Origin of the sequence: Psychrobacter sp. bablab_jr014, from assembly GCF_016464015.1 — a bacterium.
Taxonomy (GTDB): domain Bacteria; phylum Pseudomonadota; class Gammaproteobacteria; order Pseudomonadales; family Moraxellaceae; genus Psychrobacter.
The window spans coordinates 1-57,671 of sequence record NZ_JACDXT010000029.1 but is presented as its reverse complement, the minus strand read 5'-3'; the positions used below and the strand labels follow the sequence as shown (position 1 = coordinate 57,671).

Annotated in this window: 39 protein-coding genes (1 of these 39 running past the window's edge); 19 read left to right on the top strand and 20 right to left on the bottom strand. The window is 47.4% G+C overall.

Annotated elements, in window-relative coordinates:
• The 3 genes from JIE71_RS07765 to JIE71_RS07755 form a co-directional block, all read left to right on the top strand.
• A protein-coding gene (locus tag JIE71_RS07765) for a hypothetical protein (RefSeq protein ID WP_199508163.1) crosses the window boundary here: on the top strand, positions 1-445 show its 3' portion. 218 nt of this gene lie to the left of the window's left edge; the window shows 445 of its 663 coding nt (coding positions 219-663); its start codon lies beyond the left edge, outside the window; the stop codon is at positions 443-445.
• A 418-nt stretch (positions 446-863) separates the two neighbouring features.
• Positions 864-2,750 (top strand): dihydroxy-acid dehydratase, encoded by a 1,887-nt coding sequence (gene ilvD / locus JIE71_RS07760; protein ID WP_199508162.1) that lies wholly within the window; start codon positions 864-866, stop codon positions 2,748-2,750.
• A gap of 226 nt (positions 2,751-2,976) precedes the next feature.
• A complete protein-coding gene (locus tag JIE71_RS07755) occupies positions 2,977-4,233 on the top strand; it encodes a cation:proton antiporter (RefSeq protein WP_199508161.1) in 1,257 nt (418 codons plus the stop codon).
• A gap of 45 nt (positions 4,234-4,278) precedes the next feature.
• Here JIE71_RS07755 and JIE71_RS07750 read toward each other — a convergent pair whose 3' ends face one another.
• From JIE71_RS07750 to JIE71_RS07735, 4 genes are all read right to left on the bottom strand, one after another.
• Positions 4,279-5,640: a serine hydrolase domain-containing protein gene (locus JIE71_RS07750; RefSeq protein ID WP_228284588.1), complete on the bottom strand. Its 1,362-nt coding sequence runs from the start codon at positions 5,638-5,640 to the stop codon at positions 4,279-4,281.
• A 96-nt stretch (positions 5,641-5,736) separates the two neighbouring features.
• Positions 5,737-6,222, bottom strand: coding sequence for a beta-lactamase hydrolase domain-containing protein (locus JIE71_RS07745; protein ID WP_199508159.1), 486 nt, complete (start codon positions 6,220-6,222; stop codon positions 5,737-5,739).
• A 77-nt stretch (positions 6,223-6,299) separates the two neighbouring features.
• Positions 6,300-7,244: a MaoC family dehydratase gene (locus tag JIE71_RS07740; protein ID WP_199508158.1), complete on the bottom strand. Its 945-nt coding sequence runs from the start codon at positions 7,242-7,244 to the stop codon at positions 6,300-6,302.
• A 569-nt stretch (positions 7,245-7,813) separates the two neighbouring features.
• On the bottom strand, positions 7,814-9,214 hold the full coding sequence (locus JIE71_RS07735; RefSeq protein ID WP_199508157.1) for a 3-oxoacyl-ACP reductase: 1,401 nt from the start codon (positions 9,212-9,214) through the stop codon (positions 7,814-7,816).
• Positions 9,215-9,781: 567 nt separating this feature from the next.
• On the opposite strand from JIE71_RS07735, the gene JIE71_RS07730 reads away from it, so the two are divergent.
• Positions 9,782-11,284 carry an acetyl-CoA C-acetyltransferase gene (locus tag JIE71_RS07730; protein ID WP_206767373.1) on the top strand — a complete coding sequence of 501 codons (1,503 nt, stop codon included), beginning with the start codon at positions 9,782-9,784 and terminating at the stop codon, positions 11,282-11,284.
• 249 nt (positions 11,285-11,533) lie between these two features.
• Positions 11,534-12,547 (top strand): polyphosphate kinase 2, encoded by a 1,014-nt coding sequence (gene ppk2 / locus JIE71_RS07725; protein WP_228284587.1) that lies wholly within the window; start codon positions 11,534-11,536, stop codon positions 12,545-12,547.
• 246 nt (positions 12,548-12,793) lie between these two features.
• On the opposite strand, the gene JIE71_RS07720 is transcribed toward ppk2, so the two are convergent.
• From JIE71_RS07720 to rsmG, 8 genes are all read right to left on the bottom strand, one after another.
• Positions 12,794-13,141, bottom strand: coding sequence for a PilZ domain-containing protein (locus JIE71_RS07720; RefSeq protein WP_199508156.1), 348 nt, complete (start codon positions 13,139-13,141; stop codon positions 12,794-12,796).
• Positions 13,142-13,213: 72 nt separating this feature from the next.
• Positions 13,214-14,326, bottom strand: coding sequence for a DNA polymerase III subunit delta' (locus tag JIE71_RS07715; protein ID WP_199508155.1), 1,113 nt, complete (start codon positions 14,324-14,326; stop codon positions 13,214-13,216).
• An 82-nt stretch (positions 14,327-14,408) separates the two neighbouring features.
• Entirely contained in the window at positions 14,409-15,215 is an 807-nt protein-coding gene (kdsB, locus tag JIE71_RS07710) for a 3-deoxy-manno-octulosonate cytidylyltransferase (RefSeq protein WP_199508154.1), read from the bottom strand.
• An 85-nt stretch (positions 15,216-15,300) separates the two neighbouring features.
• Positions 15,301-16,371 (bottom strand): tetraacyldisaccharide 4'-kinase, encoded by a 1,071-nt coding sequence (lpxK, locus tag JIE71_RS07705; RefSeq protein ID WP_199508153.1) that lies wholly within the window; start codon positions 16,369-16,371, stop codon positions 15,301-15,303.
• A 231-nt stretch (positions 16,372-16,602) separates the two neighbouring features.
• The gene (gene msbA / locus JIE71_RS07700; protein WP_199508152.1) at positions 16,603-18,357 is read right to left on the bottom strand and encodes a lipid A export permease/ATP-binding protein MsbA; all 1,755 of its coding nucleotides are present in this window, start codon (positions 18,355-18,357) and stop codon (positions 16,603-16,605) included.
• Positions 18,358-18,478: 121 nt separating this feature from the next.
• The gene (locus JIE71_RS07695; RefSeq protein WP_199508151.1) at positions 18,479-19,516 is read right to left on the bottom strand and encodes a ParB/RepB/Spo0J family partition protein; all 1,038 of its coding nucleotides are present in this window, start codon (positions 19,514-19,516) and stop codon (positions 18,479-18,481) included.
• A gap of 102 nt (positions 19,517-19,618) precedes the next feature.
• Positions 19,619-20,413, bottom strand: a complete 795-nt coding sequence (locus tag JIE71_RS07690) for a ParA family protein (RefSeq protein ID WP_199508150.1) — start codon at positions 20,411-20,413, stop codon at positions 19,619-19,621.
• A 179-nt stretch (positions 20,414-20,592) separates the two neighbouring features.
• Positions 20,593-21,294, bottom strand: a complete 702-nt coding sequence (gene rsmG / locus JIE71_RS07685) for a 16S rRNA (guanine(527)-N(7))-methyltransferase RsmG (RefSeq protein WP_199508149.1) — start codon at positions 21,292-21,294, stop codon at positions 20,593-20,595.
• Between the two features lie 248 nt (positions 21,295-21,542).
• On the opposite strand from rsmG, the gene JIE71_RS07680 reads away from it, so the two are divergent.
• The 3 genes from JIE71_RS07680 (at position 21,543) to JIE71_RS07670 (ending at position 26,272) form a co-directional block, all read left to right on the top strand.
• Positions 21,543-24,131: an ATP-binding protein gene (locus JIE71_RS07680; protein ID WP_228284590.1), complete on the top strand. Its 2,589-nt coding sequence runs from the start codon at positions 21,543-21,545 to the stop codon at positions 24,129-24,131.
• 281 nt (positions 24,132-24,412) lie between these two features.
• Entirely contained in the window at positions 24,413-25,528 is a 1,116-nt protein-coding gene (locus tag JIE71_RS07675; RefSeq protein WP_199508147.1) for a helix-turn-helix transcriptional regulator, read from the top strand.
• Between the two features lie 105 nt (positions 25,529-25,633).
• On the top strand, positions 25,634-26,272 hold the full coding sequence (locus JIE71_RS07670) for a TerD family protein (RefSeq protein ID WP_199508146.1): 639 nt from the start codon (positions 25,634-25,636) through the stop codon (positions 26,270-26,272).
• A 102-nt stretch (positions 26,273-26,374) separates the two neighbouring features.
• Here the strand turns inward: JIE71_RS07670 and JIE71_RS07665 are convergent, their stop codons facing one another.
• Together JIE71_RS07665 and JIE71_RS07660 are read right to left on the bottom strand one after the other, a co-directional pair.
• The gene (locus JIE71_RS07665) at positions 26,375-27,355 is read right to left on the bottom strand and encodes an ion transporter (RefSeq protein WP_199508145.1); all 981 of its coding nucleotides are present in this window, start codon (positions 27,353-27,355) and stop codon (positions 26,375-26,377) included.
• Between the two features lie 87 nt (positions 27,356-27,442).
• Entirely contained in the window at positions 27,443-27,619 is a 177-nt protein-coding gene (locus JIE71_RS07660; RefSeq protein WP_199508144.1) for a hypothetical protein, read from the bottom strand.
• A 511-nt stretch (positions 27,620-28,130) separates the two neighbouring features.
• Between JIE71_RS07660 and JIE71_RS07655 the strand changes: the two genes are divergently transcribed.
• Positions 28,131-28,757: an OmpW/AlkL family protein gene (locus tag JIE71_RS07655; protein WP_199508143.1), complete on the top strand. Its 627-nt coding sequence runs from the start codon at positions 28,131-28,133 to the stop codon at positions 28,755-28,757.
• 209 nt (positions 28,758-28,966) lie between these two features.
• Here JIE71_RS07655 and JIE71_RS07650 read toward each other — a convergent pair whose 3' ends face one another.
• The gene (locus JIE71_RS07650; protein WP_199508142.1) at positions 28,967-30,655 is read right to left on the bottom strand and encodes a 2-oxo acid dehydrogenase subunit E2; all 1,689 of its coding nucleotides are present in this window, start codon (positions 30,653-30,655) and stop codon (positions 28,967-28,969) included.
• Between the two features lie 20 nt (positions 30,656-30,675).
• Positions 30,676-33,495, bottom strand: a complete 2,820-nt coding sequence (gene aceE / locus JIE71_RS07645) for a pyruvate dehydrogenase (acetyl-transferring), homodimeric type (RefSeq protein ID WP_199508141.1) — start codon at positions 33,493-33,495, stop codon at positions 30,676-30,678.
• A 604-nt stretch (positions 33,496-34,099) separates the two neighbouring features.
• Between aceE and JIE71_RS07640 the strand changes: the two genes are divergently transcribed.
• The 5 genes from JIE71_RS07640 (at position 34,100) to JIE71_RS07620 (ending at position 46,238) form a co-directional block, all read left to right on the top strand.
• Complete coding sequence (locus JIE71_RS07640) at positions 34,100-37,207, top strand: DUF11 domain-containing protein (RefSeq protein WP_199508140.1); 3,108 nt, start codon at positions 34,100-34,102, stop codon at positions 37,205-37,207.
• 258 nt (positions 37,208-37,465) lie between these two features.
• Positions 37,466-37,930: a hypothetical protein gene (locus JIE71_RS07635; protein WP_199508139.1), complete on the top strand. Its 465-nt coding sequence runs from the start codon at positions 37,466-37,468 to the stop codon at positions 37,928-37,930.
• Between the two features lie 41 nt (positions 37,931-37,971).
• Positions 37,972-40,071 carry a hypothetical protein gene (locus tag JIE71_RS07630; protein WP_199508138.1) on the top strand — a complete coding sequence of 700 codons (2,100 nt, stop codon included), beginning with the start codon at positions 37,972-37,974 and terminating at the stop codon, positions 40,069-40,071.
• 174 nt (positions 40,072-40,245) lie between these two features.
• Complete coding sequence (locus JIE71_RS07625) at positions 40,246-45,435, top strand: SdrD B-like domain-containing protein (protein WP_228284586.1); 5,190 nt, start codon at positions 40,246-40,248, stop codon at positions 45,433-45,435.
• Between the two features lie 44 nt (positions 45,436-45,479).
• On the top strand, positions 45,480-46,238 hold the full coding sequence (locus JIE71_RS07620) for a hypothetical protein (protein ID WP_199508136.1): 759 nt from the start codon (positions 45,480-45,482) through the stop codon (positions 46,236-46,238).
• Between the two features lie 254 nt (positions 46,239-46,492).
• Here the strand turns inward: JIE71_RS07620 and JIE71_RS07615 are convergent, their stop codons facing one another.
• From JIE71_RS07615 to glpK, 4 genes are all read right to left on the bottom strand, one after another.
• A complete protein-coding gene (locus JIE71_RS07615; protein WP_199508183.1) occupies positions 46,493-47,188 on the bottom strand; it encodes a TetR/AcrR family transcriptional regulator in 696 nt (231 codons plus the stop codon).
• Positions 47,189-47,372: 184 nt separating this feature from the next.
• Entirely contained in the window at positions 47,373-48,392 is a 1,020-nt protein-coding gene (locus JIE71_RS07610) for an endonuclease/exonuclease/phosphatase family protein (RefSeq protein ID WP_206767372.1), read from the bottom strand.
• 306 nt (positions 48,393-48,698) lie between these two features.
• Positions 48,699-49,214 (bottom strand): hypothetical protein, encoded by a 516-nt coding sequence (locus tag JIE71_RS07605; protein ID WP_199508135.1) that lies wholly within the window; start codon positions 49,212-49,214, stop codon positions 48,699-48,701.
• A 247-nt stretch (positions 49,215-49,461) separates the two neighbouring features.
• On the bottom strand, positions 49,462-51,024 hold the full coding sequence (glpK, locus tag JIE71_RS07600; protein ID WP_199508134.1) for a glycerol kinase GlpK: 1,563 nt from the start codon (positions 51,022-51,024) through the stop codon (positions 49,462-49,464).
• Positions 51,025-51,236: 212 nt separating this feature from the next.
• Here glpK and JIE71_RS07595 point away from each other — a divergent pair, with 212 nt between their 5' ends.
• The 5 genes from JIE71_RS07595 to JIE71_RS07575 all read left to right on the top strand — a co-directional run bounded on the left by JIE71_RS07595 (position 51,237) and on the right by JIE71_RS07575 (position 57,536).
• Positions 51,237-52,856, top strand: coding sequence for a TolC family protein (locus JIE71_RS07595; protein WP_199508133.1), 1,620 nt, complete (start codon positions 51,237-51,239; stop codon positions 52,854-52,856).
• An 83-nt stretch (positions 52,857-52,939) separates the two neighbouring features.
• Entirely contained in the window at positions 52,940-53,824 is an 885-nt protein-coding gene (locus tag JIE71_RS07590; protein ID WP_199508132.1) for a YihY/virulence factor BrkB family protein, read from the top strand.
• Positions 53,825-53,871: 47 nt separating this feature from the next.
• Positions 53,872-55,071 (top strand): HlyD family secretion protein, encoded by a 1,200-nt coding sequence (locus JIE71_RS07585; RefSeq protein ID WP_199508131.1) that lies wholly within the window; start codon positions 53,872-53,874, stop codon positions 55,069-55,071.
• A gap of 3 nt (positions 55,072-55,074) precedes the next feature.
• Positions 55,075-56,349 carry an ABC transporter permease gene (locus tag JIE71_RS07580; protein ID WP_199508130.1) on the top strand — a complete coding sequence of 425 codons (1,275 nt, stop codon included), beginning with the start codon at positions 55,075-55,077 and terminating at the stop codon, positions 56,347-56,349.
• Positions 56,349-57,536 (top strand): ABC transporter permease, encoded by a 1,188-nt coding sequence (locus tag JIE71_RS07575; RefSeq protein ID WP_199508129.1) that lies wholly within the window; start codon positions 56,349-56,351, stop codon positions 57,534-57,536. Before JIE71_RS07580 ends, JIE71_RS07575 begins: the two co-directional genes overlap by 1 nt.
• The last annotated feature ends 135 nt before the right edge of the window (positions 57,537-57,671 follow it).

Here is a 57,671-nt window from a genome sequence, read left to right as displayed (position 1 = left end):
ATTGGCAAAGTTTGATACGCCTATGCTGCCCGCTGAGGCCGCCGCATTGCTTGGTATTGATACGGCACTGATTGTCGCGCCGTGGCATGTCAAAATCAGTGGCACTTTGGTGGTATTTAGCGAATCACTACAACTTGCTTGCCGCTTAAATTTTAGCAATACCATTAAAGAGACGCAGCCTATTTATACCAAAGACGCCGAAGAAGCGGTGGTGCTGGCATTTAAAGAATGGCAGTTTTTGGGGCGTGTCGATGTCTTGTATAAAAAAGAAGCGGCGCTTATCAGCATTGATGATAGCGAGCTTGCCGCACCGATTACCATTGCACCGACGACGGCTTATCAGCAGCTACCCGCCGCGCACGCTATCAGTTTGATTGCGGCACTCGAAGCAGACAAAGCGCAGTTGCCGTGGTTTGAGGCGGCAATTTTGGCGCGTATTCAATAGGGCGTGTTGAACATTCGACCATGGCACTGACAGCGACTATTTTTTAGGTGATTCGAGGTTAAAAATAATAAGCTTAGTCATTCTAAGCGCTTATTTTTAACGATGAAGCGGCAAAAAAGAGTCCTGTCCCCTACTTTTATCGTTGGGGCTGATGCTAAAATTGCCCCATACTGCGTTACAAATCTCGCTAAGGCATCTGCATTATCGTCGCTTTGTGCCTTGTCTGGAACAATTTTAGCGATCAGCAGTGCCTATTTGCGAATGTTCAACACGCCCTAGTATCCGCACGTATGCACAATATTTGTTGTTATCATAATTAACTTTCATCATTCATTGATAGTGATTTTGCTCGTTGCATGGCATCATTTAGGGTTTCGCAATGACAATTTCACACTACCGCCTATTTAAGGAAGCTTGTATGGACTATCGCTCAAAAACCTCTACCGCGGGTCGTAATATGGCAGGTGCACGAGCGCTATGGCGCGCGACTGGCATGAAAGACGGCGACTTTGAAAAGCCAATCATCGCCATCGCCAACTCATTTACCCAGTTTGTACCAGGTCACGTGCATCTAAAAGACTTAGGCCAACTGGTCGCACGCGAAATTGAAGCCGCTGGCGGTGTGGCAAAAGAGTTCAATACCATTGCGGTCGATGACGGTATTGCGATGGGTCACAGCGGTATGCTGTACTCTTTACCGAGCCGTGATTTGATTGCCGATTCGGTCGAATACATGGTCAATGCACACTGCGCCGATGCACTCGTTTGTATCTCAAACTGTGACAAAATTACCCCAGGTATGCTGATGGCTGCAATGCGCCTAAACATACCAACGGTATTCGTCTCAGGCGGTCCGATGGAAGCAGGCAAAGTCATCGCCAGCACCGTGGGTAAAAGCCACAACAACGAAGACAGCGCAGGCAGCACCATCCGTAAGCTGGACTTGGTCGATGCGATGATGGATGCGGCGGACGACAGCATCAGTGATGAAGATGTGGCAGCGATTGAAGTCTCGGCATGCCCAACCTGCGGCTCATGCTCTGGCATGTTTACGGCAAACTCAATGAACTGCTTGACCGAAGCGTTGGGTCTGTCACTACCCGGTAATGGCTCGCTACTGGCTACCCATGCGCTGCGCCGCGAACTGTTCTTAGAAGCAGGTCGCACCATCGTATCTTTGGCAAAACGCCGCTACGAAGGCGATGATGACTCAGTCTTGCCACGCAATATCGCCACCAAAGCGGCCTTTGAAAACGCCATGAGCCTTGATATTGCGATGGGCGGCTCGACCAACACCATCTTGCATTTGCTTGCTGCGGCTAACGAAGCCGAAGTTGATTTTAAAATGGCAGACATCGACCGTCTCAGCCGCCGCGTCCCTTGTCTATCAAAAGTTGCACCTGCCACGCAAAAATATCATATGGAAGACGTGCACCGCGCAGGCGGCGTGATGGCGCTGCTCGCTGAATTAAACCGCGCCAATTTGCTTAACACTTCAGTAAATACCATCCACAGTGACACCATGCAAGCAGCGCTCGAAAAATGGGACATCATAAACCCTGACAACACCGATGCGCGCGCCCTATACATCGCCGCACCGGGTGGCGTACGTACCACTGAAGCCTTTTCGCAAGACAAAGAATGGCCGAACCTTGACGTCAACCGTGAGTCAGGCTGTATCCGTAGCGCTGATAATGCCTACTCTACCGATGGCGGCCTAGCAGTGCTTTATGGCAATATCGCTGAGCGTGGCTGCGTGGTGAAGACCGCTGGCGTGGATGAGAGCATTTTGACCTTTACAGGTCGCGCGCGTATCTTTGAATCACAAGACGCTGCCGTTGCCTCTATCCTAGATGACCAAATCGTCGCAGGTGATGTGGTAATCATCCGTTATGAAGGGCCAAAAGGTGGCCCAGGTATGCAAGAGATGCTCTACCCAACCACTTATCTTAAATCAAAAGGTTTGGGCAAAGCCTGTGCGCTATTGACGGACGGTCGTTTCTCAGGCGGCACTTCTGGTCTATCTATCGGTCATGCCAGCCCAGAAGCGGCTGAAGGCGGCGCGATTGGCTTGGTAGAAGAAGGCGACACCATCCACATCGATATCCCGAACCGTACCATCAATATCGACATCAGTGATGCTGAGCTTGCTGCGCGCCGCGAAGACATGGAGAGCCGTGGTAGCGATGCATGGAAGCCTGTGTCACGTAACCGTGTGGTCTCGCCTGCCTTACGTGCGTATGCCGCAATGACGACCAGCGCCGATACAGGTGCTGTACGTGATGTCAGTCAAGTCGAGCGTTAATCGCGCTAAGAACTCAAACGCCTTGCAAATAAATAAAAGTCAGCCTCGCGCTGGCTTTTTTTTCACCAAAACACAACGCGTAAGCGGCGGTGATAACGATTTTTTGCATATTCACAGTCATTTTGTTGTCATGATAGTACTTTGTTGTAGACCCTTTTCTATGGCTTCTTTTTCTTAGCCAGCCTTTATGATTCTCATAGCGCGCTACTGACGACGATGATTTACTATGATTGAAAACTATAACGTCTTCTTATTAATTTGTGGCATTGCCTTTTTATTCGGGGCCTTGTTTCCTATATTTTTTAGGCGCTGGCCTGTCTCCTTGCCTATGCTACAGGTGACTTTTGGCATCATCATGGGCTACTGGTGGACAAGTTTGACGTTTTTAGACCCCATCGATAATGGCATTATTATTGAAAAGCTGACCGAAATTGTGGTGCTGGTATCGCTGGTTGGTGCAGGAATCAAGATTGATACGCCACTAAAATGGCACAATTGGCGCACCACCACGCGCTTGTTATTAATTACCATGCCCATTGGTATTTTTGCCATGGCATTTTTGGGTTATTACGCTTTTGGTTTGACGATGAGCGCGGCAATTTTGCTTGGTGCGGTACTCGCGCCCACAGACCCTGTACTGGCTTCTAGTATTCAAGTCGGTCCACCCAATACAGGTACAGAGGACACTACGCGCTTTAGCTTAACCTCGGAGGCAGGTTTAAACGATGGTTTAGCTTTTCCCTTTGTTTATTTAGCCATCAAAATGGCAGAGGCGCACAGCGAAGACAAGCGCTTTGACAGCGAGATGCTTTGGTCATGGTTTACCCATGACGTGCTGTGGAAAATCGCTGCAGGTGTTGTAGCAGGGGTACTGGTCGGCAAGCTACTGGCAAAAATTGTCTTTTCCAAATATACCCGCGATACGACGCTGTCCCAAGGCTATGTCATCATTGCCTTAACCTTAATGGCCTATGGATTGGCGGAATATATTGATAGCTATGGCTTTATTGCTGTGTTTGTCGCCGCGTTTGCCTTTCGCCGTTCTGAGTGTGAGCATGAGTACCACAAGCAGCTGCACGACTTTGCCGAGCAATCTGAGGGCTTACTCATGTCGCTGGTGTTAGTGACCTTTGGTATTTTTATTGGTCAAGGACTCGAGTCAGGTGTCGAGCTAACGTGGCGGGTTTATGTTGTGAGCTTTATTTTCTTATTATTGATACGTCCGATTGGCGGGCTGATTGCGCTTACGGGGCTCGATATGCACCGTAATGAGAAATATGCCATCTCGGTGCTTGGTATTCGCGGTATCGGTACGCTGTATTACCTGTCATACGCGCTCAATCAAGGCTACTTTGCCGAAGATGATGCTATCAAATTGTGGGTGGTCTGCTCCATCGTCATTTTAGCTTCGATTTTTATGCACGGGTTAAGCGCGCCTAGATTGTTAAAAATGACGCCAAAACCAAAAACGCCTCATAGATAATGAGGCGTTTTTCTATACTGTTTTAGACAATAAACAGCGAGCGATTTATTGAATCATCTCGGCAGATGGCATCTTATCTAGTGCTAACAACAACGCTTCGGTCAATGCAAACTGACGTATGTCGTTGAGCATCGTGGCATCAAAGTTGTGCACAAACGCAAAGGCCAGCTGACGTGCAGGCTCGCACCACGCTACCGAACCATTATAGCCCATGTGCCCAAAGCGCACTGACTGTGAGCTGTCATCAGACTCAAAGGAGCAGCAATGAAAAATATCATGATAGCCATAGCGCCATGCCATTTTTGCCGGCATGATGGCGTCATAACCTGTCACCAAAGAATGTGAAAACTGCTCGACAATCGCACTGTCAATCAGTGTTTTTCCTTGCCATACCCCACCGCAGGCAATCATCGCATACATCGTCGCGAGCGCGCGCGCAGACGCCACGCCATTAGCCGCAGGGATGATGGCCTGTAAAGTCTTGGCTTTGCGGTATTCAATCGGCTCTTGCCCTGCAGGAATCAGCGCCGCTTTATAATTCTTTAAATTAAGACGAGCATGGTCGAAATACAGCTTATTGATTTGCCCTGCATTAAGTAACGTGTCGTCTTGCTCTGCCAAATACTGCCAGCAGCGGTAACTGGGCAGATTTGCATAGGTTTGTAAGGTTGTTTCAGACTCAGTCTTTAGAACAGGCTTTCGGCGACGTTTAATAGGGTGCTCAGCGTCATTCACAGGCGTATCAGACGTATTAAAATCTTGTACCAATTGCGCCACGTCATCTAAACGCTCATTTGGTACGCCAAAATAGCAACTGTCAGCAATACCCAGCGGCTCGGTCAAATAATGGCGCAGTGCCTCAGCAAAGCGCATCTTGGTTACGGCTTCAATGACGCCGCCCAGTAGCCAGCCAGACACCAGCGCACTGTACGCACTGTCGTACTCTTCTGCCTTGTGCGGTGCGCTTGGGGTCATGTCAGCGACCTTTGCCAACATCACGTCCCAATCGAGCAGTACATCATTGTCAGTTTCAAGTGTGGTGATGGCGAATAAATCGGCTTGATGAGAGAGTACCATACGCAAGGTGATGGCGTCTTTGTCATGTGCACCAAACGCAGGCCAATAAGTCGCAATCGGTGTGTCGTAGTCGAGCAAATCATTTGATGCCAATACATGAATAAGCGTGGCAACCACTGCCTTACCTGTCGAAAAATTTAACGACAAGGTGTCTGGCTGCCATGCTTTGTCTTGACGCGCCATGCCAACACTGGCCTCAGCGATACATTGGCCTGCTTGATATACCACAAGCGCGCCGCCTGCTGGTGCATCATCGAGTTGCAGTTGGTTTAGTATCTGCTGTAAATGCGCTTGTAATCCTTGATCAATAGATGCTATCTCTTGCGGCATATGTTCCTCACTATGGCCCATCCTTTGTCATGCCGTCCTATAGCTGCAAAGATTAGCAGTACGACGACGCGCTTCCTGTGCTAAACAAAAATAATGTCAACGCGGTACAAGCAAGCGCTGATGTACCACATCTTGTAACCTTGTTAGACCGTGCTGCTGCCCACGCTCAAGCGCCGTATCCATTTTACGACCACGTAGCCAGCCTGCGCGTAGTGCAATCGCTGCCCCCACGCGGTTACCAGATTTGCAATGTATGACCATTTTTTTGCCATGATACTGGCGCAAAATTTTATCAAACTCTAGTATCACCAGTTGTTTTAAATCATGCTCGCCGCTAATAGGCAAACTGGCATACGCCATGCCAGCTTGAGTGACTGCGCTTGCTTCATCAAAACTCAGCTCCTCCTCTGGCTGTAGATTAATGACCAACTCAACACCCGCGTCAGCCAGCGCCTGCACTTTATCTTCATCAAGCGCGCCGCAAACGATGGTTTGCTCAGTAGGACGATAATAAGGCGTGAGCACCTCGGAGAGTACCACGCCATTGTCATTATTGTTGTTCGTAGTGTCGTTGTCTTGCATAACGCTTCCTATCGTCAAGAATCTATCTAAGGCACACCCCTATCAATGATATGCCCTACATCGCTTTGATATGTCACTTATTCGGCGGCGTCTGTATTTTGTGCTTCATGCGTGATATGACCGATCAGATGTGGGCGGTCGTTCTTGGCACTGTACAGTCCAAAGTTGGCACAAAATTGCTCAGAGGCGTTGTGTTTATCGTCTGCGGGCGCGATAGGCTCAGCAATCATTTCGACTTCTGAAGGTAAAAAGATGGGCAATTTAAAAGACACATCGACGCGGCAAGCTTCAGGCAATTCGCCAATCAGCGCTAAGCACTTGGCTTTAGACCACATGCCATGAGCGATGGCTTTTGGAAAGCCAAAAGCGCGGGCAGATAAAGGATGCAAATGAATCAAGTTAAAATCTCCTGACACAAAGGCATAACGACGACCAATATCCTCTGGCACTTCAAAGACTTGGTGCACACCTTTATCCATGACTTCAAGCTTGCCATGTTTTGTACGAGGTTTGCTCTTATCGCCTGCGCTACGCTCAGGATTTTTGCCGCGAGCCAGATACGTGGATTTGCCTTCCCAAATGACTTCATCATGCGAGCTGACCGTCGTAATAAAATCAAATTGCTGCCCTTGCGTATGGTCACGCAGATTGGCAAATTTGACTGCCATATCGACCGTCTCACGCTCTCCGATACTGCGGTACTGGGTCACGCTATTGTCAATATGTACCAAGCCGAGCATAGTAAACGGAAATGGTTCTTTGACCATCATGTTCATTTGTAGTGCCTGTGACAGCACAGCAAAATAGGTAATTGGCACTTTACCATCATTGGTAAAGCCACAAATCTTACGGTAGTCGTCGAGATTGCTCTGATCCATGTGCAGGTTGTCCACATAATAGGTCGCACTTGGTAGCTCATCTTTGCCGACCTTTGGGTTATCACCAATAGGCAACAAGCTTTTGACGATATTGGCATATGTGGTGTGCACTTTTGGCAGGGCGTCATAGTGTTTGTCTGACATAAATCATTCCTAAATAAGGCTGGGCAAGTAAGCAAAGTGCCATCATGTGGCAATCGTATCAATGCACCCTTATCTGGCATCATGCTGGATAACAGCGCATCATTGTATTTGTTAAATCATTGTCGTGGCGGCGGCACTGGCATACCACATGGCAGCAGCTTGTGCATAACAAGCCACTTATCCTAAAAGTCGTTCAAAAATCGCATGAATACGCAGTCGTATGTATCACGGATAGAGCAGATATCTTTTGAGGTGTTTACGCTCTTATTTGGCGTATTAACAAAGCAGATGCTAATAATGAACACAAGATAAGCAATTTTTGGCAATGAACTTTAGTGTTTTTATCATAAAAAAGCCACCCATGGGCAGCTTTGTCAGTAATTAAAGCGCTTTTTTCGTAATAAAATGTGAAAAGTACCATTTATTAGAAAAACGTACATTTTAAGGGCATAATATATATCAATAATGAATAAACAAACATTACAATAACAAATAACCATAAGCGCAGACACTTATGGTCATCTTGTTCATTCAACAACGGTCTTATAAAAATTTAGCGTATACTACTTTTATGCACCCAATACACTTTGGCCACAGACGCGTACCGTATTGCCATTTAACCCGCCTGAAGCAGGCGATGCTAGCCATGCAATGGCTTCGGCAACATCTACTGGCTGACCCGCTTGACTCATAGAGTTCATACGGCGACCTGCCTCACGAATAGCAAAAGGAATGGCATCTGTCATTTGCGTTTCAATAAAGCCTGGTGCGACGGCGTTGATGGTCATGCCTTTGCCATCTTTTTCTAACTTCTTGGCAGTCGCATCAACCAAGCCGATGACCCCTGCTTTAGAAGTGGCATAGTTGGTCTGCCCCATGTTGCCAGCAATCCCTGAGATTGATGACACACAGACAATACGCGCGTCGTCATTTAAGACATTGTTGTCAAGTAAGTAGCGGTTTAATTTAGCGATGCTGCTAAGATTCACATTAATGACCGAATCCCACTTTTGCTCGTCCATTTTTGCAAGCGTCTTATCACGGGTAATGCCTGCATTATGAATGATGGCATCCAAACCGCCACGTTTTTCGACTTCCTCGGCAATCTGTGCGCCTGCATCATCAGCAGTAATATCAATGGTCAATAGCGAGCCACTGATTTCACTGGCCACTTGTTGTAGTGCGCCTTGCTGCTGTGGCATATCCAGACAAATGACATGCGCCCCTTCGCGCGCCAATACACGGGCGATGGCTTCACCGATACCGCGGCTAGCACCTGTCACCAGCATGGTCTTGCCACCAAGCGACTGCGCCCAATCAACATCCACCGACTTACCAGCACCCACACGTACCACTTGACCTGACACATAGGCAGAACGCGCCGAGGTGAAGAAACGCAACGTCGAGTCTAGATTGTCTTCAGCCCCTTCTGACACATATAACAGCTGAGTACTGATACCACGTTTAAGCTCTTTGCCTAATGATTTAACAAAACCTTCTAGCGCACGCTGTGCAATCGCAGCATCGATATCTTCTAGCTCTTCTGGCGGACGACCAACAATAATAACGCGGCCTGAGCGCTCAATACAGCGCACTACGAAGTGAAAAAACTCATAGACTTCTTTTAAATCGTCCGCGTTTTTGATATTACTGGCATCAAATACTACCGCTTTGAAATATTTATCACCACCTGTATTAGATTTGGCAGCGATATCTGCGGCAGCCAATGCATCTTTGATACCGTCGCGGCTATTGACGAATACTTCGGTGTGTAGCTCAGATAAAATACGTGCAATCGATTGGCTAACGCGTTTGTCATCACCCTTTGCAGAGCCTACCAAAGTACTACCACGCACCATACGCTCGCCGCTTTCAAAACGGTCTAATTGAACGGGCATTGGTAAACCTAAGTTTTTGGCAACCTTTTTTCCGATTGAAGATTGCACAAAATCACCATAACGGTCTGACATAAAAACACTCCTGTTGTCTTTAATCGTAAATATAAAAATGTAAGTACTAGGACGTGTTATCAATTAGCCTATTCAGTCATTTAATGGTCATAAAACAGCTAAATGATGACACACCCTAATAAAATGTATTATTAAAAAATGGCATTAAAAATAGATGCTTGTGTGAACATCCATCACACAGCATCTTATAAGTTATTTATAAATATAAGCTATCTAAAATCCATTATTACACAGCCACTCAAACGAAGTCCAAAATTGAACCGCCATTGATAATATAAACCTAATTAAAGAAACAAAATAGCAACTGTATAAGGGTTTAAGCAGAAGATGCTTTTGCTACAGTGACGCATCATGTCAAAAAAACAGTTGTCGCTTAAGGCTTATGTACTCTATATTGCCAATAATAAAACATATCGATAAAAGTAGACCGAATACGGTACGTTTCTATCGATGAGCGCTATACCATAACACAATGACCCACCCTTTTGACAATCAACTGACCAATCGTCAGTATTTTTACGCAGTTTGTCTTACAAACATAGCAATGATGAATATAAGGATAATCGGATGAGCAATAAAAATACCCATACAGATAGCCCAGTGGTTGACAGTACTGTTGTAAATAGTGAAGACAGCACTACCACAAAGACCCCCACTTCTGATCAGTCTCATACGCCGAAAAATAGCGAAACTGTGCAATCCAAAGACAGCAGTACGGCGACTAAAGCATCAGATACCAAAGACTCGGTGCAGGCTCAAACAAAGAATAATGTTAAGCCAAGGAATACAGGCCTTAAACGTGTGGCAATTTTAGGTGGCAACCGTATTCCTTTTGCACGCTCAAATGGCGCATATATGGACGCCAGCAATATCGATATGTTAAGCGCTGCCTTAAATGGCTTGGTCGAGCGCTATAATTTGCAAGATAAGCAGCTGGGTGAGGTGGTCGCAGGTGCAGTATTAAAGCACAGCCGCGACCTAAATTTGACACGTGAGGCCGCATTAAATACCAGCCTTGATCCACGCACACCTGCGTACGACATTTCTCAAGCGTGCGCGACAGGATTACAAGCGACGTTTGCTTCTGCCAACAAAATCGCACTTGGGCTGATTGACTCTGCCATCACAGGCGGCGTTGATACCACCTCAGACGCACCGATTGCTATCGGTGACGGTCTGCGCAAAGTCTTATTAAAGCTCGGTGCTGCTAAAACCAATAAGCAGCGTGTACAAGCCTTAATGGCATTAAATCCAAAAGACCTCATTGACACCCCGCAAAATGGCGAACCGCGTACAGGTCTATCGATGGGCGAGCATCAAGCGATGACCACGCTGGAATGGAACATCAGTCGCGAAGCGCAAGATGAGCTTGCTTTTAATAGTCATAAAAACCTTGCCCGTGCTTATGACGATGGTTTTTTTGACGACCTGATCACCCCTTATAAAGGACTGACGCGCGATAATAATTTGCGCCCAGACACAACGTTAGAAAAAATGGGCACGCTTAAGCCAACTTTTGGCCGTGGCAGTGCTCACCCAACCATGACCGCCGCCAACTCTACGCCATTAACCGATGGTGCATCTTGCGTCCTGTTGGCCTCTGATGACTGGGCGGACGCGCATGGTCTAAAACCGCTGGCCTATTTGGTACAGCAAGAGACGGCTGCCGTTGACTTTATCGGTAAAAATGGCGATAAGGAAGGTCTGCTGATGGCACCTGCCTACGCTGTACCACGTATGCTGGCGCGTGCTGGTTTGACATTGCAGGATTTTGATTTTTATGAGATTCATGAAGCCTTTGCCTCACAAGTGTTATCAACACTTGCCGCATGGGAAGATGAGACTTTCTGTAAAGAGCGTTTGGACTTAGATGCCCCGCTTGGCGCAATTGACCGCAGTAAACTCAATGTCAATGGCTCTTCACTTGCTGCAGGTCATCCATTTGCAGCGACAGGTGGACGTATTTTGGCAACCGCTGCTAAGCTTTTGGATCAAAAAGGCTCAGGTCGTGCGCTAATTTCTATTTGCGCAGCAGGCGGTCAAGGGGTGACTTGTATTTTAGAAAAATAAACTTGGTGAGCGACAGTGGCCAGTAGCTATAAACCATTTATAACTACTCGCCTGCCTTTGTACTAGCCCACCATTTAGCCCTCTAAGCAATTTAGAGGGCTTTTTTATATCTGATAGTTTTTTACACCTAGCAATCACTTTGCAGTACATTTGTACTTGTCCGCTTCCTTGTCATAGAAATAACATGCAACTGTGCTACAGTAATCAGACAACAATAGTAAATAAATAGGGCACTTGTAGGACATGATTATGGCAAATATTCCATCGTTTATTGACCCTGATTGTTTGACACAACAAGAATATGACGAGATGACACCAGCCGAGCGTGAAAATTTCATCATCCGCATGGATAAAGAGGTCTTTGACGATAGCTTGCGTCGTAAAATGCATCGAGATTTGATTGATACATACGATGAAGAGTTAGAAAACGAAGTGGATGATTACTTGCGTGACTTTCGCTTTAATGGTCACGAAATGAGTGACACAGAAAAGCTGGATCGGCGCACTTATTTTCAAGAACTGGTACGCTTGCAGCGTGAATTGATTAAGTTGCAAGATTGGGTGGTAGCGAATGGCGAGCGCATCGTGGTGATATTTGAGGGACGCGACTCTGCGGGTAAAGGCGGCGCAATTAAACGCATTACTCAGCGCTTAAACCCGCGTGTTTGCCGCGTGGCAGCACTGCCCGCCCCTACTGAGCGTGAACAAACCCAATGGTACTTTCAGCGTTATGTAGCGCACTTGCCTGCAGCGGGCGAGATTGTCTTGTTTGATAGAAGCTGGTACAACCGTGCGGGGGTTGAGCGTGTTATGGGGTTTTGTACCGATGACCAATACGAGGAATTTTTTCAGTCGGTGCCTGATTTTGAACGTATGCTGGTGCGCTCGGGTATTCGCTTGGTTAAATACTGGTTTTCTATCACCGATGATGAGCAGCATGCGCGCTTTTTGAGCCGTATTCATGACCCGCTCAAACAGTGGAAACTCTCACCTATGGATTTGCAATCGCGTCGCCGCTGGGAGGACTATACCAAAGCCAAAGAAACCATGTTTGAGCGCACGCACATTCCCGAAGCGCCATGGTGGGTGGTCGAGGGCAACAGCAAAAAGCGCGCACGCCTAAACTGTATGGCGCACTTACTTGAGCAAATCCCTTATGAAGAAGTGCCACGCGATGAGGTAGCGCTGCCTGAGCGTAAACGCGATGATGAATACTATCGCGAGCCGATTCCTGATGATATGTACGTGCCGCCGCGTTACTAGGACGTGTCTTCAATTCAAACGCTTACGGCTAAATGGGCTAAAAATGGCTAAATCTTTGGCAAACGATGTCAAATAGCGGGGCAATATCTTGATATTACCTGCGCTATTCTCCTTGTTTGCCTTTAATTTATCTCATTTTTATCACTATTTTTAAAATGAAGACACGCCCTAGGCTATGCAAATAAATATAAAAAAAACGCCCAAATTGAATGGTTTTGGGCGTTTTTGATTGAGCCTTCATGCTTGTTACATGGTATAGGTCGGCTGTGGGCTATCGATTTCCCCTGCCAGTAAGCGCTCAATTTCGTTTTTGATTTTTTGGCCTGCCACATCACTGCCAATTTGAATGGCAAAGCCTGCTGGACGATGGCTTTGAGCCCGCTCATTAATCCACACGACTTTACCATTTAACGGCAAACGCTCGCTAGAATTAGGCAAGGTAACAGCAACAAAGACTTCATCGCCAAGCTGTTGCTTGCGTTCTGTCGCAATAAACAAACCGCCATTGGTCACAAACGACAAATAACTGGAATATAATGTGGCAATATCTGCAATATGGCAGGTCAAAATACCGCCGCGTCCTGGCATGGCCATGGCTACTCCTTAACTATTTGTTATCAAATCGCACATTACTGGTGCTATGTAAGCCTATTTATAACACAGTTTTCACAGTACCGATAGCGCTTGCATCAATGCGTCATAAGCAAACTTATCCTGCACATTTTGCAGCCGCGCGATTTTGATACGCTGTAAGCTGTCAGCAAAGTCGCTAATCGCCAGCATATCGGGCAGCGGCTTGTCCGTTAGGGTCTGCGCGCTGATGTCTGCTTGGCGCGGTGGCAAATCAAGGCTCATGCGCTGAATCTCGGTCAACATCACCTCAGAGAGTTGTATAAAGGCATCAATATCCAGCTGTGACTGCCAATAATCGCTAGCGGCGGTACTGCTGCGGCGGTGTTCACGTAACGCCTGCCATGTGGTTAGCCACAAAGCACGCTTACCATACCATGGCGACTGCGCAAGGCGAATGGCTGCCATCGGCGCGCCCTCTGCCAGCGTAAGCAGCTGGGCGATTTCGTCTTGGCTGACACGCTCATGATTGACCACACTGCCCAATTTATTGGTGACATAGTCCAGTGCAAGACGCGTCTCGATACGGTGTAGTGGCAGCTGCTGCACACGGCTTTTAATGGTTGGTAATATTTGCGCTGGATGGTCACTGATAAGAATAAAATGCACTTGCGCTTGTGGTTCTTCGAGCGTTTTTAACAAGGCATTGCTGGCAGCGACCGTCATGGTCTCGGCATGCTCAAGTACACAGATGCGCAAACCCTGCCCGCCTTGATAAATAAAGGGCTGTAGCTCACGAATATCATCAACCTTGATACGCGGCGGCGCGCCCTCAGTATTTGCTTTATTACCTTTGCTTTTCTTATCACGGCTTTTTAGCGGGGTATCATCCTCTGCTACCTCAACGGGCAACAGCTGATGCGGCAATACAGCTAGGTTAGGATGCGTGCCTGACTTGAGCCATTGGCAGCTTTCGCACACCCCGCACGCCCCGCGAACATGTTGTTCACGCTGACGGCACAGCAGCCACGCCACCAATCGCCACACAAAAGCGCGCTTACCAAGGCCTGACATACCTGCCGCTAACAAAGCATGTGGCAGTTGGTTGGACGATGACAGCACTCTTGAGGTCAACTGTGCCCACAGCGCCGTTTGCCATGGCAATAGCGGTGCAAAATAAGCGTCGGCAGTGGTCGTAGGTAAGGTCATATTCCGTGTATTTATATCCTATGGTGGTTTTATGCTTAGGCTAATTTTTCTTAACCTGAATATGACAAGGCTCGTGTCACGGTTACAGTTGCAATTCGTCCAAGCGCATGGCATTCATACACGCCAAGTCTTCAGGCGTATCGACACCCGCAGGTAGCTGCTCACAGGCTTGGGTAATGGCAATATGCCCGCCGTTTTCGAGTACGCGCAGCTGCTCAAGGCTTTCTAACTGCTCAAGCGGGCTTTGTACCCAGTTGACGAACTGCTGTAGCAAAGAGACACGATACGCGTACAAACCCAAATGACGAAACGCAAGCTTAGGCACCTGATTATCGTTTGGTGTGCCTGCCAGTACCACATCACGCTCGCAAGGAATGGGCGCACGGCTAAAGTACAAAGCGCGCTGATACGTACCTGCAGCACGCGCCACGACTTTGACTACTGACGGGCGTAAAAAGCTTTGATAATCATCAATCGGCTCATATAAGGTCGCCATCACGCTGCCTGCGTCATTAACCAGCAAGTCCTTGACCTGCGCGAGCAAGCTGGGCGGTACAAGCGGCTCGTCGCCTTGCATATTGATGACGATATCGTCCGCGCTCCAGCCTTTAATTTTTGCGACTTCTGCCAAACGGTCGGTGCCTGACGCATGGCTAGCATCGGTCATCACCACATCAAAGCCCGCGTCGCGGCACACAGTAGCGATACGCGCATCATCGGTGGCGATACACATGTCATCGGCAAAATCAGCCGCGCGCGCCTTTTCTGCCACCCACAGTATCATGGGTTTGCCATGAATGTTTAGCAGTGGCTTACCTGGTAAGCGACTGCTTTGGTAGCGAGCAGGAATGACAATGTGGGTCTTACTGTCGGTATTTGCCGCGGACATGGGCGACTCCTTTTGATGCACGTATCTTTCTATTAACTCTATTAATTATCTAATGACGGTGTGTTTTTAAATGAGAATGACGCCGTTATGCATTGGGCAGTACGTTAAGCGCTGTTAATTGCTGCTGCAAGGTCTGGTAGCTTTGCGCGCTTAATACTGCATTAACGGGCAATACCCACAGCCTTTTTGCCAAAGCATAAATGTGACTGTCAGTAGGCGCGCTGTCCAGTGCCGCGAGCAATAACGGGCGAATTTTTATGGCGTCTTTTGCCGTCACCACAATCGGATGCGTGTCGTAAGCGAGCAATTCTTCTAAACGAAACGGATGGTGGTCAGGATAAGGGTGCGCCAGTATAGCAAAGCCCAAATCACTCAACGTATCAAAAAAGCGCTGCGGGTAGCCAATGCCACTGACCGCGTGTATGGTATCACGGGCTTGCGGTAGCGAAAGCGTCGTATTATCGAGCACAATGAGCGGCTGCAACGCATCGGGCTGTAAATACATGCTAAGTGCGGTATCGAGATCCTTATTGGGCGGCGCATCAGGCTTATGATGCTGCATCACGACCGCGCCCTTTAACCGCGATAATGGCTCGCGCAAAAAACCTGTCGGTAACAGCTGACGATTGCCAAACCCACGCGAACTATCAACCACAATCCACTCAATATCACGCGCCAAGGCATAATGCTGTAAGCCGTCATCTGCAATGATAAGCTGTGTTTTTGGCGCGGCATTAAGCAAAGTGATTATCGCTTGCTCGCGGTTGGCACATACCGCCATCGGTACACCTGTCATGCCAACGATAAGACACGGCTCATCGCCGACTTTATCAGGCTTGCTGCTGGGCGTCACAAGCGCAGGCATGGCGCTGGTATCGCCGCCATAGCCGCGACTGATGACCCCAACCTCAATACCTTGCTGCTGCAAATGCTGCACCAAGCGGATAATCAGCGGCGTTTTACCACTACCGCCTACCGTGATGTTGCCAATCACCATCACTGGAACAGGCGCACGGTAGCTTTTCTTAATACCGCTTTTATAAAGCCATTGGCGTACGTGCAGTATGGCAGCATGTAGCCAGCTGAGCGGCAATAAAAACCACAGCCAAGCGGCTTGTCGTTGCCATGCGCGAGTAATAGTGGTTTCTAAGCTCATTAAACGATGTGTCCCCAGCGGATACGATGTGCCAATTTTTTCTAGGGCGTGTCTTTATTTTAAAAATGAGATAAATTGCAGGCAAACAAGGAAAATAGCGCAGGTAATATCAGGATATTGACTCGCTATTTGACACCGTTTGCCAAAAATTTAGCCATTTTTAGCCCATTTAGTCACAGACGTTTGAATTGAAGACACGCCCTAAGCTCAAGTCTGCGTTAATTCAAGCACCTACGTAAAATCACGCGCATACATCTGTGCATAATGTCCTTGCTGCGCCATCAATTCGCTGTGCGTGCCCAGCTCAACGATGCGCCCTTTGTCCATCACCGCGATGCGATCTGCCGACTCAATGGTAGTCAGACGGTGCGCAATCACCAGCGTGGTGCGGTCTTGCATGACGTTATCGAGCGCCTTTTGAATATAAAACTCAGACTCATTGTCGAGCGCACTGGTCGCTTCATCAAGGATAAGAATCGGCGCGTCTTTAAGTAGCGCACGCGCAATCGACAAGCGCTGACGCTGACCACCTGAGAGCTGCAAGCCTTCTGCGCCAATTTGGCTGTCATAGCCTGCAGGCATATTCATAATAAAATCATGAGCAAAGGCGTCTTTTGCTGCCGCCTCGACCTCTGCTTGTGACTTATTCGTCAGGCTGCCGTAAGCAATGTTATTGCGCACTGTGGTGTTAAACAGCACCACTTGCTGATTGACCATCGCAATCTGCGCGCGCAAGCTATCAAGCGTAATGTCATCAATGGGCACGCCATCAATTAAGATACGTCCCGATGACGCATCGAGCGTGCGCGTCAGCAAATTGACCAGCGTAGACTTGCCTGCGCCACTACGCCCGACAAGGGCAATGGTCTCGCCCGCGCGAATGGACAAATCAAAGTCTTGCAGCGCGACCGTGGCATCAGGATACACCAAGCCAACCTTATTAAAGGTAATGTCACCTGCAATAGTCGGGCGCTGTGTGCCTGAGTCCTTTTCTTCTGGCTCATCGAGCAGCGCAAAGATAGACTCACCTGCGGCAATACCTTTTTGCAATTTTTGGTTGACGTCTGTGAGTGAGCGCACAGGTTTACTGAGCAGACCTGCCGCCGCGATATAGGAAATAAACTCGCCTGACGAAATATTGTCAATCACCGCAGGACGTAGTGCCAGCCACACCACCACCGACATTGCTATCGCCATGAGCAGCTGCACTGCAGGCGTATTGATGCTGTTGGTCACCACCACTTTCATGCCTTGGCGCAGGTTTTTTTGTGATGCATCATCAAAGCGCGCCGACTCGTACGGCTGCCCGCCATAATTTTTGACCACTTGATAGCCGCCAATCACCTCATTAGTGATATGACTGACATCACCCATCGTCTCTTGAATGCCTTTTGACAGCTTTAGATAGCGCTTTGACGCAATACGAATCAACCACAAAATCGGCGGCAAGACGACAAACAAAATCAACGTCAAGCGCCAGTTGCTATAAAACAAAAAGCCAATCAAGCCAAGTACGGTCAAGCCATCACGCAATAGCGTCTTCATGGACTCAGTACTGGCAGCGGTCACCTGCTCGACATCAAAAATCAACTTGGATGAAATCGTCCCAGCGGGGTTTTGTAAATAAAAGGCGCTGGGCAGACGCAGCAGCTTGTTAAAGACCTCCACGCGCAGCTCATACACCAAGTTGCGCGAGACCAGAGCGGAATAATAATTACCCAAAAAGCTGCCTAACCCGCGCACAAAAAACAGCGCAATGATCAGTAAAGGAAACAGATTTTGCTTGCTTTGGTCGCCTTGGTTAATCGCATCGGTAATGTACTGAAGCAATTTAGCAATCCAAATCTCCGTCCCCGCATTAATCGCAAAGCCTAAGATAATTAGCGCTATCGCCCACCAATACGGCTTGACGTAGCTTAGTAGGCGCATCAGCGTCTTGTGCTTGGGCGGCGTCATCATAGGCGATGATACATCAGCTTGGCTCATAAAAGCCTCGGATTGAATAAAAAGAAAAAACCAGCCCTACAAACGCGCTGTTTTTGGGGCTATCTGACACACTTGCCTGTCATAAGCGTGCTATGTTTGGCAAGGTCAAAGAAGATGAGCGCTATACGTTAGCGCCCAGCTGCGCCATCAATGCCGCAAGCTCATCATTATTTTGAAAGAAAATCTCGACACTGCCCTTGCCGCCGCGCTTGTGTTTCAGCTTAACCTCTGCACCCAAGGTATCGGTCAGACGCTGCGCCAAACGCTCGATTTCAGCATTTTTACCCGTGCTTTCTTTGGGCTTTTCTTCATTGGGCGTTAAGATAGATTTGACCAATTTTTCGGCATCACGGACGGTCATGCCGCCATCGATGATTTTTTTGGCAATAATCGGTTGTTGCTCGGCAGACAGAGACAATAATGGTCGCGCGTGCCCCATGTCCAGCTCCCCCGTTGCCAAATGGTCTTTAACCGTGTCGTGCAGCTGGTTTAAGCGCAGCAAGTTAGATACTGTGGTACGCGCCTTACCCACCACATCAGCAATCATGGCGTGACTCATGCCAAATTCGGTATGAAAACGCTGTAAAGCGGCGGCTTGCTCAATCACGGACAAGTCTTCACGCTGAATGTTTTCAATCAGTGCCAGCGCAATCGCCAATTCATCAGACAACGCACGCTCAATAGCTGGGATTTCTGTCTTGCCCGCCAGCTTTGCGGCACGCCAGCGGCGCTCCCCTGCAATAATCTCATGCGTGACTTCATCGCTGCTTTTGTCTTCCCGCGCCAATAATGGACGGATGACGATAGGCTGCATGACGCCATGTTGACGAATCGAGGATGCCAATTCAGAGAGTGCCGTCTCACTCATGTCACGGCGCGGCTGGTATTTGCCTGCCTGCAAGCGGCCAACGTCAATCTGTACCAAGCTGATTTGGTCGTCAGTGCCTTCTTGAGCCACGGCGACATTTTTTACTTTACTTGCTTGGCGCGGGCTGCGCGGGGCACGGGCGGTACTTTTTGGCGCGGTAAGCGCTGCCGCAGTCTCGGAGGCATCGGTATCGTCTTGTAAGGCGGAGGCGGTAATTTGCTTTTCTTTCTTAATTGACCCTAATAAGGCATCTAAACCTCGATTGGCAGCCAATCCTCGTTTTTTCGCCATGATTACCTATCCTCTAACGCAAAAATAAAAGCCTAATGATATAAAAACTGCGCGATATATCGCGCCTAACGGTACTGCCACACGAGGTGACGCATACAAAGCTTACGCGGTTTTGTTCGCGCGGCTTTGTTTAATCACCTCAGCTGCCAGCTGTAGATACGCCTGTGCGCCTTTGGAGTTTTTTTCAAAGGCTAAAACAGGCATACCGTGCGCAGGCGCTTCTGCCAAACGCACGTTTCTAGGAATGTGTGTGCGGTACATGATATCACCAAAATGCGCCTCAAGCTCTGCTGACACATCATTGGCTAGCGTATTACGGGCATCAAATAAGGTGCGCACCACCCCTTTGATATGCAGTTTGGGGTTGAGCTCTTTTAGGCGCTCGATGGTCTGTGACAAGTCCGCAAGCCCTTCTAGTGCATAGTATTCACACTGCATAGGAATGATAACGCCATCGGTCGCGACCAGCGCATTGATGGTCAATAAATTCAGACTCGGCGCGCAGTCCATGACGATATAGTCATAGCCTTTTTTCTTGCTGTTTTGCTGGTTTTCCATCAGCTCGTGGAGCGCGTCTGCCAGTAAGGTATGGCTGTTTTCTTGCCCCATCAGGGTGATGTCCATGCCCGCCAGCTCTTTATTGGCACCGACCACATCAAAGCCTGCTGGACTGGTCACGGTAGCATCCGCAATCGACACGCCATCGAGCAATACGTCTGCGGCGGTCAATTCTAAATCGTTTTTGTGTAGACCTGTGCCTGTGGTGGCGTTGCCTTGTGGGTCTAAATCAATCAGCAGTACGCGCTTGCGTTTTGCGCTCAGGCTCGCGGCAAGATTGACCGCCGTTGTGGTTTTACCAACCCCACCTTTTTGATTCGCAATTGCTAAGATTTCCATACACTCACTCAAGTTGATTAATCGGATAGCATGCCAGCACTCTGGGCAGCGCCGCATTTATCGTCGCTGATAGTACCATTTTGACAACCACTTTGCGCAGTCTTATGTTCAATTGCGCTGCAGTTTGCCTTATTTATTGTTTAATAAACTGTTTTGCTAGGCATCTTGGATGCCTAAGCTTAGTCATTTTTCATCGATAATTCAATCAAATGGCGACTGTCATGCAGCCTTGGTACGGTGAGTGGCACAGTTGTGATGTGCCACTTATGAGCTAAGCTGTCCAGCTCGTCATCAGTCGGTGCTTTGCCTTTCATGGCACTCAAGCGACCCTGTTTCGCTAAGCGCAGGCGCGCCATATCCACAAAGTCGTTTAGACTGGCAAAGGCGCGCGAGGTCACCACGTCATAGCTGCCTTCATGCGCCTCGATACGGCTGGCAACGGGCGTTAAGTTTTTTAATCCAAGCTGGCTTGCCACTTGTTTAATAAAGCGGATTTTCTTTTGATTGCTATCAAGAGCCGTACATGAGCGCTCAGGCTGGCAAATGGCGATAATCACGGCGGGCAAGCCTGCACCTGTACCGATATCGAGCAAGCTGCCTTGTGGCAAATGCGGCAAAATGGCCAAGCAATCAATAATGTGTTTAATTAGCGCTTCTTTAGGCTCAGTGATTGCGGTTAAGTTGTATGCCTTTGTCCATAAGAGCAGCTGGTCTAAATAAAGCAGCAAAGCGCGCAGCTGGGCGTCCGTCAACTCAAGCCCAAGCTCGACGACTGACTGCGCAAGCGTTTGGGTCAACGCAGGCAACTGGCTGCCCAATTTGGCAAAACCCTCAGGGCTGATGGTGGGTACAGAGACGGACTTTGGGGCACTATGGGTCATGGTTATCGACGCTACAACTTAGACAAACGGACAAAAAAACACCAAATTTTGGCATGTGAACCGCCTATTTTATCATGCAGCCTCGATGTTGAATAGTTGCAGATTGCGCGATTATCGGGCATCTTATACTATCGGCTTATCATTGTCCGCGATAGCACGCGCTATCACGGGCAGATAACCTGTACTTATTTGACACCAACGAGCGATTCGACCCCACACTTATGACAAAAACGACCCCTGAGTCTGCGATGCCCGCCACCAAGAACGTGTCTACTCGCAGCACCCTTGAACAACATCTGGCGCACGTTCAAGACAACTGCCGCCTGACCGTCGACCAGCTCAAGCGCTACAGCCACACCCGCCATTTGCCGCACGACACCACGAGTGCCCCTGAGCTGGATATTGGCTTTGGGCAACAGCGCGCTTTAAAAGCACTGCGTACCGCGCTCGACATCAATGCCAATGGCTACCATGTATTTGCCGCAGGCGAAAATGGTTTGGGCAAACGCACCATTATTAGCCGCCTATTAAAGCGTATCGCCAAAACCGCACCGACCCCAAACGACTGGGTGTACGTGCATAATTTTGACGACCCGCGCACGCCGATTGCACTGTCTTTGCCTGCGGGCGAAGGGGTGGTGCTTGAGCAGCAGATACAAGCGCTATGGCTGACCGCCAAAAAACGCCTGAGCCAACGCTTTCGTAGTGACCACTATCAAAGCAAAATCGAAGCGATTAAGAACAGCGCGCACCAAAAAGAAAGCAGTGCCTATGACGCGCTGAGCGCTGAGGGCTTGGAGTACGACCTTGCCTTGACTTTTCGCCCCTCGGACAATAAAGCAGTGTTCGTCCACCCAAGCCAGCTGCCGAGTGATGATGAAAACAATGACAAGCCTACACCTGAGGATGTGAGCGTCAATGATGCCAGCGAGCGCCGCAACTTTGTGCAAAAAAACCACATGCAAAAGCGCCTCAATCAGCTGACCATCACCCTTGAGCAACTCGAAGACGAAGCCAATGACGCGATTGAAGTGCTGCACCGTGATATTGCCGAGCGCACGCTTAAGCCATTGTTTGCGCCCATTCGCGAGCATTTTGCTGAGCAAGAGACGGTATTACACTATTTGACCGCCTTATTCACCGATATGGTCAGTCACGTCGAGCGCATCGTTAATGGCGATGACGAAGAATTCGTTGCTTCATTGCTTGCCACCACGCCCAGCCGTTATGCAGTCAATGTCATGGTCAGTCACTCGCCTGACAGTGGCGCGCCTGTGGTGTTCGAAGATTTGCCCACGCATTTAAATTTGCTTGGGCACGTCGAGCAAGTCACCCAACTGGGTACAGTGACCACCGATGTCAGTATGATTCGCGCAGGCGCATTGCACCGCGCCAATGGCGGCTTCTTATTGCTAGAGGCAAGCCACGTCCTTGAGCACCCTTACGCATGGCAAGGGCTAAAACGCGCCTTGCAAGCACGGCAGATTCGCTTATCGAGCCTTGAGCAAATGCTGACTTTGACAGGCAGTCTGTCGCTGGCGCCCGCGCCTATTGATCTTGAGGTGAAAGTCATTTTGCTCGGTGAAGCGGATTTGTATTATGAGCTGCTTGAGCTAGAGCCTGAATTTGACGCGGTATTTAAAGTACGCGCCGACTTTCATGACGATGTGCAGCGCACCGACGCACACGAGCTGGCGCTGGTCGCTAAGATGGCCGACATTATCCGCCATGCCAAGCTGTATCCGTTTGACAAAAGCGCGCAGGCGACGTTGCTGGAGCATTTGAGCCTGCAAGCTGAAGACCAAGACCGCTTGACCTTACACAGTGACCGCTTGATTAAATTGCTACACGAGTCCAATCGCCATGCACGACTTGCAGGTGTGCAAACTGTTGATGCCAATCACGTCACACAAGCGATTGCCGATATGGACGAGCGCTCAGGCTATCTGCGCGACTTGTATTGGGATGAGCTAAAAAATGGGCAACAGCTGATTAACACCACAGGCAATGCAGTCGGACAAGTGAACGCCTTGACCGTGGTCAGCTATGCCGATAGCGAGTTTGGCATGCCTGCGCGTTTGACAGCGGTCATTCAGCCCAATGTTGGCGCGGGTGAAATCCTAGACATCGAGCGCGATGTGGACTTGGGCGGCAGCATTCATGCCAAAGGGATGCTGATTATGACCAGCTATCTGCGCGCCTTATTTAGCCAGCACCATACGCTAAACTTTAGCGCCTCGCTCGCTTTTGAACAAAGCTACGCGCACATTGATGGCGACAGTGCCACCGTCAGTGAAGCATGCGCTCTACTCTCCGCGCTCGCTGATGTGCCGATTAATCAATCGTTTGCTATCACAGGCTCAATGAACCAGCTGGGTGAAATCCAAGCGGTCGGCGGTATCAATGCTAAAATTGCAGGCTTTTTTGATGCCTGTCGCGAGCAAGGGCTGACAGGGCAACAAGGCGTCATCATTCCGATGGCGAATGCCAAACAGCTGATGCTGCGTGATGACATTATCGAAGCGGTCAGCGAAGGACGCTTTGCGATTTATGGCGTCAGCAGCTTGCGCGAAGCATTAACCTTGATGACAGGTTTGCCGATAGATACCTTAAATAAGAAAAAGCGCTATCACAAAAGCACCTTGTTCGGTAAAGTCTTGCGCCGCTTGATGCTGTGGGAACAAAACCAAGAGTCTAACGCCGAAGCCCCAGCCGAAGCGGAAGAAGAAAAAGCAAAAGACACACCAGCGCCGAAGAAGAAACGCAAAAAGAAACCTGCCAAACCTGAGACTGTGCCAGAACGTCAAGAAACCACAGACGCCGCCTTAGACGCTTAATAAAAAATACTAAAGCATCGATACACAGAGCGCCGTTGATTGCTGATTGACGGTGCTTTTTTTATACACGCATAACAAATGCGGCTTACACTGGCATTTTATTTTTAAACACTTGATTGTCCTAATAATAAACGTCCGTTACGCCTAACTGTCCGTACGCACCACCAATCCTCCCTAGACGCTTGCCTACTTTTCTGCGATGATAACCGCATCGTCTTTTTTAAGCCTCTGTGGTCGTCTGACCGCCCACCACTGCATTGACATTACTATAGGTTACGTTCATGACTGCGTCTTCTTCTGCTGATTTTTCCGATACCGACACTACCGACAGCAACAGCCGTCACGGTGCCGCCACGACCGCGCGTCAATGGCAAGTACTGTCGCAATTGCAGCGCAACCGCTGGGTGGGCACAGCTCATATTTACGAGCAGCTGAATTTGGCAGGTTTCGACATCAGCTTGCGCACCGTGCAGCGCGATTTAAACGCCCTTGCCAAGCGCTTTCCTATCGAAAAAAATAACGCCAATCCGCAAGGTTGGCGCTGGAAAGAAGACGCGCCCTTACAAAGCTTACCGAACATGAATCTATCGCAAGCGGTCGCCTTTAACATGGTTGAGGCAAACTTAACCCAACTGTTGCCACCTGCTATTTTGGATGAGCTGTTTCCGTGGTTTGACTTGGCACGCAGGCAGCTCAAAAACAGCAAAGTCACCCATTCTTGGCTTGACAGAGTGCGTATCGAGCCTGCCACGCAGCCATTGATAGCGCCGCATATTGATTTACAAAGTAAAGACAACATCTATCACGCGCTGTTTTACCAATTACAAATCCGCGCCAACTACACGCGAAGCACCCAGCCGCATCCGAGCGAATATGTCCTAAACCCAATCGCCATCATTCAGCGCGGCGTGATCATTTATCTGTTAGCCACGCGCACCGACGACCGCGACGAAGTGATTCGTACCTTTGCCTTGCACCGCTTTTCTGAGGTTGAGATTCTAGACACGCCTGCGCGCACGCCCGCCAACTTTGAGCTGGACAGTTTCCTCGATGATGGCGTGATGGGCTTTCCGCATTCGCAGCTTAGCAATTCTTTGCCCAATCATGGCAAAAACGTGCCGATTGAACTGCATTTTACCGCGCAAGCAGGCAAAAGCTTAACTGAAAGCAGACTTAGCGAGGACCAAGAAGTGCGCATCGAAGATGATGGCAGCTTGCGTATTTATGCCACTGTGAACATGACCTTGCAGCTCGTCTGGTGGTTGCGCGGCTTTGGTAAAGGATTGCTGGACGTCAAACCCGATATCCTTTATCGTGCAGTACGTGACGATGCGCCACTAATTTCAGACGCGACGCCACAAACCCCGCAAACCCCACAAACCCCACAAACCAATTAAGCCTGCGCCAATCATAGGCAGCGCGCCATTGCGCTATTAGTAGCCTGCCAGCCTTAATAAGACAAAGACACTGACGATAGACAATAATGAATAATAAGGACACCCATGCCCGTAAATACTGCCGCCCCACTGGTATCCGACCACCTGACCGAATTGGGTCTAAATAGCGATGTGCTACTTTTTGCTATGAATTACGACTTTGACAAGGTCGAAAGCAAAGGGTTGCTAAAGCGCTTTAAGCAAAATGACGGCATGATTGATATTGATATCGCGTGCGCCATGTATGATGCAGAGTGCCAATTACAAGAGCTGGTGTGGTTTAAGCAACTGCGCGACAAAGCCGAATCCATCCGCCACCAAGGCGATAGCTTAAATGGCAAAGACCGCGGCGAGCAAGCCATGTACCATGCGCCCTTTGACCAAGAACAAATCCGCTTGTATTTAAAACGTGTCCCCAAAACCATCAAACACATTGCCCTACTTGCCAGCTCCTATTATGGGCAGCCCTTTACCAGTGTCAAAGCAGGTGAGATGCATTTGGGCGACGATGAGGGCAATCGCACACTTGAGATAAACATCAAGCAGCTGCCAAAAGACTGCGCGTCATTGTGGGTTGCCACTCTCAGTCGCGAGATTGATGGTTGGTATATGACCACACAGCAGCTGCCGCTGTCTGATCATGCGCTTGATGACGCGGCTAAGCAAGTCGCCTATGAGCTGGCACGCACGCTGCCTAGCGTATAGGCTTTAACGGCTTATCGCACCGCCCGCAGTAAAAAAGGCTGCCAAGTTTCATGTGCTGGCAGCCTTTTTTTATTGAGTCCTTTTTTTGCTGAGTTCTAGCGCCTACTCTAACGGCTCACCGCAATGCGGGCAAAAGTTTTTCTTATTCAGCTCTTTTTCGCGCCGTTCTAATTCTTGCTCACGCAGCACTTGCAAGACAATGTCCTGTGCCTGTTCTCTATCTAACCCCAGTTCGCGGCGAATCTTGTCCACCATACGCTGGTTTTGTACCAGATCAAAATCACCATCGATGAGTAGCTCGCGAAAGTGTTGTTCCAGCTCTTCGCGGCGCTGATTCAGCTCATTGGCCAGACCTGTCGCTAAAATACCTGCTGGCAATGCTGCCAAACCCACGCCCAAAATAGTAATCACCGCACCTAAGATTTTACCCGCCATAGTCACAGGTATCACATCGCCATAACCCACCGTAGTTAAGGTGACTACTGCCCACCACATCGCTTTGGGTATCGACTCAAACTCTTCAGGCTGGGCGTGGTTTTCGACCAAATAGATACCGCTAGACGCCGTCACAATCATGATGATCAAAATAAAAATCACCGCCTGAAACGAGCCGCGCTCTTTACTAATAACCACAAGCAAAATCCGCAGTGAGGCAAAATAGCGGGTCAATTTTAAAATACGGAACAAGCGTAGGATACGCAAGAAACGCAAGTCAATCGTGACAAAGAAGTTTAAAAAGGCAGGCGCAATAGCAATTAAATCAACGAGCGCGGACGGACTGCGCACCCAATTAAAGCGCTGCCGCCACGTGGTATCATCAGGCTTTGCCTCCGCCACACTCCAAAAGCGCAGCAGATACTCTATTGAAAACACCACAATAGAAAAATTTTCAAAGCCATCAAAATAGCTCTGATACGGGTAATACCATTGATCGACCGACTCGGCAATCACCGCAGCCACATTGGTCATAATCAAAAAAATTAGAAAGTAATCCACATAGCGACTGAGCATGGTGTCATGATTATCATTTTGTAGCACATCATAAACCATACGGCGTACACGTTTGATTGGGTTAGTCGTCATGACTGTCCTATTGCTGCTTAAAATATCGGGTTATCGTCACGTATTACTTCCTTTTATTACTCATTTTTTATGACTGTTGCTCATTTATCATGATGCCACATAGGCGTAGTGAATATAAACCAGCAGTAATAATAAAAAACCTGTAATAACGAGTCCTGCCATTAATACACGCTGTTCAGCTTTTGAATTACTTATTGGCTCAAGCACAGGTATGATAGCGAGTCCGCATTCTGGACACACGTCTTCTTGTACTATTTTAGCCATAGAACGCGCGTGTGAGCAGCGTCTTGGCGAATTACTGCAATAGCCTGTCATAATCACCGCCATCTATGATAAGTCGAGTACACATCTTTCTTTAATCAAATCAACCATTTACGATACTTATTACGATTTTACGCTAAAAGTCTGCGAAAAAAAACCATATAGAAACTATAAATAATCAACGCTTTACTGTTCAGTCTAAATAAAAAAGATACACCATGATAAATCTTCAAGATTAGACTTCTTGCATAAGTCATCGCTAGCCCTTGCAACTCCCTCAGTGAAAGTCAATAAACTGGTACTTTTGCAAGAGATCTATTAAAGAATATTTTATATTGAACGAACTTTATTGGCTTGTATAGAAATATTGCTAATTCTTATCTAAATCACTACTCTTTGTGTGGGATTTATATTATAATTCTCATTGAGCTAATAACCTATGTTGGTTTTTTGCTTCTCGGCTACGCCTATAATGTGTGACCGAGCACCATTTATTATTGTGAGGACGTAATCCATGACCTTAAAATCAATCACTTTCGCTGCTATCGCTGCTTTTGGCATGACTTCAGCCTACGCTATCCCTGCAGGTACTTGGTCAGTAGCGGCTGGCGCTCATATGGTCGACCCAAAAAGTGATAATGGCAAGCTCGTGAACGATGCACTTAGCGTTGACGTCGATGATGATATTCGTCCTACTATTAGTGGCGAATATTTCGTTGCCGACAATGTGGGTATTGAGCTGCTCGCAGCCTTACCGTTTCATCATGACTTTGAGTTAAAAAACGCAGAAGGCGTTGTCCTAACAGGTAAAACACAGCATCTACCACCAACCTTGTCAGTACAATATCACTTTGACAATGACATGATGCCAATGAATGTGAAGCCTTTTGTTGGCGTGGGTGTCAATTACACCACATTTTTTAAAGAGCGTATTTCTAACGGCGCAGATTTAGAGTTTGATGACAGTGTCGGCGTTGCAGGTCATGTTGGTATCGACATCCCTTATGCACCAACTGAATCATTCCGCATTGATGCGCGCTACATGGACATCAAGACAGACGCCTCTTTAGATGGTAATGACATTGGTGAAGTCGATATCAGCCCTTGGGCATACGGCGTTGCCTTTGTAAAACAGTTCTAAACCAACACCACAGTCATACCAACTGTTTTAGATACCCGTCGTTTGACGGGTATTTTTTTGTCTGTAGATTTGTTGTTGTCTTATCAAACATAGCTTTTTTCACACTATTTTTTGTCAAAGTACGTTTTGAACGACAGTGTAACCACTTTTATACGCATAAAAAAAGACCACCCGTAGGTAGTCTTTTCTAATCATAATGTCAATAGTGCTTATAGCAAGATACGGCGTGGGTCTGCCAATAAGGTTGCGATATAACGGGTAAATACCGCCGCGTCCGCACCGTTAATCACGCGGTGGTCATAAGACAATGACAATGGCAGCATCAAGCGTGGCTCAAAGCTTTGGGTCTTCGCATTCCATTTTGGCTGCATAGTGGCTTCTGACGCACCTAAGATACCGACTTGTGGCCAGTTAACCAATGGCGTGAATGCCGTACCGCCCAAGACACCTTGGCTTGAGATGGTGAAGCTTGCGCCTTGCAAGTCTTTTGCGCCCAGCTTTTTATCGCGCGCTTTAACTGCCAGCTCACCGATTTCAATCGCCAGCTGCTTGATGCCTTTGTCTTGTGCATTTTTAATCACAGGCACAATCAGACCATCATCAGTCGCAACCGCGATACCCATATTCACGCTCTTACGCACGATGATTTGCGTGTTGTCATCACTTAAATGACTGTTAAAGCGTGGATGCTGCGTGAGCGCGTGCGCTGTGGCCTTGACGATAAAGGCAAGAATAGTCAAGCCAATACCTTGCGCTTTCATGCCGCCTTTGAGCTCACTGCGTAGCGCTTCGGTCTCAGTGATGTCCGCCATGTCAAACTGGGTCACTTGCGGTAGCAAGGTATTGTAGTTCAACTGCGGGATAGAGACTTTTTGTAGGCGGCTTAGGTCTTGGACTTCTGTCTCGCCCCAAATCTCTTTGTTACTCATGTCAGGCAGCTTTGGCAAGCTTGCGCCCGCAGCGGCAGGGGCGCTCGCAGGCGCAGCCTGCTGTGTGGTCAGACGAGTCTTGACATACGCAAACAAGTCTTCTTTTAAGATACGCTCATTAGCTGCTGAGCCTTGTACTTGCGTGATATCGACACCCAGCTGACGCGCCAGCTTACGTACGGCAGGGCCTGCGTATACGTCAGTTAATTTTTCATTAACTTCCGCTTCGCTCAGCTTTTTGCCTGCTGGTGCAGTAGCACTCGAAGTCGGTGCTGGTGCTTGCTTTGGCTCACCCGTTGGGGCTGGTTGTGCTTTGGCTTCGGGTTTGCTGTCTGCTTTTGGTGCAGGCTTTTTGGCGTCTTTTTTCGCAGTGTCTGCTTTGGTGCTGCCTGCAGCTTTAATAACGATAAAGTCTTGACCGTTTGCGACCATGTCTCCTGCGCTGATTAAGATTTTTTCAATCACGCCAGCTTCTGGAGCAGGGACTTCAACCGAGGCTTTATCAGATTCAATCAGTAATAGCGATTCGTCTGCTTCTACAGTATCGCCAACGCTGACCATGATTTCAGCCACTTGCGCTTCATCAACACCAAGGTCTGGCAAAGCGTGTGTGGTTGACGCGCCTTCGCCAGCGTCATCTGTATCGTCTTCTGCGGAGTCTTCTTCGACAGGTGCTTCTTTTGCTTGTTCTGGCTCAGGTGCTGCTTCAGTATGGTCTTTAGCATCTGCATCGGCACTGGCGTCCGCGCTGTCGACTTCAATCAATACCGTGCCTTCGCTGACTTGATCGCCAACGCTGACACTGATTTTGGTGACTTTACCTGCTGCGGTGCTCGGTACTTCGACCGAGGCTTTGTCTGATTCTAGCAAGACGATGTTTTCGTCTTTTTCGATGACATCACCGACAGCGACCATAATTTCGCTAACTTCAGCGCTGTCTACACCCAAATCGGGGGCTTTAACTTCCATGACTTTCTCCTAATTTGTGGTTATTCTTTGATGTCGTTATCATTAAGTAGTGCAGCATCGGCTTGATCTTCAGCGCGGCCTTCACTACTAATTTCTTCGTCATCTTCCCCAACAAACTCGGGTACTGGGTTTGGATTGACTTTCTCAGGTGCTGGTGCTGGCGCATCTGGGAAATGGTCATAATGCGGCTGCTGCTGCCATGCCGGTGGATGGTCAACATCAATCTCAAAGCTTGAGATAGCGTCTTTTACTAGACGCATTTCCACTTCGCCTTCATCAGCCAAACGCTTCAAAGTCGCAACCACGATGTGCGCGGCATCAACGTTAAAGAAGCTGCGTAGCTGCTCGCGAGAGTCTGAACGACCATAGCCGTCAGTACCTAGCGTGGTGTATGGACGGTTGTCAGGTAGCCAAGCACGGATTTGCTCTGAATAGTTACGCATATAATCGGTTGCAGCAACCACAATACCTTCGTGTGGTGCAAGCTGCTCAGTAACCCAAGGCACACGCTCTTCTTCCATTGGGTGCAAGCGATTGTAGTCGTCACATGCCATACCATCACGGGTCAACTCGTTAAAGCTGGTGACGCTCCAGACGTTTGCAGTGATATTAAACTCATCTTTTAAGATGCGCGCCGCTTTTTGTACTTCGCGCAAGATAACGCCTGAACCCATCAACTGTACTTGAGTTGAGCCATTGTCTTCTAGCAGATACATACCACGTTTGATGCCTTCTTCCACGCCTTCTGGCATAGCTGGCTGCTCGTAGTTTTCATTCATCAAGGTGAGGTAGTAGTACACACGCTCGCCTTCGCCATACATGCGGCGTAGACCGTCATGAACCACAACCGCCAACTCATAGCCATAGCATGGATCATAAGTCACACAGTTTGGTACGACATTAAACAGAATTTGTGAGTGACCGTCTTGATGCTGCAAGCCTTCACCATTTAGGGTGGTACGACCCGCGGTCGCACCGAGCAAGAAGCCTTGTGCTTGGCAATCACCTGCCGCCCAAGCCAAGTCGCCAATACGCTGGAAACCGAACATTGAGTAGTAGATGTACATCGGAATCATCGGCAAGGCATTGACTGAGTAGCTGGTCGCCAGCGCAATCCAAGTACTCATCGCACCTGCTTCGTTGATGCCCTCTTCTAGCATGTGACCGTCAATGGCTTCTTTATAACCCATCAAGGCTTCGCTGTCTTCAGGGGTGTAGGTCTGACCTGCTGCTGAATAAATACCCAGCTGACGGAACATACCCTCTAGACCGAAGGTACGCGCTTCATCGGGAACGATTGGCACGACGCGGTCTTGGATGTCTTTGTTTTTTAGCATCGCTGACAATAGACGTACAAACACCATGGTCGTTGATTGCTCTTTACCATTGCTGCCCTTTAACACGCGGTCAAAAATAGACAGCTCAGGAATATTCAATGGAATATGTCCACTACGACGATTTGGCATATGACCACCCAAAGCTTCACGGCGACCTTTTAGGTATTTCATTTCAGCCGAATCTTCGTCTGGACGATAGAACGGTAGGGTATCTAGTTGCTCATCAGTAAACGGCAGGTCAAAGCGGTCACGGAAGTACACTAACGCTTCTTGATCCAGCTTTTTGATTTGGTGCGCTTTGTTGACGGACTGTGCTTGCTCAGACAGACCATAGCCTTTAACGGTTTTGACCAAAATTACAGTAGGCTGACCTTTGGTCTTCATCGCTTCACTAAACGCAGCATAGACTTTCATTGGGTCATGGCCGCCACGGTTTAGACGTGAAATGTCGTCATCAGTCAGTGATGCTGCCATTTCTTCAAGCTCTGGGTATTTACCAAAGAACTCTTTACGAATAAATTCAGGCGAACGCGCTTCATACAGCTGGTATTCACCATCGACCACTTCTTCCATACGGTGTTTAAGTACGCCCGTATCATCATTGGCCAATAGGCTGTCCCAGTTACCACCCCAGATGACTTTAATCACGCGCCAGCCAGCACCACGGAACACCGATTCTAGCTCTTGAATGATTTTGCCGTTACCACGAACAGGGCCATCTAGGCGCTGTAGGTTACAGTTAATGACCCAAATTAGGTTGTCTAGTTTTTCGCGACCAGCCAGTGAGATGGCGCCCAAGCTTTCTGGCTCATCGGTCTCGCCATCACCTAAGAATGCCCAAATCTTACGGTCTTCTTTTTCGAGCAGTTTGCGGTTTTCCATGTAGCGATGGACGTGCGCATGGTAGATCGACATGATTGGACCTAGACCCATCGATACGGTTGGGAACTGCCAGTAATCAGGCATCAAGTAAGGATGCGGGTAGCTTGAGAGACCCTTACCGCCAACCTCACGGCGGAAGTTATCCAACTGATCTTCGCTCAGACGACCTTCTAAATAAGAGCGGGCATAGATACCAGGTGCTGAGTGACCTTGGTAATAAATCATGTCGCCGCCGAAATGATCGCTGGCAGCGCGGAAGAAATGGTTAAAACCTGTTTCGTATAGTGTGGCACTAGAGGCGAATGAAGCTAAGTGACCACCCAAATCGTCGTCATTTTTGTTGGCGCGCATGACCATAGCCAATGCGTTATAACGAATAAGGGCGCGAATCTTACGCTCCATACCCAAATCGCCTGGGTACATCGGCTCATCTTCAGCAGCGATGGTATTGACATAAGCGGTGTCTAGGCGGTTAAACGGTAAGCCTTCTTGTACCGCCATATTATATAGTGCCTTTAACAAAAACTGCGCACGGTCTTTGTCTGCATTTTTGATAACAGATTCAAATGCCTGTAACCACTCTTGGGTTTCAGTACTGTCATCGTCCTTATAATAATTCATAAGTGTTTGTCCTTATAATCGGAAAAAAACCTTCAGAGTGAAGGTGGCAAAAAGTGAAAGGATAAAATGCAGTGATGCGCCATATGGGCTACGGTAGTCACGCTGCGCCATCCTTGACTTTTAAGATGTGCCTATAAAATAAAATGCACACCTGTCCATTAGTTCTGTGTTTGATGTGCCTATAGATAGCAAACGTAAGTAGGGATACTACGATACGATGCAACGGTATCTCTTAAAATTGAAGACACCATATTATAGTCACTTATACTAAAAATGTTTATGGCTGTAAGAAAATGATAATACCACAAGTATTTTGTAAAAAAATATCGTGTATGCTCAGACCAAAATAACCTTTCATAAGTCATTATCGGTCATATGACAACGACTCCTATCATACGTTTTTCATAGTGCCGCTTCTACTTTTCCTTATGCTTTTTCGTACAAGTTTTATCACAAGCAGTTGGTCTGATAAAACCGACCATTAATAACATTGTATTGGTTTTTGTCCTAATTATTGCTTAATATCGTATCAAATAAACATTTTGTATATAATCAGTTAATCCTTGTACTGGTTTTATGATATTTGTCTTTTAGGAGTGCTGCTATGCATCAGCTGTCACATTTATTATTACCTGTACAGACGGTCAAACTTGGCATACGTCTGTTACTCGGCTTGGTAATGATAATCGGCTTTGGGCAATCTGTATGGGCAGCAGCGAGTAATCCTGGTGCTACTTGTCCTGCAAACTATGCTCAAGGGCGCTTTACCAATAGCGACTATACAAACCTAGTCAATAACCAAAACTCAGGCAGCTTTTTTAATGTCAATGGTAACGCAGCAGGCGCGATTCCTCTACAAATGCGCGTTGCTGTCACCGAATCTAGCACAGCCAATATCAAAAGCAACTTTAGTGCTATTAATGACACGTTTAATATTGCGCGCATTTTCCCAAGTGTGAACGACTATACAGACATCTCTTTGACGTTTCGTAATAGTAGCAATCAGCAGCCCATCTATCTGACCAATTTTGCGCTCAGTGCCTTTGATGTTGATATCTCAAACAACATTTATAATCAGTTTGATGATTATCTAAAAATCACAGGAACGACGCAGACTGGCAGTACCATCCAAGGCAGTATTCAGTTTATTGCAGACTCTAATGTGGGCTATAATAATGGACTGCTAAACAATGACAGCTTTAACTGCACTGCAAAAGATTTGAACACCACTTGCCAAGGCTCTGTGCAGTTCTCTGAGCCTGTGAGTAGCGTGACTGTCCGTTATACCAACGCGACACGCTTTGTCACCAGACCGACCAACCAAGAAGTTGATGTCCGTGTGGACAACTACTGCTACTTACCTGACGCTTATGAGATTACCAAAACCGATGGCGTAACCAGTATTGGTAGTGGCAACAATACCTCCTATACTATCAAAGTAACCAATACAGGCGGTAGAACCCTTAGTAATGTGGTGCTAAAAGACCCTGTTGCAACGGGTATCAGTAAGCTTTCAGGTATCACCTGTGACACCAGCGACGCCACCAATACTTGTAGCACAGCGCCCACTGTCAGCCAGTTAGAATCGGCCTCAGGCTTTACTATTGCCTCACTTGGCGTTGGTAGAAGCTATAGCATTGTTGTGCCTGCCAGAATCACAGCGGCCGCAGGTGGCAGCGTCACCAATACCGCAGCCATCAGTCATTCTGTATTAGCGACCAAATCAGCGGCCGATACCAATACAGTCACGCCACCATTTGATGGGGGTACTTCAGCAACGCCTGCCAGCTGTCCTGCTGGACATCGTATGTACTATGTCGGCGCGAACCCACCAAGTGGGGCGTATCGCTCTACTGGCTTGACAGGCTGGAGTAATGCTAGTCTCAGTCGCACTTATAACTTTAATGACACAACAGGACCAAAAACCTTTACCATCAGTTTTGCCTCTGTCCTTGACTTATACACTCAGTATTCAACGCCCTCGCCTTTTTATGGCGATATTCCTAATGCGACAGCAGGGGCATTAAATATCCTTCATAACTCTCCTACAGCACGTAGCAATCATATTTTAAATATCAAAGTAAACCGCTCGGTATCAAAGATGGGCTATGTGGTGCAGGATTTGGACTCTACCAGCAACGGCAGTAACCAATATCCTTATCAAGAGCGCGCCGACGTATCAGCTTCAGGCGGCATATTAAACGCGCAATCGCAGTATCACACTCTCAATGGATCAAATAATATTGTCACCGCAATATTGGGTCTCAACTGTGATACCCCCAACTCGTGTCCGATTAATGCCACTTGGGGCTACAAGCCATCAGGCAGCACTGTAGGTCTCGTACACAGTAACGCTTATACGCAATATGATTCACCGCACGCCGTGGGTTATACCGACTTTTACTTCTGTCTTGCGCCACCAAAGGTGATTGTCAATAAAAACTTAGCAGGCACACGTACTAATGACACCTCAAGCAACCGCGATCAATTTGCAATAAGTGTGAATAATGGCAGCACTGTGGTCAGTAGTTTTGAGACCACAGGTACAGGTCAAACCATTACTAATGGCTCTAGTGGCGCAGTAACTTTGGCTGAGAATATCAGCTATACCATTAGTGAACGGGTCGTTAACAGTGCAAACAATGGCGACATTTTAAACTATGACGCCACATATACATGTACCAACAGCGCGACAGACAGCACTACCATCATGCCAACATCAGCGATGACTTATAACGCTACAACCAAAACGCGCTCGTTTACCTTATCGAACGTGACTTTTGGTGACGAGATTACCTGTACCATTACCAACGCGCCTGCCAAGTACAGCTTTACAGGCTATGTGTTTAATGATAATGGCGGCATTACTGCCAGCAGCGCCACACAGTATGACGTATCGTCAACTTTCACAGGCAATGCCAATTACGCTAATGGCGTGTTTGATAGTAATGAAAGTGGTATTTCTGTGAGCGGTCTGCAGGTTAGCTTGACCGACTGTAGCGGCAACCTGCTTGCCTCAACCAACACCAATCCACAAGTGCCTTCAAGCACTGCAGGTACTGTGGGTCAGTATCGTTTTGAAGTGTTGCCCAGTACGCTTGCAGGTAGAACCAAAGTGTGCTTGATTGAGACTGAGCCAAGCAACTGGGAATTTACGATCGACACAACCGCTGACAGTCGCGAGATTACTTTGGTTGCAGGCACGTATGAATACAAGACGCTAAAAGACAGCTCAGGTAATGTCACGCGTAACATGGACTTTGGCGAGCTAAGAGCACAAAATGCCGCCCTTGTACTCAGAAAGTCGCAATACGTACATACTTGTAATGCTGCTCTGAACTATACCAGTATTGCCGATACCAATGACCCGATGACAGGTTTTAGCATCAATCCTGCCAACAACGTACAACCTGGTAATTGTATCGCCTACAAGATTGATGCGTTTAACCGCGGGCATATTGATATCTTGGATGTCCAAATCAGAGACAGTCTACAAAAGACACCTGTCGTTTCGGTATTTCACTTACCAAAACCCCTCGGCAATCCAACGACGTTATATAGTAGCAGTAACAACTCTGCCGTCATGGGTGCTAATGGCACGATTGTGTCAGATAAGTTTACTTTAAATAAGGTATCTGCCAGTTCAACTACCCCGACCAAAGTAACACTATATTTCAACAGTAAATACGGCGCCACACCGACTGCGCCATAGTAATAAACCTTGTCATTTCAATAGCTTACCAATATTTAATATATCTCTAGCGCCTTAAAACTCAAGAGAGTTTTAAGGCGCTGCCTTTAGTGCGCTTTAATAGACCTTTTATCCACTTTTTGCTGCGTTACTATTTACGTTCTGCAATAATGCTTTTACAATCTGGCATACAGAAAATAACAAAAGTTTTCTTTGCTGCAACCTTGATATGAAGTATGGGTCAATGTTTACATGCAGTATGCAAACAAGGAGTTCTATATGAAGTCATCTCAATCATTACGTCGCCTTTTACTGGCTACTGTCACCAGTGTATTGGTTATGAGCAGTGCCTCCGCAGCGGATGCATTAAAGATGGATCTTACTGCAAATAAAGTAGTAAAAGCCAAAGACGGCAAAGTCAGCTACTTACCTGTACGTACCGCACCTGCAGGTTCGGTTATTCAGTATAAGGCAACCTATATCAACACCACGAGCCAAAACATCAACGATTTGGCAGTTACCTTACCTATCCCTGCAAACATGACCTTTACAGGCGAAGCTTACCCTGCAAGTGCACAAGCCAGTACTGATGGTAAAAATTATGCAGATATGCCTTTGATGCGTAAGGTAAACGGCAATTTGGTTAAAGTGCCTTTATCAGAATATAAAGCGTTACGCTGGAACATCAAGTGGCTGCCAGCGAATAAATCAGCCGATGTCTCACTTAATACCGTTGTTGATTAATTTTTCTCACTTTTCATTGCGCTCATTTAGGAGATGACCCTATGAAACCTCGTTTATTTCAATACTCTGTATTGGCCGCTGGTATTGTTACCGCGCTTGGCATCACGTCTGCCAATGCTGCCAAGTCAACAGCCGAATCTACCCCGACTATTGACAACATTGCGACTGCAACGTATAGCATCGCGGGTATCGAGCAGAATCCTGTACAGTCAAACAAAGTCACCGTGAACATCACACAAAGCGCAGCATTTAGCCTTGTTGCGAAAAACGATGATGGCGACCTGACTGATGACTATAACAAAGGGCTTGCCGTTACGCCTAAAGGTGTAGTGACCTTTAACCATACCTTAACCAACTCAGGTAACGTTCAAGATACTTACACTCTGAGCCTATCACAAGGTGGCAATATCCCAGGCAACCCGCAAGGCAACGGTGCATATGACTTGGCTAACAGTAATGTTACCTATGTCATCTATAATGCAGACGGTACGCAAAAGAGCACCACAACGGTTACAGGTACTGAGTTCCAAAACCGTACGGTCAGCTTGCAGCCAAATGAGTATGTCGACATCTCTATTGCTGCAAAAACCTCGGACAATGTCGGTGGTGATACACAAAACCTAACCTTGACAGCCGTCAGTACCTTCTTTAGTACTGCAGATGATACCAAGGCGACTTTGACCAATATCAACAACAGTACCACGAAAGTGCCTGTATTTAAGATTACCAGTAAGCCAAATAGTACACTTAACTTAAATGACCCAACGTCGAAAGTGACGTATACCATTACGATTCGTAACGATGAGCGCGCCGCTTACACCACAACTGCTAATAATATTGTCGTATTTGACAACCTACCAGTAGGCTTGCGTCTGGCTGAACAGCCCAACCTAAGCGTCAGTAACAATGCTACCATCACTGCAGGCACTAATGGTGCAGGTACAGGTTTTGAACAAGACAGCGTACGTGTAACTTTACTAAACCTAGCGCCAGGTCAAGAAGCAACCATCACCTTTGATGTGCAAAAAGATGCAGAAGAACAGCTTGCCAATCCTAAGAGCACAGTAAGTCATACCGTATTAAATCTTGATTTGGGTAACGGTCAGGTTATTTATGACACCACTGACCCATTAGACTCAAACCAAAATACCGATAACTTCTATCCATCAACCGATGACAGCGAAGTTATTGATGGTACAGCGAACAACGGTGTTGGTGGTGATTTGGCATCGCCTTTGGTTGCCAACCAACGTGCCGTCAACATTGAGTCTCCAAGTAATAAAGAGATTCCGACCACCACGACTGCAGGTACACAAGTTACTCAAACCGCGGTTATTAAAAATACAGGTCAAGAGACTGAAGGTGATCAAGCAGGTGAAATCAAATTTACCATTACCGAAGGCGCGAATGACAAAATCGCACAAGTCGATGGTAGTGTCTTGATTGTTTATGATGCAGACAACAATCCAGCGACGCCAAATGCAACTTACAGTGTCATCAGAAATGGTAATGGCGACTACGATCTATCTACAGCTACACCAGTCAACGGTGCGCCTGCGTGGACAGGCATGGCACCAAATTCAACAGTCACTATTCAGTACCAAGTCGCATCAACAGGGGCAGCGATTGGCTCAACGGAAAGCACAACCGTGACCCTTGTGGTTGGTGGTCAGGATGCGCCATCAGTTGGTGATCGTTCAGTACAGAACACCACGACTGTCAAAGGTCTAGGCTTGGTTAAAGAGCAAGCACTGAACACCTCATGTTCAGCAACAGCGACTTTGACGTTTACCCAGTCACCAGTAGCAGCCAAGCCAGGCGACTGTATCGTGTACAAAATTACTGCGTTTAACCAGTTTGCCAATACAGACTCACGCTTTAGCTTTGACAACGTGTTGGTCAACGATACGACCGACCGCTTTAATAACAAAGCAGTTGTACTGGACAGCAGCACGACCCCTGCTTATGCTATCAAGCTTGACAACGTCGCAAACGCAACGGCAATGCCTGCAAACAACACCTATAATGCAACCAATGATGGCTCTGCTATCAGCGGTACCGTAACGACTCTAGCACCACAGAAATACGCTGCTATGGTATTTGCTGTGAAGATCAACCCTGATGGTTCTACAACACCATAAGGCTGATTAACTTTCCATGTTGGCGTGTCTGTAGTTCAGACTGCAGATACGCCTCTAAACCTAAACGCTTTTTTTGATTTGATTGCATAGGCACGCATAATGACATCAAACCGCATTGTCCCGTCTGTTCATTTAGCACCCAAGCTATCTGCTTTGACAGTGGCTATGTTGCTTATGCAATCACATTCTGCATTGGCTGCCCCTATTGTTGTTGATACGATCAACAATACAGCGGATGCACGCTATGCCATCAGTGATACACAAACCGTCTTTGGCGTGGCATCGAACACAGTACAGCTACAAACAGCAAACGTAGCGCAGTACGGCATCTCTCTTAGTGGTGGTAGCCAGCAGACTGTCATGGCTGGTGAGACAATCGTATGGAAAAACACCATCACCAATACAGGTTATGACACCGTCACCGTCAATTTAACCTTTGACTATCCAAGCAGCCTATCAAACTTTGAGGTGTATCAAGACCTCAATAAAAATGGCGTTATTGACGCAAATGACCGTCTTATCACAGGTCTTGACCAAATCAAACTGGGTCGAAGTGAAAGCTTAGATTTGCTGATTCAAGCAATCACTGATAAAAATGCTGCTGATGGTACACGTACTGAAATCAAAGTTGGGGTGACAGTACTTGAAGATCCTTCGATTACTGACTCAGTGACCGACAGCTTAGTCGTGGTTGCTCCTGGCATTCGGTTTACCGATGATAACTATCAGGACGATGCGCAAAACTCTCAAATCAGTAATAACGTCTATATTGAGACCAGCTATGCGGCGTGTAATGTCCAAGCAGACAAACCCGATGAAGTTTTGGTTACTATCACTTCATCTAAGACAAACGATACCTATTCTTTAAAAGGTATTGAAACAGGCAACAACACAGGGAAATACCGCTTATCTGCACCAACACAAAACAATGCCAATGCCATTGATGACAACATTATTCAAACATTGGCTGATGATACTCTGCAAGCCAAGTTGGTCGCTTGTTTGTCACCAGAAGGCACAGTGAATGAGTCTTTAATAAGCCAAATTAATATCGTTGATAACGAGGCTAGTTTACAGGTTAAAAAAGAAGGCGATGTTAAAACCGCTGAGCTTGGTGACTATATTAACTATAGTATCACTGTTACCAATAACGGCGCGGCGACCGCTTATGATGTTGAATTAAAAGACGCTTTGCCACGTGGCTTTGAGTACGTCAAAGGCAGCGTGCGTCAACGCGAAAATGGCATCGCGATTGACAGCCTGACTGGTAATGAATTTAAAACGTCAGGTAAATATCATGTATTAAGCCTTGGCGATATGGCACAAGGCAGCAGCCGCGAGATTACTTATCGTGTTTTGGTCGGCGCATCAGCACTGGCGGGCGACGGTGTCAATCGTGCGTTTGCTACTGTCAATAATGTCGGTGGTAATAATCAACCAACCACCTCACGACAAGCAGAATGGGCAGTCGATGTCAGTCGTGGCGCTATTAATGATAAAGGCGTCATCGTCGGTAAAATCTACCACGACATCAATCGTGATGGCATCCAGCAAAAACAAGACAACGAGCTGGGTGTGGCAGGCGTGCGCGTCTACATGGAAAACGGTAACTTTGCCGTAACCGATGGTGAAGGCAAATACAACTTCTATGGTGTCTCTGCCAAAACACACGTTCTAAAAGTCGATACCACCACATTGCCAGCTGGTACAGAACTGATTACCCAAAGCAATCGTAACGCAGGCGATGCAGGCAGCGCGTTTGCAGATGTGCGCTATGGTGAGCTGCACCGTACCGACTTTGCTATCGTTGGAGGTTTGGGCGATGCGCCAGAGACACTAAACCAAGTATTGCTTGAACGCAAAAAAACGATTGCCCGTAAGAACGATGCTCTAGAGCAAGCCATTAAAAGCGAATTGCCACTAGAGCCAGACTACGATATCGATACCAGTGACAACGTGGACGCCAGCGGCTGTAAAGCCAACGGTATGATTGACGGTAACAGTAACTGTGACTCAGCAATCGTGCTTGATGATCGTCTTACTGCCAATAACACACCTCGCCTAACAATCAATAAAATTGCGCAGCCAAAACCTGTACTGCTCGATGAGTACCTAAAGCAAGTTCCAAACAATGATGTGGCATTTTTAAACTTAAGTGCCAATCAGCAGCTAGATACCCATAAGCAACTGGTACAAGTACAAGCGCCACTTGGTGCTGCCTTTACCTTATACGTTAATGGCAAAGCGGTTTCAGAAGACCATATCGGTAAAACCGCAGAGCAAGAAAAGCAGCAGGTGACTGCCTTTGATTACTACTCTGTCGAATTGCAGCGTGGTAAAAATACCTTGCGTGGCGTATCAACAGATGCCACAGGTAAAGTGGTGTCTGAACAGTCGGTCACTGTCATTGCGCCTGATAGCTTGCAAGGTATTGACTATCGCACTCAAGACGCTTTAGTACAAGCCGATGGCGTTAGCGAATATCAAGTGGTTGTCAGCCTAAAAGATAAAAACGGCTTACCTTATATCGGGTCTATGCCTGTCACGATCGATACCACTATTGGTACGATCAACCTACCTGACACCAGCAAAGATCAACCAGGCACGCAAGTTATCATTTCAGGTGGCGAGCTGCTGGTTCCTGTAACAGCACCTAATGCGCCAGGACAGGGCGAGTTGGTTGTTAATACTGGCAGTACCAAAAAAGTCATTCCGCTACAGTTCACGGCAAAACTGCGCCCATTGATTGCGGTTGGTATTGTTGAGGGCAATATTTCCCTACGCGATTTTGACAGCAGTAAAATCAGCGATGGCGAAGGTGCGTTTGAACAAGAGTTGCACGCGTTCTCAGGGGATGACAATCACACAGCGTCAGGACGTGCCGCGCTGTTCTTAAAAGGCAAAGTACGTGGTGATTATCTGCTCACCTTGTCTTTTGACAGCGACAAAAAAGGCGAACGTCTGTTCCGTGATATCGAGCCTGGTGAATACTATCCCGTCTATGGTGACGCTTCGGCCAAGGGCTTCGACGCGCAGTCTACTAGCAAGTTGTATGTACGCCTAGATAAAGGCCGCTCGTTCGCCATGTATGGCGACTTAAAAACCCATATTGACAATGATGAAGGTATTGAGCTGGGTCAATACAACCGTACATTGACAGGTCTAAAAGCGCAGTATGAAGATGACAATACGCGCGTGACGACGTTTGCAGCCAGAACAGCAACCTCGCAGCAAGTCAATGAAACCCGTGGCCTTGGCATCTCAGGCCCATACCCACTTGGTAACAACTTTGACGCCGTACTCGAAAACTCAGAAACCGTCGAAGTGATTACGCGTGATGCGGACAATCCAGGTTTAATCGTTAAGCGCGAGACTTTGTCACGTTTTACCGATTATGAGATTGATCCTATCAGCCGTAGCTTATATCTAAAAGCACCGATTGCGAGCCAAGATATTGATGGCAACCCAATCTATCTGCGCGTGACTACCGAAGTCGATACCAATGGCGAAAACTATTGGGTTGGCGGTGTGGCTATAAAGCAGCAACTGAACAAAAAAGTCTCGGTTGGTGGTAGCTATGTGTATAGTGATGACCCAAATAACCAAGAACAGCTCGCCAGCATCAATAGCGTCGTCCATATCAATGACAAGCTAAAGCTGATTGCTGAATATGCTAAGAATCGTGCGGAAAATCCTGACTACAGCGCCAGCAATCAGATTAACACCACCGAATTGACAGACACCTCAGTCAAAGGTGATGCGCTGCGTGTCGAGCTAGAATACGACGATAAGAAACGCACCAAAGGTAAAGCGTACTATCATGATGCGGACACAGGTTTCGTCACAGGAGCATCGCCGCTGACTGCTGGCCGCACCGAATCAGGCGTTGAAGTCACACGTATTCTGCGCAATCAAAAAACAGCGTTGAAAGTTGAAGGTGTCTATACTAACGAGCACAGCACAGACAACACAACCCAAGGTATTAAAGCCACCGTTGAACAGCGTCTCACTCAGAATGTTACTGGTGAAATTGGCATGCGCTACTATCGTCAAGACGCAGGCGGCTCATCACGTGCCATTCAAGGCGCCACCGACGTTGTTAACATTGGCGATGACACTGCTTTTAATGATGACATTATCAATCAATCGGCGTTAAACAGTAACGTCGGTATTACTGAAGATATCGAAGGCGTTACCGCCAATGCTCGTATTACTGCACGCCTTCCCAAGCTAAGTAATGCGCTGGTCTTTGCAGAATACGAGCAAGATATTAACCATAGTTCCCGTAATGCGACTTCTATCGGTGGCGAAGCGCCGCTTGGTAAACTTGGTCGACTCTACGCCCGCCATGACCTTATCAACAGTCTTTCAGGCAGTTATGGTCTTGATGATACGGATGAGCGTCAGCGTACCGTTATCGGTTTTGATGCCAACTACCTAAAAAATGGTAAAGTCTATAGCGAATACCGCGCTCGTGATGCCATCAGTGCGCGTGAGGCCGAAGCCGCTATCGGTCTAAAAAACAAATGGCAAGTACAAGAAGGCTTGACCATCAATACCTTACTTGAGCGTATTGAATCTTTAGAAGGCGATACCGACAAGACCGCAACTGCAGCAGGTATTGGGGTTGAATACTTAGCCAAAGAAAACTACAAAGCCTCTGGCCGTCTGGAAAAACGTTGGGGCGAAACCAGTGATACCTTGCTTGGTAGTGCTGGCGTTGCTTATCGCTATAACGACGACATCACCTTACTTGCAAAAGACATCTACTCTCGCGTTGATTATGACGATGGTCACCGTACCATTAACCGCTTCCAAGTTGGCAGCGCGTATCGTGACGCTGATAGCAATCAGCTCGACATGCTCACCAAACTTGAATATCGCTTTGATGACAATGCGACAGGAGAAGATCCATACAAAAAAGACACTGTGGTCTGGTCATGGAGTGGTAACTATCACCCATCACGCCCATGGACATTCTCAGGGCACTACGCAGGCAAATACACAGAGTATACTGCGGACGGTATGACCGATAGCAATATGGCACATGCTGCTTACGTACGCGGGCTATACGACATCAGCGAGCGTTGGGATGTGGGCTTGCAAGCAGGCACATACTGGAATCAGCAAGCCGATGACTTCACCCACATGTTAGGCGCAGAAGTCGGCTATAGCCCCATAACCAATTTATGGGTCTCTGCAGGGTATAATTTTATGGGCTTTAAAGATGACGATATTGCCTATGATGACGATACCCAAGAAGGGGGCTATGTCCGCTTACGCTTTAAGTTTGATGAAAATCTGTTTAAGAAAAATGATGCCAATAAAAATGCCCGTAAAGCCAACATTATCGCGCAACAATAATGGCTGGGCGTCTTTATTCAACCCTTTGATATAAGGTTATTTTGATGATGCTACCTACCCCTTTGACATTGCATACAGCGCGTCCGCTTGCCGCATTGGGCGTGGGTATTATCGCATTGTGGGCAACTGCCAGTACCACTCAGGCTGCCGAACCTGTTGCCGCTAGCACTGCTGTCTATATGCCTGCGTGCCCAGAACAAGCCGCCAATACTCCTGACTTTTCTGCTGCCTATTACGCAGCTTGTAAACAGACCTTGGACAGCCATATTACTGATTATCAGCAGACTGGTGATAACCTTAAACTGCATGCCGCTTATAAGGCGCTTGCTTGGCTGACTTACGCCAATTATGAGTACCACATGAACAGTCGTGCTGCCAGCAAAGACATTGCATGGCAAAATGCGTATACACTTATCGATCAGCTGGCAAGCAATCAACTGTCAGCTGACATACTTACGGACGTTCCCTCTCATTCAGCGCTGATGCGTCCTGATTTGTGGGCGTATTTAAATGCGCTACAAGAGAAAGGGGCTAATGCCCTGACGCCACGCGAAATGGCTTTTGCAGAAGTGTCCTTAATTTGGGCAGGTACAGAACAATGCACGCACGGCTGGCGTCAGTCCACCTCACATTTTCGCATGGCAAGCCGTTATTTGATGCAAGCCAATACCGCGTACCGTAATCACTATCCTGATGACAGCGCTTTATTATCAGATTTGATACAGCGTTACTATCAGGTTTATCTGCCACTTGATAACCAAGAGGACGTATGTCGCGGACAACGTTTACCTCGATTACCATAAGTGCTATTGAGTAAAAGGTAACGCTAAACTTTAAATAATATAGACAAATATTACTGGTTCAGCATTTTTATATATAGAAATATCGAATACTTTATTGCGATATAAAACCTTATTGTCACTAAGTATTTATTATGAGTATTATTGGTTTGATTGCTATCATTAAGCGCAACCTTTGTCTTTAATGACTGCCTTTTTACTGAATTACAAATATAAAAAAAGCTGACATTTACTGTCAGCTTTTTTATTGCCTCTGCTTATGCGCGGTTTTTGCGTGGCAGCTTTTCTGGCAAGTAGCAGCGCAAGTACGCGATAGACGCGGTTAAGGCTTCTTGCAGATAGTTGTCAGTGATGCGCTCGTGCTGACGATAAGACAGCGTAAAGACGCCGTTAATGATGCTAAGTGCAATCAATAGCGTGTCTTGAATGTCTTCATAGCGTGGCATTTCATAACGCTCAGCCAAGCGCTTGTATACCAACTTAACGATTTGATGGTCGATATCTTCACCGAAGCTATCGCCTTCAAAGTCTGGGGTGTTGGTGTCATAAATCAGCTTGGCTTTGGTTTGGTCGCTGTGGAAAATCGACACACAGCGCTCAATCAAAGCCGTCAGATAACCCTGCCAGCGATCACAATCAGCCGTTTCTACCGTATTTAACACTTCTAAGATTTCAATAGCATTTAAAAAGCGCAATGCCAAGAAAATCGCTTCTACATTTGGGAAAAAGTGATACGCAGAGGCACGCGGAATGCCCGCTTCTTCACACACATCAGCCAAGCTAATGTCATTAATCGCTTTGGTTTCACTCAGTTTTTTAGCGCCCATCAGTAGCTTTTGACGACGCGCACGTCCTTGCTGGCTGGTGAACTTAAACTTATTAGGTACCAGCTGTTTTGCCAGTTCAGAATCGACCAAAATATCTTCGATTTTTTCGTCTTTATATTCGCTCATCATAAACCTCGTAGTGTTGCGCCCTATTGCTTAATTACTGTCGTCTTTATTACATGTTAATGCGACCAATAACAGCCAGTCTGCCAGCGACATTATCATCTAATAAAAAATAAAGACGCATCATAAACACTTGTACATCATCAATCAAGGGGCGTGGGATGGGTAAAAATAATAATTTACTTTATCAATCGTTCAAAACGATTTTTGCTTTGACAATACCGTGGTCAGTAACTCTATCAGCATAATCCCATTTTAAGTGATCATTAAAATAATCTACTCGCTCAATATGACCCAATGCAAACTTACTGTCTAATAGAAACTCTTCTGACACAAAAAGTTGATCTATTACCTCAGGCATACCCTGATAAATATGCGTATAAGCCACATCTTTCATCCAACCATAACGTCTTTGGATACGTGCAGCATCGAAAAGCGCCACATCACGGATACTTTTATCATAATGCACCTCTTCGGTCTCTGCCATCAACTGCGTGGTCACGCTACCTGTCACATCATTCATATCCCCGAGCAAAATCAGTGGCTCATTGGTATGATTTAAGCGCGCCATAATAGCAATACGTATTGAGGCGGCTTCTGCTGCACGCATACACAGACTACGCAGCTTGGCACGGACACGAATATTGGGGTCATCCATATCTTCTAATAAATTACCTGAGGCGTCACGTAAAAAATAAGCCCGCTTACTTTTTAAATGCGCAGTCACTACGGTTACAGACTGACCATGTATATCAAGGCGCATAAGTAACGGCGGACGCTGATAGCGTGTATGTGCACCCATATCAGGCACATCAACCACAGCTTGCGGCGCAATATCTTCAAGCAATTTAGTCTCAAGCACAGGAAAACGGCTGATAATACCTACCGCAGGTGTATTCTGTGCGCCACGTCCTTGCGTATATTGACTTTTTGGGTCGTTGCTTGCCATCGGTGCTGTTACCTGAGTCGCATCAAAGCCTAAAGAGGCTGCCAAAGCAACAAGTGCGTCCGTGTCCCAGATTTCTTGCACTGCCAGAATATCAGCGTTAACATTCGTTAATAAGGCACTGAGTCCTTTTAACTTATGCGCATATTCGGACTGACTGTACGCAGGCGCATTGTCATAATAAACACGCTCAGGGTTGGCAAAGTTTAATAAATTTGCTGTGGCAATATAAAACTGCTTATTACGATGTTTATTTTGCATATTTATCAATGCCTATTATTATTTTGATTGTGCCATATATTGGGTCTAAACGCTTACATTCAATGTGCGCCTTGTGTTTATTGAGTCACATTAGATTTAGGTAGATTTGTTATTGATTATAGTCGATTTTATTTATCGACAATATTAAAACATTACGACAAAAAAAAGCCACCAATATATAACCTTGGTGGCTTTAATATAACATAATTTGAGTCTTTTATTATTTTTATAAACAATAGTTTGTATTAATCATTTTATGCAAACCATCCAGTTAGAACGGATTAATTTGTATTTTAATAGTAATACTTAGCGGCTGACGCGATTCCAAGCATCACGTGAAGCTAAGCGCGCATCTTCCCATGCTAGACGCGACTCGCCTTTCACTTCTTCCCAAGAGCGCTTTAAGTCATGCTCATGGTCTTCAAAGTTGGCATCCGCTGGGTAATGCGGACGATTGGCATAACCTACTGCATACGCTGGATGATAGTCACGGTCAAAGTCGTGACCTGCTTTGTAATAGGACATATTGGCATGTTCAGCACGCCAGTATGCTTCTTCGTGCGTTGGGTCCATAGCTTCTGCCGCAGCATGACCTGCACCCCCACCCACGACCGCTCCTACAGCACCACCAATTAATGTACCTAAAGGCCCTGCAACTGAACCGATAGCAGCACCCGCAGCTGCGCCACCTACACCGCCAATACCTGTACCGACAGGGTGCGAGCCTGGCTCACCTGTAATCATGTCGGCATTTAAGTCTTCTTTTGCTTCTTTTGACATATGTTTTACTTCGTCACGATCGATATCATCATACTTACTCATGATTATTCATCCTTAATTGCCATTATCGCTCACTCTATAAACGAGTCATTTAACGCATTTGGCATCTATTATTGTATTTGTATTCTTGTACTGAGATACTGCATATCACGGTTAAAGTATATGATGAATATTTCCACGCTTGCCACGCAGGTTCTGTAATTAATGTCAGTATTATGATTGGCTTAGGTTATAAAGTGTATCTAAATGACAGTGGCTTATCTTTACCGTACGCAGCATTTATAAGTTGTTATTTCATGTTGAGTGCGCAATCGATCGCATGTTGCCACTTTTGCAGGTGTTGCTCACGAATGTCAGCATTCATCGTCGGTTCGAAAGTACGCTCGACTTGCCAAGAGTCACGCATAACATGCTCATCATAAAGTCCTGTTTTTAAACCTGCCAGCAGAGCAGCACCACGAGCCGTAATTTCAACGTCTTTTGGACGAAGTACAGGTACGCCCAATAAGTCTGCTTGGAACTGCATTAGTAAGTTATTGTTGGCAGCGCCCCCATCGACGCGCAGCTCGGTCAATGCGTGAGGGCTGTCTTTTTGCATCGCGACCAACACATCATAGGTCTGATAGGCAATGGCTTCTAAAGCCGCACGCGCGATGTGCGCTTTGGTCGTACCGCGGCTCATACCGCTAATGCTGGCACTGACATCCGAGCGCCAGTGCGGTGCGCCAAGACCAGTAAAGGCAGGAAGCAGAACCACTGACTCACTACTGTCAACGTCATTGGCTAAGGCTTCAATGTCACAGCTGTCGTTTATTAACCCAAGATTATCGCGCAGCCATTGCACGATCGCGCCCGCCATAAATACGCTGCCCTCTAACGCATAGGTCGCCTCTCGCTTAGTCTTACTGCCGTGCAGCATACGCTTGCCTGTGTGCATCAACTGCTCTAAAGAGGATTTTTCGCGGGCAGTACTGGGCTGTTTTTGCCAAGCGATGGTGGTGAGCAAGCGGTGTTCGCTAAGTTTTGGTGCATTACCGATATTCATCAGCATAAAGCAGCCTGTGCCATAGGTGTTTTTGGCCATACCTGCCTCAAGACAGCCTTGACCAAACAACGCGGCCTGCTGATCACCGAGCACCGCATGAATCGGGATTTGCTTAGCAAACAGTCCTTTTTTGGTTTTGCCAAAGTCACCGTCTGACGGCAGTACCTCAGGCAACATCGCCATAGGAATATCAAAGCGCGCACACAATACGTCCGACCACGCGAGCTGATGAATATCAAACAATAAGGTGCGGGACGCATTGGTGATGTCCATGACATGCGCACCGCCTGTCAGCTGATAGATAAGCCAGCTATCAATCGTACCGACGGCAATCTGTCCTTTTTGGGCGCGCGCTTCAAGATTGGGATGGTGCCGTAACAGCCACGCAATTTTGCTGGCACTAAAGTAGGCATCAAGGCGCAACCCTGTGATACTTTGCACGTCTTCTACAGAGTCATTTGCAGCCATTTTTTGGCAGTCTGCTTCAGTGCGTCTGTCCTGCCAAATAATGGCTGACGCAAGCGGTTTGCCCGTTTGCTTATCCCATATCACGATAGACTCGCGCTGGTTGGTAATGGCAATACTTGAGATATCGGTTGCCAGCAATCCTGCTTGATTGATGACGTCGTGCGCGCAGCTGATTTGCGTTTGCCAAATTTCTTTGGCGTCTTGTTCCACATAGCCTGCTTGCGGGGTGTGCAAATGCGTGGCACGCTGGGTCATTTTGACAGGTTGCATGTGCGCATCGTATAAGATGGCACGGCTAGAAGTGGTACCTTGGTCTAGGGCAAGAATATATCCTGACATGCGCGGCTCCTTATTGATGTCCTAATCCGAATGGCGGCGTCACTCAACGCCCATAGTGCGATATAGCACAAAGCGGCCAGTGATGCAACGACGCACCGCACAATAGCCAGACAATAGTAAGTGTTGACCTACTTTAATGGTGGCTCTACAGTATAAACCTGCTCGGTGGTGTTGCTACTACCGCCTTCCTTGTTTGATGGCTGAAATGTCTTATGAAGCGTGTACGATTGCCCTTGTCGCTTGCGGTGATGGCAACTTTATTATTAGGTTTTGACGATATGGCATTGGCCAGCACAGCGGCTGCCAATAGCCTTACAGATCACCGTGAGACAATACCCGTTGTGGATACCGTCCGTTCTGAGTCCGCGACTGATACGATCTCAAGCCCCGCATACCCTAATCTACCCACGCTGAGCACTTTGACTGACCCTGTGACGCATAAAACAGTCGATGACAGCTACTTTATCGCCGTAGATAGTTTTTTAACATTAGAACAAGCGCAAGACTTGTTACCACAGGTCTCGCCAAAACTGGCCGCCAATCAAGCGGCAATCACGGCAAGTGATTATCAAACAAAAGCGGCCGAAACTATCGATGATCCCTTTGTGTTTGCCCGTGTATCAGCCAATGCCTACACTGTACAACAGGATATTGACCTGTCTTCAATCAAAAGCAAGGTTGTAGATGGTTTAGACGACTTTAATAACACCCTACCACAGACGCCAGCGCTGCCTGATTTCGGTCAAATGATTGATGAGCAGTTACCCAATACTTATGACTTTAAGCGCTCAGGTACCACAAGTAGCGCAGGTATCGGTATGGTATGGCCTATCTATACAGCAGGGCGCAGTCAGGCGTTGACAGGTCTGTCCAAAGCCCGTACTCAAGAGGCCATCGCTGACAATCTCTCGGACACCAACGAGCTATATAACACGCTCATCAAACGCTATTTTGATGCACAGCTGGCTATTATCGCTGCGTATCTGCGTGAAGATGCTTATGATACCCTACAGCAAACCGACCATATGGCACAGCGGCTATTTGAAGAAGGGTTTATCGCACGGGTCGATCGTCTAGAGGCACAGTCTGCGCTGGCCGATGCCAAAAGTGAAGCGATTAATGCCAAAGGCGAAGCGCGTTTGGCTATGATTGCACTGCAACGGCTGCTGCGCACCGACTATCTTATTAAGCCGACCACACCACTGTTTGTCTCTAGCAAGCCTCTGCCAGATGTCGGTTATTTTCAAGATTTGGCACTGAGTCATCATCCTGGTCTACAAAAAGTCGCTGCCAAACGCGCACAAGCCCAAAAGCTGCATGCGCTCTCTGATACCGGGTATAAACCCACAGTGCTCCTCTACGGTTACGGTCAGGTCGAAAAAGATCCCAGCTGGGTTGCAGGCGTGTCTGCCAGTTGGAAACTGTGGGGCGGATTGGATAAAAATGCCATGCTGGCCTCGAGCACCGCAAAAATACGCCAAGCGGATTTGTCCGAAATTGAAGTCAGTGACAATCTACTGCTGTTGGTAGAAAAAAATTGGCACGATGTCAATAATGCACAGTCACGCTATCAGGCGCTACAGAGCAATGTCGATCTGGCCAAAGAGGTGCTGCGTCTGCGCCGTTTAGGTTTGCAAGAAGGCGTCAATACGACCGTCGATGTGGTGCAAGCCCAAACCCAATATCTCAAGGCGCGAACCGAACAAGCCCAAGCCGCCAATCAGTATGTACAGTCGCTGGCGGCATTGATGCAAAGCTGCGGCACACCGCTGGCATTTAATGATTATCTGCACACTGCCGATATTCGCCTGCCAACGTTATACACTAAGTAACAAGTGTGTATGAACCGTCATAAGCTATATAAACAGGCGGCCATAATGTTTATCATAAAGCGACCAATAACTACACGATTAAAATGACTATGAATAACAGCTTTATGAAACACCTGCCTGATAAATCAGCTTTTGGAATACAACCATTATTAGCGGCATGGCGCAGTGCCAATACCTCTAATATTTGGGCGCACTGTGCCAGCGTTGGTTTTTTTGGCTTTTTATCTATTTTTCCAGCTATGGCAGTGTTTGTCCTGATCTATGGTCTCCTCTTTTCACCGACTGAGATGCAACAACAAGTTGCTGTTTTACAGCCCTATATTCCTGATGGTGTTTATGAGGTTCTCAGCTCGCGCTTAGATGAGCTGGTGTCCAATACCAAGTCTACACTGACCCTTAGCTTATTGATATCCACATTTTTGGCACTTTATGCTGGCTCAAAGGGCGTTAAATCGCTCATGCTATTGGTGAATCTCGCTTTTCATATCAGTGAAGAGCGCGGCTTTATACAGCGTAACATTCGCGCGCTTATTCTGACCTTTTTGGCCGTGGTGGTATTAATCGTTGCCATTTCTTCCATCGCTATTATTCCTGTTGCTGCAGATTTTTTCCCTTTTCCTAAAGTGGCAGAAACGATTGTAATTTGGAGTCGATGGCCGATATTAGCAGGCATCATTTTCTTGAGCTACTTGGGTCTGTATCGCCTAGCGCCGAATCGCGGCGCGGTTGCGCTTAAACGCCTGATACCTGGTGCTTTGGTTGCGACGGTACTGTGGATTGTGTTGTCGATATTGTTTTCAATTTATGTGCAAAATTTTAACAACTACAGCGCCGAATTTGGTGCATTGTCTGCAGCGGTAGTCATTATGCTTTGGCTGTATTACTCCGCTTTTATCGTCGCTTTCGGTGCTATTTTTAACTCACAGGCGCTTCATAAAGACAAGTATCGTGCGGTGCGTGTGTATTAACTTTTAACCCTTTTTTTTAACCTTACTGTTTTAGGAAGCTCACTGTCATGACAGACCAAAACAACCCTACTGACGGCGCTCTATCTGATAACCTACCGCCTGATTCTGTCGCCAGTGAGCATCCCAAAGATAACAACGCAGCAAACACGCCTGATCATGCTACAAAAAACAATGATGCGCCATCTGCAACCTATCGGCGCACACCTGCCAACAAAAAGCCTGCGCTCATCAAAAAAGTTGTCATCACACTATTAATCCTCGGTGTCCTTGCCATCATTGCGTATGGACTGCTTAAAAGTGATGAGCATAGTGCGCCTGAGACTGTGACCTTACAAGGACAGATGCAAATGCAGCAGACCTCTATCGCCGCTAAAGTTGCTGGCCGCATCGCCAATATTATGGTCACAGAAGGCGATACGGTCAGTAAAGGGCAAGCGTTGATTGAAATGGACTCTCCTGAGATTAATGCCAAAGTCAATCAAGCGCGTGCGGGTAAGGAGATGGCACAAAGCCAACTGGATAAAGCTGAAAATGGGGCGCGCCCCCAAGAGGTAGCGCAAGCGAGAGCAGCTTGGCAAGCCAATAAAGCGGCTTCAGATTTGGCCGAAAACACTTATACCCGTATCAATCGACTGTATGAAGAAGGACTCATGGCGCGGCAAAAACGTGACGAAGCCTATGCCAACTATCTGGCCACACAAGACCAGACCGAAGCGGCGCGGCTACAATACGAAATCGCCATGGAAGGTACACGCAGCGAAGACAAAGCAGCAGCCAGCGCACAAGTCGCCCAAGTGGATGCCAAACTTGATGAAGCCTTGGTGGCGAAAGAAGAAGCCAACTTAAAAAGTCCAATTGCAGGGGTGGTTGATGATGTCATCGTTAATGTTGGTGAAGTAATCGGTCAAGGCGTACCAATATTGACCCTAGTAGATACCAGCGACCAATGGGTGGTGCTGAACGTCACTGAGACATACCTGAACCAATTTGCGATTGGTCAGCAATTTAGGGGCACCATTCCCGCCCTCTCCACACCTGATAAGCCGTATACCAAACAGTTTACGGTCTATGCCTCATCAATGTTGTCAGATTTTGCCACATGGCGACCGACCAACAATGATGATGGCTTTGATGTGCGTACTTTTGAGATTAAAGCGCGACCCAGTACACCTGATGCGCGTATTCGTTCAGGCATGAGCGTGGTCGTCACTATCAATGCTCCCACCACTAAGCAACCGCAAGAGTAGCGCATGTCTTATTTACACGCTTTTTTGCGTAGTGCAGCTTACGAGCGGCGGTTTTTGCGCAAAAACCCTTGGGATTTGGCAATGGTGCTCTGGATACCGCTGGTCACGGTATTACTGATTTGGTGGATATTTTCGCGCACTCAGATCACAGACTTACCCATTGGTGTGATTGATCATGACAGTAGCCCAATGGCCAATACTGTCGTACGTTATTTGGACGCCAGTCCTGATATTAGCGTCACCACACGTTATAGCAGCCAAATAGAGGCACAGCAGGCCATGCTTGAGCGCCACATTTATGGCGTTGTCGTTATTCCAGAAGACTTTTCACATAACTTACTTAGAGGTCAACCCACACCGCTGGTCTTACAGGTCAATGCTCAATACGGCACGCATTCTGGCATTATTCAAAAAAGCGTCCAATCGGTCGTCGCCACCCTATCTGCTGGCGCAGAAGTACAGCGCTTAGTCAAGCAAGGTATGGCACGCTCACAAGCGATAATCAACTACGCACCCATCAGTATCCAGCGGATCAGTTTGTTTAATGCGGCAACCAATTATCAGCAGTTTTTGGCATCGACAGTCATTCCAGCGCTACTGCATATCCTAGCTATGGTCATCGGTGCCACCACCATCGGACGTGAGCTGCGTGACAGACAGATTGGCCGTTGGTATCGTTTTATTGATACAGACCACCCTAGCCTGTTGACCAAAGAGAACGCATCATTAGCGACAGATCATAAACCAACACCGTCTGTGCCAGCTGATATGGACAACATTTCTATGCTGATGTTGCTCTTTGGTTTGCTGGGTAAGTATTGCTGGCCCATACTGGCCTATAGTGTCTGGGCAGCACTGGCATTAGGGCTTGCCAGCTATGGACAGGACATTCATTGTGCCTCGCTGATTGCCATTTATGCAGCACTGGTTGTCTTATTGCTGTTGTCTTTTTTCTTAGGGGCTATTTTTACTCTAGGTGCGTTTTCCTTGCGGATGGGGTTATCGGCCACAGGATTTATATCCGCGCCTTCTTACGCTTTTGCAGGTGTGACCTTTCCATATATTGCTATCAGTGACAGTGCCAAACACTGGTCAGACATACTGCCCCTTACTCATTATCTCAAACTGCATATCGCACAGCTACAGATGCGCGCACCACTTGCGATATCGCTACCTATCCTCTATGGCCTATCTTTAGTCGCGCTTGTTACACTACTTTTAATGACCGTATTGACCAAACGTGCGCTCACGCACCCTGAACGCTGGGGGGCGCGCTGATGTCAGATAATCATAATCATACAAAAGCAACGATCTGGCAGGGCTTTGTCCATACCTTGCAAGATATCTTTATGGACAAAGGCGTGGTCTTGATGTTGATTATCGCGCCTGTGATTTATGGCTTTTTTTATCCATGGCCGTATTCATCTGAGGTGGTCAACCATGTGCCTGTAGGTATCATTGATGCTGACAATACCAATATATCTCAGACCATCACCCGCTATATCAATGCCAGTCCGCAGCTGGACGCTCGGCGTTTTAACAATGAACAAGCAGCACAGCGTGCGCTGTGGACCCACGACATTGCAGGCTACATGGTGATACCTAGCGGCCTTGAGCAGCAAGTTATTTCGGGCAAAGCGGCTCATGTCAGCGTCCTAGGTAACGGGAGCTACTTGATTTTAAACAAAAATGTACAGCTGGGCTTTGTAAAAGCGGTCAGTACTGTTTCGGCAGGTATTGAAGTGAAAAAAAACGTGGCACAAGGCGCCTATTTACCGACCGCTACCAAAAACACCCAAGCCATTCCGCTACAAATCATACCGCTTTATAATCCCACTGAAGGTTACGGCGCTTATGTCGTGCCAGCGGTCTCTATCATTATCTTACAGCAGACCTTACTCATGGCGACGGCCATGCTGGTCGGTACATGGTACGAAAAACGGAAACATTTGATCAGCATCCGTGGTTGGCTTGGGCGCATACTGGCATTGAGTACCATCAGCTTTGTAGTGGGCTGCTTTTATTACGGCTGGGCATTTGAGCTGCATCATTATCCACGCGGCGCAAATATGCTGGGCAGTTTGTTATTTTTGGCACTATTTTGTCCTACTGTAGCCACGCTAGGCTGTTTACTTGGGCTGTGGTTTCGCCAGCGTGAACGCGGCTTACAGATTCTGATTTTCAGCTCGTTGCCACTGTTTTTTGTCAGCGGCTATCCATGGCCTGCCCATCAACTACCTGATATCTTGCAAAAGATACGCTGGCTGGTGCCAACCACACCAGGAATCAACACCTCTGTACAACTGAACCAGATGGGTGCGTCGGTTGGGCAAGTAGCGAGTGGATTTTATACTCTGATGGGACTGTGGCTAGGTTATGCTATTTTGCTTTTTTTGTTGTGCTGGCGGATGCGTATTAGGACGTGTCTTCATTTTAAAAATGGTGATAAAAATGAGATAAATTAGGGCGTGTTGAACATTCGCAAATAGGCACTGCTGATTGCTAAAATTGTTCCAGACAAGGCGCAAAGCGACGATAATGCAGATGCCTTAGCGAGATTTGCAACGCAGTATGGGGCAATTTTAGCATCAGCCCGCAGG

Excerpts from the sequence above, each read along its gene's own strand:
- JIE71_RS07635 (WP_199508139.1), top strand. The coding sequence starts at position 37,466 with ATGAAGTCATCTCAATCATTACGTCGCCTTTTACTGGCTACTGTCACC.
- ppk2 (WP_228284587.1), top strand. The coding sequence starts at position 11,534 with ATGGCAAATATTCCATCGTTTATTGACCCTGATTGTTTGACACAACAA.
- JIE71_RS07730 (WP_206767373.1), top strand. The coding sequence starts at position 9,782 with ATGAGCAATAAAAATACCCATACAGATAGCCCAGTGGTTGACAGTACT.
- rsmG (WP_199508149.1), bottom strand. The coding sequence starts at position 21,294 with ATGACCCATAGTGCCCCAAAGTCCGTCTCTGTACCCACCATCAGCCCT.
- JIE71_RS07660 (WP_199508144.1), bottom strand. The coding sequence starts at position 27,619 with ATGGCTAAAATAGTACAAGAAGACGTGTGTCCAGAATGCGGACTCGCT.
- ilvD (WP_199508162.1), top strand. The coding sequence starts at position 864 with ATGGACTATCGCTCAAAAACCTCTACCGCGGGTCGTAATATGGCAGGT.
- kdsB (WP_199508154.1), bottom strand. The coding sequence starts at position 15,215 with ATGTCCGCGGCAAATACCGACAGTAAGACCCACATTGTCATTCCTGCT.
- JIE71_RS07735 (WP_199508157.1), bottom strand. The coding sequence starts at position 9,214 with ATGTCAGACCGTTATGGTGATTTTGTGCAATCTTCAATCGGAAAAAAG.
- JIE71_RS07650 (WP_199508142.1), bottom strand. The coding sequence starts at position 30,655 with ATGGAAGTTAAAGCCCCCGATTTGGGTGTAGACAGCGCTGAAGTTAGC.
- JIE71_RS07615 (WP_199508183.1), bottom strand. The coding sequence starts at position 47,188 with ATGAGCGAATATAAAGACGAAAAAATCGAAGATATTTTGGTCGATTCT.
- JIE71_RS07585 (WP_199508131.1), top strand. The coding sequence starts at position 53,872 with ATGACAGACCAAAACAACCCTACTGACGGCGCTCTATCTGATAACCTA.
- glpK (WP_199508134.1), bottom strand. The coding sequence starts at position 51,024 with ATGTCAGGATATATTCTTGCCCTAGACCAAGGTACCACTTCTAGCCGT.
- JIE71_RS07625 (WP_228284586.1), top strand. The coding sequence starts at position 40,246 with ATGCAATCACATTCTGCATTGGCTGCCCCTATTGTTGTTGATACGATC.
- JIE71_RS07610 (WP_206767372.1), bottom strand. The coding sequence starts at position 48,392 with ATGCAAAATAAACATCGTAATAAGCAGTTTTATATTGCCACAGCAAAT.
- JIE71_RS07605 (WP_199508135.1), bottom strand. The coding sequence starts at position 49,214 with ATGAGTAAGTATGATGATATCGATCGTGACGAAGTAAAACATATGTCA.
- JIE71_RS07590 (WP_199508132.1), top strand. The coding sequence starts at position 52,940 with ATGACTATGAATAACAGCTTTATGAAACACCTGCCTGATAAATCAGCT.
- lpxK (WP_199508153.1), bottom strand. The coding sequence starts at position 16,371 with ATGAGCTTAGAAACCACTATTACTCGCGCATGGCAACGACAAGCCGCT.
- JIE71_RS07595 (WP_199508133.1), top strand. The coding sequence starts at position 51,237 with ATGAAGCGTGTACGATTGCCCTTGTCGCTTGCGGTGATGGCAACTTTA.
- JIE71_RS07665 (WP_199508145.1), bottom strand. The coding sequence starts at position 27,355 with ATGACGACTAACCCAATCAAACGTGTACGCCGTATGGTTTATGATGTG.
- JIE71_RS07750 (WP_228284588.1), bottom strand. The coding sequence starts at position 5,640 with ATGCCGCAAGAGATAGCATCTATTGATCAAGGATTACAAGCGCATTTA.
- JIE71_RS07630 (WP_199508138.1), top strand. The coding sequence starts at position 37,972 with ATGAAACCTCGTTTATTTCAATACTCTGTATTGGCCGCTGGTATTGTT.
- JIE71_RS07575 (WP_199508129.1), top strand. The coding sequence starts at position 56,349 with ATGTCAGATAATCATAATCATACAAAAGCAACGATCTGGCAGGGCTTT.
- JIE71_RS07720 (WP_199508156.1), bottom strand. The coding sequence starts at position 13,141 with ATGGCCATGCCAGGACGCGGCGGTATTTTGACCTGCCATATTGCAGAT.
- JIE71_RS07715 (WP_199508155.1), bottom strand. The coding sequence starts at position 14,326 with ATGACCTTACCTACGACCACTGCCGACGCTTATTTTGCACCGCTATTG.
- JIE71_RS07740 (WP_199508158.1), bottom strand. The coding sequence starts at position 7,244 with ATGTCAGACAAACACTATGACGCCCTGCCAAAAGTGCACACCACATAT.
- JIE71_RS07745 (WP_199508159.1), bottom strand. The coding sequence starts at position 6,222 with ATGCAAGACAACGACACTACGAACAACAATAATGACAATGGCGTGGTA.
- JIE71_RS07640 (WP_199508140.1), top strand. The coding sequence starts at position 34,100 with ATGCATCAGCTGTCACATTTATTATTACCTGTACAGACGGTCAAACTT.
- msbA (WP_199508152.1), bottom strand. The coding sequence starts at position 18,357 with ATGAGCCAAGCTGATGTATCATCGCCTATGATGACGCCGCCCAAGCAC.
- JIE71_RS07675 (WP_199508147.1), top strand. The coding sequence starts at position 24,413 with ATGACTGCGTCTTCTTCTGCTGATTTTTCCGATACCGACACTACCGAC.
- JIE71_RS07670 (WP_199508146.1), top strand. The coding sequence starts at position 25,634 with ATGCCCGTAAATACTGCCGCCCCACTGGTATCCGACCACCTGACCGAA.
- JIE71_RS07690 (WP_199508150.1), bottom strand. The coding sequence starts at position 20,413 with ATGGAAATCTTAGCAATTGCGAATCAAAAAGGTGGGGTTGGTAAAACC.
- JIE71_RS07695 (WP_199508151.1), bottom strand. The coding sequence starts at position 19,516 with ATGGCGAAAAAACGAGGATTGGCTGCCAATCGAGGTTTAGATGCCTTA.
- JIE71_RS07580 (WP_199508130.1), top strand. The coding sequence starts at position 55,075 with ATGTCTTATTTACACGCTTTTTTGCGTAGTGCAGCTTACGAGCGGCGG.
- aceE (WP_199508141.1), bottom strand. The coding sequence starts at position 33,495 with ATGAATTATTATAAGGACGATGACAGTACTGAAACCCAAGAGTGGTTA.
- JIE71_RS07755 (WP_199508161.1), top strand. The coding sequence starts at position 2,977 with ATGATTGAAAACTATAACGTCTTCTTATTAATTTGTGGCATTGCCTTT.
- JIE71_RS07680 (WP_228284590.1), top strand. The coding sequence starts at position 21,543 with ATGCCCGCCACCAAGAACGTGTCTACTCGCAGCACCCTTGAACAACAT.
- JIE71_RS07655 (WP_199508143.1), top strand. The coding sequence starts at position 28,131 with ATGACCTTAAAATCAATCACTTTCGCTGCTATCGCTGCTTTTGGCATG.
- JIE71_RS07620 (WP_199508136.1), top strand. The coding sequence starts at position 45,480 with ATGATGCTACCTACCCCTTTGACATTGCATACAGCGCGTCCGCTTGCC.